This window comes from Helicobacter pylori FD535 (genome assembly GCF_000296015.2).
Classification (GTDB): domain Bacteria; phylum Campylobacterota; class Campylobacteria; order Campylobacterales; family Helicobacteraceae; genus Helicobacter; species Helicobacter pylori_CT.
The window spans coordinates 1-56697 of sequence record NZ_AKHP02000005.1 but is presented as its reverse complement, the minus strand read 5'-3'; the positions used below and the strand labels follow the sequence as shown (position 1 = coordinate 56697).

59 protein-coding genes and 6 pseudogenes (1 of these 65 only partly in view) are annotated in these 56697 nt (G+C 39.7%); 39 read left to right on the top strand and 26 right to left on the bottom strand.

Going from position 1 to position 56697, the window contains the following annotated elements; genetic code table 11:
• Both DV63_RS10570 and DV63_RS10565 read left to right on the top strand, forming a co-directional pair.
• Window positions 1-686, top strand: partial view of an L-lactate permease gene (locus DV63_RS10570; protein ID WP_000398067.1) — the 3' end only. It extends 964 nt beyond the left edge of the window; 686 of the gene's 1650 nt are visible here — the last part of the coding sequence; its start codon lies beyond the left edge, outside the window; it ends in the stop codon at window positions 684-686.
• A gap of 56 nt (window positions 687-742) precedes the next feature.
• The gene (locus tag DV63_RS10565) at window positions 743-2398 is read left to right on the top strand and encodes an L-lactate permease (RefSeq protein ID WP_000889058.1); all 1656 of its coding nucleotides are present in this window, start codon (window positions 743-745) and stop codon (window positions 2396-2398) included.
• Window positions 2399-2421: 23 nt separating this feature from the next.
• Here DV63_RS10565 and DV63_RS10560 read toward each other — a convergent pair whose 3' ends face one another.
• Window positions 2422-3408, bottom strand: coding sequence for an adenine-specific DNA glycosylase (locus tag DV63_RS10560; RefSeq protein WP_031202219.1), 987 nt, complete (start codon window positions 3406-3408; stop codon window positions 2422-2424).
• Window positions 3409-4857 (bottom strand): DASS family sodium-coupled anion symporter, encoded by a 1449-nt coding sequence (locus DV63_RS10555; RefSeq protein WP_000166389.1) that lies wholly within the window; start codon window positions 4855-4857, stop codon window positions 3409-3411.
• Window positions 4858-5026: 169 nt separating this feature from the next.
• Here DV63_RS10555 and ccoN point away from each other — a divergent pair, with 169 nt between their 5' ends.
• The 8 genes from ccoN (at window position 5027) to DV63_RS10515 (ending at window position 10664) form a co-directional block, all read left to right on the top strand.
• Window positions 5027-6493 carry a cytochrome-c oxidase, cbb3-type subunit I gene (gene ccoN / locus DV63_RS10550; protein WP_001157601.1) on the top strand — a complete coding sequence of 489 codons (1467 nt, stop codon included), beginning with the start codon at window positions 5027-5029 and terminating at the stop codon, window positions 6491-6493.
• 12 nt (window positions 6494-6505) lie between these two features.
• Window positions 6506-7204 (top strand): cytochrome-c oxidase, cbb3-type subunit II, encoded by a 699-nt coding sequence (gene ccoO / locus DV63_RS10545; RefSeq protein ID WP_000490776.1) that lies wholly within the window; start codon window positions 6506-6508, stop codon window positions 7202-7204.
• Between the two features lie 10 nt (window positions 7205-7214).
• On the top strand, window positions 7215-7433 hold the full coding sequence (locus DV63_RS10540) for a cytochrome c oxidase, cbb3-type, CcoQ subunit (protein WP_001864632.1): 219 nt from the start codon (window positions 7215-7217) through the stop codon (window positions 7431-7433).
• A gap of 1 nt (window position 7434) precedes the next feature.
• Window positions 7435-8313 (top strand): cytochrome-c oxidase, cbb3-type subunit III, encoded by an 879-nt coding sequence (ccoP, locus tag DV63_RS10535; RefSeq protein WP_017179816.1) that lies wholly within the window; start codon window positions 7435-7437, stop codon window positions 8311-8313.
• Between the two features lie 10 nt (window positions 8314-8323).
• Window positions 8324-8530: a DUF4006 family protein gene (locus DV63_RS10530; protein ID WP_000670506.1), complete on the top strand. Its 207-nt coding sequence runs from the start codon at window positions 8324-8326 to the stop codon at window positions 8528-8530.
• 100 nt (window positions 8531-8630) lie between these two features.
• The gene (locus DV63_RS10525) at window positions 8631-9215 is read left to right on the top strand and encodes a hypothetical protein (protein ID WP_001222012.1); all 585 of its coding nucleotides are present in this window, start codon (window positions 8631-8633) and stop codon (window positions 9213-9215) included.
• A gap of 11 nt (window positions 9216-9226) precedes the next feature.
• Complete coding sequence (locus DV63_RS10520; RefSeq protein ID WP_000660410.1) at window positions 9227-9808, top strand: hypothetical protein; 582 nt, start codon at window positions 9227-9229, stop codon at window positions 9806-9808.
• 88 nt (window positions 9809-9896) lie between these two features.
• Window positions 9897-10664, top strand: coding sequence for a hypothetical protein (locus DV63_RS10515; RefSeq protein WP_000506279.1), 768 nt, complete (start codon window positions 9897-9899; stop codon window positions 10662-10664).
• Here the strand turns inward: DV63_RS10515 and DV63_RS10510 are convergent.
• Window positions 10661-11527, bottom strand: coding sequence for a menaquinone biosynthesis family protein (locus tag DV63_RS10510; RefSeq protein ID WP_000626291.1), 867 nt, complete (start codon window positions 11525-11527; stop codon window positions 10661-10663). The two genes, DV63_RS10515 and DV63_RS10510, sit on opposite strands and share 4 nt — an antisense overlap.
• Before the next feature lie 98 nt (window positions 11528-11625).
• Here DV63_RS10510 and recA point away from each other — a divergent pair, with 98 nt between their 5' ends.
• The 6 genes from recA to DV63_RS10480 are packed head-to-tail and all read left to right on the top strand — an operon-like array spanning window position 11626 to window position 16314.
• Window positions 11626-12669 (top strand): recombinase RecA, encoded by a 1044-nt coding sequence (gene recA / locus DV63_RS10505; protein ID WP_000952098.1) that lies wholly within the window; start codon window positions 11626-11628, stop codon window positions 12667-12669.
• 11 nt (window positions 12670-12680) lie between these two features.
• Window positions 12681-13961: a phosphopyruvate hydratase gene (gene eno / locus DV63_RS10500; RefSeq protein WP_000955585.1), complete on the top strand. Its 1281-nt coding sequence runs from the start codon at window positions 12681-12683 to the stop codon at window positions 13959-13961.
• Window positions 13954-14229 (top strand): hypothetical protein, encoded by a 276-nt coding sequence (locus DV63_RS10495; RefSeq protein WP_001273467.1) that lies wholly within the window; start codon window positions 13954-13956, stop codon window positions 14227-14229. Before eno ends, DV63_RS10495 begins: the two co-directional genes overlap by 8 nt.
• A 17-nt stretch (window positions 14230-14246) precedes the next feature.
• Complete coding sequence (locus tag DV63_RS10490; RefSeq protein WP_001864637.1) at window positions 14247-14843, top strand: AMIN domain-containing protein; 597 nt, start codon at window positions 14247-14249, stop codon at window positions 14841-14843.
• 4 nt (window positions 14844-14847) lie between these two features.
• Window positions 14848-15336 (top strand): shikimate kinase, encoded by a 489-nt coding sequence (locus tag DV63_RS10485; RefSeq protein WP_001164310.1) that lies wholly within the window; start codon window positions 14848-14850, stop codon window positions 15334-15336.
• A gap of 21 nt (window positions 15337-15357) precedes the next feature.
• Window positions 15358-16314, top strand: a complete 957-nt coding sequence (locus DV63_RS10480; protein ID WP_000952276.1) for a PDC sensor domain-containing protein — start codon at window positions 15358-15360, stop codon at window positions 16312-16314.
• Here DV63_RS10480 and rfaJ read toward each other — a convergent pair.
• The gene (gene rfaJ, locus DV63_RS10475) at window positions 16311-17414 is read right to left on the bottom strand and encodes an HP0159 family lipopolysaccharide 1,6-glucosyltransferase (RefSeq protein ID WP_000022406.1); all 1104 of its coding nucleotides are present in this window, start codon (window positions 17412-17414) and stop codon (window positions 16311-16313) included. The two genes, DV63_RS10480 and rfaJ, sit on opposite strands and share 4 nt — an antisense overlap.
• A 149-nt stretch (window positions 17415-17563) precedes the next feature.
• Between rfaJ and DV63_RS10470 the strand changes: the two genes are divergently transcribed.
• Window positions 17564-18484, top strand: coding sequence for a tetratricopeptide repeat protein (locus DV63_RS10470; protein ID WP_000597859.1), 921 nt, complete (start codon window positions 17564-17566; stop codon window positions 18482-18484).
• 520 nt (window positions 18485-19004) lie between these two features.
• Here the strand turns inward: DV63_RS10470 and DV63_RS10465 are convergent.
• The 13 genes and pseudogenes from DV63_RS10465 to DV63_RS18440 form a co-directional block, all read right to left on the bottom strand.
• Window positions 19005-19727 carry a YebC/PmpR family DNA-binding transcriptional regulator gene (locus DV63_RS10465; RefSeq protein WP_000532081.1) on the bottom strand — a complete coding sequence of 241 codons (723 nt, stop codon included), beginning with the start codon at window positions 19725-19727 and terminating at the stop codon, window positions 19005-19007.
• Entirely contained in the window at window positions 19728-20699 is a 972-nt protein-coding gene (gene hemB, locus DV63_RS10460; protein WP_000476630.1) for a porphobilinogen synthase, read from the bottom strand.
• Window positions 20684-22048 (bottom strand): annotated as a pseudogene (gene arsS, locus DV63_RS10455) (acid-sensing histidine kinase ArsS). Before arsS ends, hemB begins: the two are co-directional and overlap by 16 nt.
• Before the next feature lie 25 nt (window positions 22049-22073).
• Window positions 22074-22751, bottom strand: a complete 678-nt coding sequence (gene arsR / locus DV63_RS10450) for an acid response regulator transcription factor ArsR (RefSeq protein WP_000573717.1) — start codon at window positions 22749-22751, stop codon at window positions 22074-22076.
• Window positions 22752-22985: 234 nt separating this feature from the next.
• Window positions 22986-23456: a CiaD-like domain-containing protein gene (locus DV63_RS10445; RefSeq protein ID WP_017179814.1), complete on the bottom strand. Its 471-nt coding sequence runs from the start codon at window positions 23454-23456 to the stop codon at window positions 22986-22988.
• Complete coding sequence (locus DV63_RS10440) at window positions 23447-23710, bottom strand: tetratricopeptide repeat protein (protein ID WP_001127830.1); 264 nt, start codon at window positions 23708-23710, stop codon at window positions 23447-23449. Before DV63_RS10440 ends, DV63_RS10445 begins: the two co-directional genes overlap by 10 nt.
• A gap of 46 nt (window positions 23711-23756) precedes the next feature.
• Window positions 23757-25025 (bottom strand): peptidase U32 family protein, encoded by a 1269-nt coding sequence (locus tag DV63_RS10435; protein WP_001077414.1) that lies wholly within the window; start codon window positions 25023-25025, stop codon window positions 23757-23759.
• Between the two features lie 2 nt (window positions 25026-25027).
• On the bottom strand, window positions 25028-25771 hold the full coding sequence (gene cheZ, locus DV63_RS10430) for a protein phosphatase CheZ (protein ID WP_000191023.1): 744 nt from the start codon (window positions 25769-25771) through the stop codon (window positions 25028-25030).
• 69 nt (window positions 25772-25840) lie between these two features.
• Complete coding sequence (gene prfB, locus DV63_RS10425) at window positions 25841-26932, bottom strand: peptide chain release factor 2 (RefSeq protein WP_000371092.1); 1092 nt, start codon at window positions 26930-26932, stop codon at window positions 25841-25843.
• A gap of 60 nt (window positions 26933-26992) precedes the next feature.
• On the bottom strand, window positions 26993-28168 hold the full coding sequence (locus tag DV63_RS10420) for a molybdopterin molybdotransferase MoeA (RefSeq protein WP_000622890.1): 1176 nt from the start codon (window positions 28166-28168) through the stop codon (window positions 26993-26995).
• A 10-nt stretch (window positions 28169-28178) separates the two neighbouring features.
• A complete protein-coding gene (gene fliR / locus DV63_RS10415; RefSeq protein ID WP_000883772.1) occupies window positions 28179-28946 on the bottom strand; it encodes a flagellar biosynthetic protein FliR in 768 nt (255 codons plus the stop codon).
• Window positions 28940-29668: an EI24 domain-containing protein gene (locus tag DV63_RS10410; protein WP_000244485.1), complete on the bottom strand. Its 729-nt coding sequence runs from the start codon at window positions 29666-29668 to the stop codon at window positions 28940-28942. Before DV63_RS10410 ends, fliR begins: the two co-directional genes overlap by 7 nt.
• A 111-nt stretch (window positions 29669-29779) precedes the next feature.
• Window positions 29780-29998 carry a hypothetical protein gene (locus tag DV63_RS18440; protein ID WP_000457010.1) on the bottom strand — a complete coding sequence of 73 codons (219 nt, stop codon included), beginning with the start codon at window positions 29996-29998 and terminating at the stop codon, window positions 29780-29782.
• Between the two features lie 146 nt (window positions 29999-30144).
• Here DV63_RS18440 and cbf2 point away from each other — a divergent pair, with 146 nt between their 5' ends.
• From cbf2 to DV63_RS18690, 4 genes and pseudogenes are all read left to right on the top strand, one after another.
• Window positions 30145-31044, top strand: a complete 900-nt coding sequence (gene cbf2 / locus DV63_RS10400; protein ID WP_000739420.1) for a peptidylprolyl isomerase CBF2 — start codon at window positions 30145-30147, stop codon at window positions 31042-31044.
• A gap of 16 nt (window positions 31045-31060) precedes the next feature.
• Window positions 31061-31984, top strand: a complete 924-nt coding sequence (locus tag DV63_RS10395; protein WP_000960459.1) for a class II fructose-bisphosphate aldolase — start codon at window positions 31061-31063, stop codon at window positions 31982-31984.
• 21 nt (window positions 31985-32005) lie between these two features.
• Complete coding sequence (gene efp, locus DV63_RS10390; RefSeq protein WP_000974267.1) at window positions 32006-32569, top strand: elongation factor P; 564 nt, start codon at window positions 32006-32008, stop codon at window positions 32567-32569.
• A gap of 474 nt (window positions 32570-33043) precedes the next feature.
• Window positions 33044-33208: pseudogene (locus DV63_RS18690) on the top strand (DNA cytosine methyltransferase); the annotation flags it as partial.
• Here DV63_RS18690 and DV63_RS18430 read toward each other — a convergent pair.
• Window positions 33179-33448, bottom strand: a complete 270-nt coding sequence (locus DV63_RS18430) for a hypothetical protein (protein WP_000027443.1) — start codon at window positions 33446-33448, stop codon at window positions 33179-33181. The pseudogene DV63_RS18690 and the gene DV63_RS18430 sit on opposite strands and share 30 nt — an antisense overlap.
• 165 nt (window positions 33449-33613) lie before the next feature.
• On the opposite strand from DV63_RS18430, the gene DV63_RS10375 reads away from it, so the two are divergent.
• The 3 genes and pseudogenes from DV63_RS10375 to DV63_RS17760 all read left to right on the top strand — a co-directional run.
• Window positions 33614-33895, top strand: a complete 282-nt coding sequence (locus tag DV63_RS10375) for a hypothetical protein (RefSeq protein ID WP_000943017.1) — start codon at window positions 33614-33616, stop codon at window positions 33893-33895.
• A gap of 8 nt (window positions 33896-33903) precedes the next feature.
• Window positions 33904-34161, top strand: a pseudogene (locus DV63_RS17765) (type II toxin-antitoxin system YafQ family toxin).
• A 3-nt stretch (window positions 34162-34164) separates the two neighbouring features.
• A pseudogene (locus DV63_RS17760) lies at window positions 34165-34305 on the top strand (LlaJI family restriction endonuclease); the annotation flags it as partial.
• Window positions 34306-34385: 80 nt separating this feature from the next.
• Here the strand turns inward: DV63_RS17760 and pseI are convergent.
• The 3 genes from pseI to DV63_RS10355 are packed head-to-tail and all read right to left on the bottom strand — an operon-like array spanning window position 34386 to window position 37325.
• Window positions 34386-35408, bottom strand: coding sequence for a pseudaminic acid synthase (pseI, locus tag DV63_RS10365; RefSeq protein WP_000941868.1), 1023 nt, complete (start codon window positions 35406-35408; stop codon window positions 34386-34388).
• Between the two features lies 1 nt (window position 35409).
• A complete protein-coding gene (locus DV63_RS10360; RefSeq protein WP_000568547.1) occupies window positions 35410-36051 on the bottom strand; it encodes an ABC transporter ATP-binding protein in 642 nt (213 codons plus the stop codon).
• On the bottom strand, window positions 36051-37325 hold the full coding sequence (locus DV63_RS10355; protein WP_001236934.1) for an apolipoprotein N-acyltransferase: 1275 nt from the start codon (window positions 37323-37325) through the stop codon (window positions 36051-36053). The genes DV63_RS10360 and DV63_RS10355 overlap by 1 nt, the downstream gene beginning before the upstream one ends.
• A 230-nt stretch (window positions 37326-37555) precedes the next feature.
• Between DV63_RS10355 and DV63_RS10350 the strand changes: the two genes are divergently transcribed.
• From DV63_RS10350 to DV63_RS10330, 5 genes are read left to right on the top strand one after another with little or no spacing between them, the layout of a single operon-like run.
• Window positions 37556-38257: a CvpA family protein gene (locus DV63_RS10350; protein WP_001106289.1), complete on the top strand. Its 702-nt coding sequence runs from the start codon at window positions 37556-37558 to the stop codon at window positions 38255-38257.
• 9 nt (window positions 38258-38266) lie between these two features.
• The gene (lysS, locus tag DV63_RS10345; protein ID WP_000492484.1) at window positions 38267-39772 is read left to right on the top strand and encodes a lysine--tRNA ligase; all 1506 of its coding nucleotides are present in this window, start codon (window positions 38267-38269) and stop codon (window positions 39770-39772) included.
• Window positions 39772-41022, top strand: coding sequence for a serine hydroxymethyltransferase (locus DV63_RS10340; protein ID WP_000323143.1), 1251 nt, complete (start codon window positions 39772-39774; stop codon window positions 41020-41022). The genes lysS and DV63_RS10340 overlap by 1 nt, the downstream gene beginning before the upstream one ends.
• A 10-nt stretch (window positions 41023-41032) precedes the next feature.
• The gene (locus tag DV63_RS10335; protein ID WP_000138093.1) at window positions 41033-41575 is read left to right on the top strand and encodes a DUF1882 domain-containing protein; all 543 of its coding nucleotides are present in this window, start codon (window positions 41033-41035) and stop codon (window positions 41573-41575) included.
• A gap of 21 nt (window positions 41576-41596) precedes the next feature.
• A complete protein-coding gene (locus DV63_RS10330; RefSeq protein ID WP_001290500.1) occupies window positions 41597-42394 on the top strand; it encodes a hypothetical protein in 798 nt (265 codons plus the stop codon).
• A 393-nt stretch (window positions 42395-42787) separates the two neighbouring features.
• Here the strand turns inward: DV63_RS10330 and DV63_RS10325 are convergent.
• Window positions 42788-44493: pseudogene (locus DV63_RS10325) on the bottom strand (DUF262 domain-containing protein).
• A 155-nt stretch (window positions 44494-44648) separates the two neighbouring features.
• On the opposite strand from DV63_RS10325, the gene DV63_RS10310 reads away from it, so the two are divergent.
• A complete protein-coding gene (locus tag DV63_RS10310) occupies window positions 44649-45182 on the top strand; it encodes a TIGR00645 family protein (protein WP_000890426.1) in 534 nt (177 codons plus the stop codon).
• A gap of 5 nt (window positions 45183-45187) precedes the next feature.
• Here the strand turns inward: DV63_RS10310 and clsC are convergent, their stop codons facing one another.
• From clsC to DV63_RS10290, 4 genes are read right to left on the bottom strand one after another with little or no spacing between them, the layout of a single operon-like run.
• The gene (clsC, locus tag DV63_RS10305; RefSeq protein ID WP_031202209.1) at window positions 45188-46696 is read right to left on the bottom strand and encodes a cardiolipin synthase ClsC; all 1509 of its coding nucleotides are present in this window, start codon (window positions 46694-46696) and stop codon (window positions 45188-45190) included.
• Window positions 46697-46717: 21 nt separating this feature from the next.
• Window positions 46718-47455 carry a fumarate reductase iron-sulfur subunit gene (locus DV63_RS10300; protein ID WP_001282395.1) on the bottom strand — a complete coding sequence of 246 codons (738 nt, stop codon included), beginning with the start codon at window positions 47453-47455 and terminating at the stop codon, window positions 46718-46720.
• Window positions 47448-49592 (bottom strand): fumarate reductase flavoprotein subunit, encoded by a 2145-nt coding sequence (locus DV63_RS10295; protein WP_000706013.1) that lies wholly within the window; start codon window positions 49590-49592, stop codon window positions 47448-47450. Before DV63_RS10295 ends, DV63_RS10300 begins: the two co-directional genes overlap by 8 nt.
• Before the next feature lie 9 nt (window positions 49593-49601).
• Window positions 49602-50369: a fumarate reductase cytochrome b subunit gene (locus DV63_RS10290; RefSeq protein WP_001183644.1), complete on the bottom strand. Its 768-nt coding sequence runs from the start codon at window positions 50367-50369 to the stop codon at window positions 49602-49604.
• 210 nt (window positions 50370-50579) lie between these two features.
• On the opposite strand from DV63_RS10290, the gene DV63_RS10285 reads away from it, so the two are divergent.
• The 9 genes and pseudogenes from DV63_RS10285 to DV63_RS0208960 all read left to right on the top strand — a co-directional run.
• A complete protein-coding gene (locus DV63_RS10285) occupies window positions 50580-51284 on the top strand; it encodes a triose-phosphate isomerase (RefSeq protein WP_000160984.1) in 705 nt (234 codons plus the stop codon).
• Window positions 51285-51293: 9 nt separating this feature from the next.
• A complete protein-coding gene (fabI, locus tag DV63_RS10280; RefSeq protein WP_000506161.1) occupies window positions 51294-52121 on the top strand; it encodes an enoyl-ACP reductase FabI in 828 nt (275 codons plus the stop codon).
• Between the two features lie 9 nt (window positions 52122-52130).
• Window positions 52131-53141 carry a UDP-3-O-(3-hydroxymyristoyl)glucosamine N-acyltransferase gene (gene lpxD, locus DV63_RS10275; RefSeq protein WP_000777073.1) on the top strand — a complete coding sequence of 337 codons (1011 nt, stop codon included), beginning with the start codon at window positions 52131-52133 and terminating at the stop codon, window positions 53139-53141.
• Between the two features lie 64 nt (window positions 53142-53205).
• A complete protein-coding gene (gene metK, locus DV63_RS10270; RefSeq protein ID WP_000655142.1) occupies window positions 53206-54363 on the top strand; it encodes a methionine adenosyltransferase in 1158 nt (385 codons plus the stop codon).
• Between the two features lie 66 nt (window positions 54364-54429).
• Window positions 54430-54843: a nucleoside-diphosphate kinase gene (gene ndk / locus DV63_RS10265; RefSeq protein ID WP_000813744.1), complete on the top strand. Its 414-nt coding sequence runs from the start codon at window positions 54430-54432 to the stop codon at window positions 54841-54843.
• A gap of 25 nt (window positions 54844-54868) precedes the next feature.
• Window positions 54869-55225 (top strand): hypothetical protein, encoded by a 357-nt coding sequence (locus tag DV63_RS10260; RefSeq protein ID WP_001159175.1) that lies wholly within the window; start codon window positions 54869-54871, stop codon window positions 55223-55225.
• 15 nt (window positions 55226-55240) lie between these two features.
• Window positions 55241-55387 carry a 50S ribosomal protein L32 gene (gene rpmF / locus DV63_RS10255; RefSeq protein ID WP_000290427.1) on the top strand — a complete coding sequence of 49 codons (147 nt, stop codon included), beginning with the start codon at window positions 55241-55243 and terminating at the stop codon, window positions 55385-55387.
• Between the two features lie 77 nt (window positions 55388-55464).
• A complete protein-coding gene (plsX, locus tag DV63_RS10250) occupies window positions 55465-56484 on the top strand; it encodes a phosphate acyltransferase PlsX (protein WP_017179810.1) in 1020 nt (339 codons plus the stop codon).
• Window positions 56485-56508: 24 nt separating this feature from the next.
• A pseudogene (locus tag DV63_RS0208960) lies at window positions 56509-56697 on the top strand (3-oxoacyl-ACP synthase); the annotation flags it as partial.

Genomic DNA, 56697 nt, shown 5'->3' with positions numbered 1-56697 from the left:
GCGGGGCTTTGGCGTTTTCTAGCTTTGCGTTTGAATTTAATTCTATCAGTCAAAAGGTTTTTAAAACCGTTCCCATTGTTACTGAAGCGACCAATTTCCCTGTCGTGTTCAAATTCCCTTTGATCCTAACGACAGGCACTTCCATTTTTTTAGCCGCTCTTTTAAGCGTGTTTTTATTGCGCGTGAAAATCAGCGATGCGATAGGGGTGTTTGGGGCCACTTTAAAAGAAATGCGTTTGCCGATTTTAACCATTGGCGTGGTTTTAGCGTTTGCGTATGTGGCTAATTATAGCGGCATGAGTGCCACGCTCGCTTTAGCGTTAGCGGATACTGGGCATGTTTTCACTTTCTTTTCGCCTGTTGTAGGCTGGCTTGGGGTGTTTTTAACCGGAAGCGATACGAGTTCTAATCTTTTATTTGGCTCTTTGCAAATGCTCATCGCTACACAGCTTGGCTTGCCTGAAGTGCTTTTCTTAGCAGCCAACACTTCAGGGGGTGTTGTGGGTAAAATGATAAGCCCTCAAAGCATCGCTATCGCTTGCGCAGCGGTGGGGTTAGTGGGGAAAGAGAGCGAATTGTTCAGATTTACAGTAAAATACTCTATCGCTTTGGCAATCATTATGGGGATTGTCTTCACTCTTATTGCTTATGTCTTCCCCTTTATTATCCCCATCATTCCTAAATAAGGGGGTTTTTAAAGAGAACTAGTGCTAAGAGAATATTTTTAAAAAGGGATTTTTTAGTGCTAGAATTTCATCAAGTTTATGACCCTTTGGGTAATATTTGGTTGAGCGCTCTTGTAGCCTTATTGCCGATTTTGTTATTTTTCTTATCTTTAATGGTTTTTAAACTCAAAGGTTATACAGCGGCCTTTTTGAGCGTGGCTCTGTCAGCCATTATTGCGGTTTTAGTGTATAAAATGCCTGTTAGCATGGTGGGTTCAAGTTTTCTTTATGGCTTCCTCTATGGCTTATGGCCGATCGCTTGGATCATTATTGCGGCGATTTTTTTATACAAACTCAGCGTTAAATCCGGCTATTTTGAAATTTTAAAAGAAAGTGTTCAGTCCATCACTTTAGATCATAGGATTTTAGTGATTTTGATTGGCTTTTGTTTTGGCTCGTTTTTAGAAGGGGCGATCGGCTTTGGAGGGCCTATTGCTATAACAGCGGCGATTTTAGTGGGCTTAGGGTTAAGCCCCTTATATTCTGCCGGATTGTGCCTAATCGCTAACACCGCTCCTGTAGCCTTTGGCGCGGTGGGTATCCCTATAAGCGCCATGGCGAGCGCGGTAGGGGTGCCAGCGATTCTAATTTCAGCCATGACGGGTAAAATCCTCTTTTTTGTGAGCTTGTTAGTGCCGTTTTTCATTGTGTTTTTAATGGATGGTTTTAAGGGGATTAAAGAAACTTTTCCGGCCGTTTTTATCGCGGCTTTTTCTTTCGCTGGCGCGCAATTTTTAAGCTCTAATTATTTGGGGCCAGAATTGCCCGGTATTATTTCAGCCCTTGTTTCACTCGTTGCAACGGCGCTCTTTTTGAAATTTTGGCAGCCTAAAGCGATTTTTAGAAGCGATGGCAAAGCGGCTTCATTCACTAAGAGCAACCATCATATCTGTAAGGTTTATGTCGCTTGGTCTCCTTTTGTGATTTTGGTTTTAGTGATTGTGCTATGGATACAGCCTTTTTTTAAGGCTTTATTTGAAAAAGACGGCTTGTTAGCTTTTTCTAATTTTTATTTTGAATTCAATAACATCAGTAACCACATCTTTAAAAGCCCGCCTTTTGTAGAAGCCAATCAAAGCGTGAGTTTTCCGGTGGTGTTTAAATTTTTCTTAATCAACACGGTTGGCACTTCCATTTTTTTGGCCGCTCTCATTAGCATGCTCGTTTTAAGGGTGCGAGTGAGCGATGCGATGAGCGTCTTTGGCGAGACTTTAAAAGAAATGCGCTATCCCATTCTTACCATTGGTTTAGTCTTAAGCTTTGCCTATGTGTCTAATTACAGCGGGATTTCTTCCACTCTAGCTTTAGCACTCACCCATACGGGATTGGCTTTCACCTTTTTCTCGCCCTTGATCGGGTGGGTGGGCGTGTTTTTGACCGGGAGCGATACGAGTTCTAATCTTTTATTTGGCTCTTTACAGCAACTCACCGCCCAACGATTGCACCTCCCTGAGATTTTAACCCTAACGGCTAATACCGTGGGTGGCACTTTGGGCAAGATGATAAGCCCTCAAAGCATCGCTATCGCTTGCGCGGCAGTGGGGTTAGCCGGGAAAGAGAGCGATTTGTTCAAATTCACGGTCAAATACTCCCTTATTTTTGTGGCGATCATGGGAGTCGTGATTAGCGCGATTGCGTATTGGATCCCTGAAGTGGTGCCTATGGTAAAGTAGAGCCATTTTAGATTTGGCAAACTTTAACCTCCAAATAAATTTTTTTGTTTTAAAAAATTCAAAATTTTAAGCGTCATAGAGCTTATGGGTAAGGTTTCTAAGTCTTTAAGGCTGTAAAAACGAACAGGGTTTTTTAAATCTTTTATCGCAGCTGAATAGAGGTTTAAATTGAGCTTGAATTTAGTGTGGCTGTGTTTGATTGCGCCTAAAAAGGGGAGTTTGCATTCTGAATTTTCTTTGAGATTAGGGAAATGGTGCATCCCAAAATAGAGTTTTTGCTCTATTTTTTCTAAAGCGATTTGGTTATTTTGGATCACAACGCCCAAGTAACGCTCTTCTTGAATGGTTTCTTGTTTTTTCTTAAGCGTGTGTTTTTCTGGGTTGTTTTTACCCAAACAATAAGGATTTAAAGGGCAAATCGCGCATTTGGGTTTAGGGGAGCAGATTAAAGCCCCTAGATCAATTAGGGCTTGGTTATGATTAAAGCTTTCATTAAGATTGAGAAAGTCATTCGCTTTAATTTGTAAGTCTTTAGCTTGGATATTAGGATCCAAACCAAAAAGCCTTAAAAGCACTCGTTTGATATTGGCATCCACGCATGCGCTCTTTTCTCTAAAGCCAAAACATAAAATCGCATTAGCCGTGTATGTGCCAATACCGGGGAGTTTCAATAGGCTTTGATAGTCATTGGGTAATTGTGAGTTATGTTCTTTAACGCAAATTTCAGCGCTTTTTTTTAAATTTTTAGCCCTTGAATAATAACCAAGCCCTCTCCAAAGCAATAAAATCTCCTCTAATTGAGCGTTCGCTAAGTCTTTTAAAGTGGGGAAAGCCTTTAAAAAAGGGGAGTAAAAACGCTCAACCACCGTGTTGATTTGGGTTTGTTGGCTCATCACTTCGCTGATATAGACTTCATAAGGAGCGTTAATGCCCTTTAAATTCCTGAAAGGTAAATCCTTTCTCCCGAATTCTTCATACCATTTTAAAAGGGCGTTGTGTAAAGTTTCCAGCTACAACCACCTGTAAGCGATGAGTTTGACCCAAGGCACGCACACGCTTAAAAACACGATCAAATACACCATACCAAAAATAAACCCCCATTTCCAAAAATCCTTGCTTGGAATATAACCGCTCCCGTAATAAATGGTGGATGGGCCTGTGCCATAGGGGGTTAAAATCCCCATAATCCCTAAAGAAAGCATTAAAAACAAGCTCAATTCTTGCAAATTGACCCCTTGAATGCGCGAACCAATCCCCACAAAAAGTGCAAATAACGCGCTCACATGAGCGGTGATGCTTGCGAAAAAATAATGCGATAGATAAAAGAGGGCTACAATAAACAATACCGCTATTAACGGATCCAAGTTAGCATGCTCTAAAAAATTTTTAGCCGCATTGCCGATAAAATTTAAAAACCCTACATTTTTAAGCCCGCCAGCCATCGTGAGCAGCGATCCAAGCAATAAAAAAATATTGAACGCGCTCTTGTTTTTAATGATGTCTTCATAGTTTACAATCTTACAAAACGCCATTAAAACCATGACAATCAAAGCCGTCGCGCTCGCATGCAAGCCTAAAGGTTTGCCAAAAATCCAACCCAATAAAGCCAATAAAGTGAGGCTGAGCATTAAAATTTCTTTTAAAGAAAACCTCCCCATGCTTTCTAATTCTTTTTTGGCCCACAAACTCACTTCCTTTGAGCCTTTTAAGGTGGGTTTGCAGGTTTTATATGCCAATAAAGGCGCAAGCAAGATCAAAACCACCCCACAAGGCAAGAACGCTAAAAACCACGAAAACCATGAGATTTCATTCACCCCCATTTTGGTAGCGATTTCCATTGCTAGGGGGTTAGGAGCGAGCGCGGTTAAAAACATGGACGAAGTGATACAAGTTGAAGCCAAAGCGACCCACATCAAATACGCACCGATTTTGTCAGGGTTATTATTTGGAGTGGATCCCATTAAAGGCGGGATAGAAGAAACGATTGGATAGAGTATGCCCCCACTTCTAGCGGAATTGCTAGGGATAAAGGGGGCTAGACACAATTCGCTCAAACCAATCGCATAGCCTAAACCTAAAGGGGTTTGCCCTAAAAACCTAATGAGCAAAAGAGCGATCCGTTTCCCTAACAAGCTTTTTTCATACCCTAAACCCAAAATAAAAGCGACAAACACAAGCCACACCGTTTTATTCGCATACCCGCTCAAACCCCATGAAATAGCCTTATTAGCGCTCGCTACTCCATCGCTCGCTCCAATTTTTAACGCTACGCACAGCACTAACGCGCTCAACGCTATCAAACCTGATGGCACTGGCTCTAAAATCAACCCTATAATCATGCCCATGAAAATACAAAAATAAAGCCATGCGTTAGGGTTTAACCCATCCGGTGCGCCCAAAAAATACAATAGCGTTGCGATAAAGAAAGGGGCAAGAATGATGAGAGTTTGTTTAGTCATGTTTAACCTTTAGCCAAAGATAGTAGCAATTTGGCTTAAAAATGCCATTCAAATGGGATTAAGTTATTACAATGTTACAGAAAAAGATTAAAAATTAAGCTTTTTGAAAAAGATAAAATTTTATAATTGTGTTTATCTTTGTTGAATTTACTACAAATAGGAGTATTGCATGCAAGAAAATGTGCCTTTGAGTTATGATTATTCCATTAGCAAATTGTTTCTTTATGCGATGATTGCCTTTGGGATAATAGGCATGTTAATAGGGATCGTGTTAGCCTTTGAATTATCTTTCCCTAACTTGAATTACATTGCAGGGGAGTATGGTATTTTTGGCCGCTTACGCCCTTTACACACGAATGCGGTGATCTATGGTTTCACTCTTGGGGGGGTTTGGGCGAGTTGGTATTACATCGGTCAAAGGGTGCTTAAAATCACTTACCACCAACACCCCTTTTTGAAAATCGTAGGGTTATTGCATTTTTGGCTCTGGATTCTTCTTTTAATTCTAGGGGTTATTAGCTTGTTTGCTGGTCTTACTCAATCTAAAGAATACGCTGAATTGATGTGGCCTTTAGATATTATTGTGGTTGTGGCATGGGTGCTATGGGGGGTTAATATGTTTGGGAGCATGAGCGTTAGGAGAGAAAATACCATTTATGTGTCTTTATGGTATTACATCGCTACTTATGTGGGTATAGCGGTGATGTATATCTTCAATAACCTTTCTGTCCCCACCTATTTTGTCGCTGATATGGGGAGTGTTTGGCATTCAATTTCTATGTATTCAGGCAGTAATGATGCACTCATTCAATGGTGGTGGGGGCATAATGCGGTCGCTTTTGTCTTTACGAGTGGGGTGATTGGCACGATTTATTATTTCTTGCCTAAAGAGAGCGGCCAGCCTATCTTTTCTTACAAACTCACTTTGTTTTCTTTCTGGAGCTTGATGTTTGTTTATATTTGGGCAGGCGGGCACCATTTGATTTATTCCACCGTGCCTGATTGGGTGCAAACCCTTTCTAGCGTGTTTTCCGTGGTGTTGATCTTGCCTTCGTGGGGGACAGCTATTAACATGCTTTTAACGATGAGGGGCCAATGGCACCAGCTCAAAGAAAGCCCTTTGATCAAATTCTTAGTTTTAGCTTCAACTTTCTACATGCTTTCCACTTTAGAAGGTTCTATTCAAGCCATTAAGAGCGTGAACGCCTTAGCGCATTTCACCGATTGGATTATAGGGCATGTGCATGACGGCGTGCTTGGGTGGGTAGGCTTCACTTTGATTGCGAGCATGTATCACATGACGCCTAGGCTTTTCAAAAGAGAGATTTATTCAGGAAGGCTTGTGGATTTCCAATTTTGGATCATGACTTTAGGGATTGTGCTTTACTTTTCGTCCATGTGGATTGCAGGGATCACGCAAGGGATGATGTGGAGGGATGTGGATCAGTATGGGAATCTCACTTACCAGTTCATTGACACGGTTAAGGTGCTAATCCCTTATTACAACATTAGAGGCGTTGGGGGTCTTATGTATTTTACCGGATTTATTATTTTTGCTTACAATATTTTTATGACCATCACAGCAGGCAAAAAATTAGAGCGTGAGCCCAATTACGCCACGCCTATGGCCAGATAGGGGAGGTTGGAAATGTTTAGTTTTTTAGAGAAAAACCCGTTCTTTTTCACTCTTGCGTTTATTTTTGTGTTTGCGATTGCGGGCTTGGTGGAGATTTTGCCCAACTTCTTCAAATCCGCTCGCCCGATTGAAGGCTTACGGCCTTATACGGTTTTAGAGACAGCGGGGAGGCAAATTTATATCCAAGAAGGTTGCTATCATTGCCATTCCCAGCTTATCCGCCCTTTCCAAGCTGAGGTGGATCGATATGGCGCGTATAGTTTGAGCGGGGAATATGCGTATGATAGGCCATTTTTATGGGGTTCTAAAAGGATTGGCCCTGATTTGCACAGGGTGGGGGATTATCGCACAACCGATTGGCATGAAAAGCACATGTTTGATCCTAAAAGCGTTGTGCCGCACAGCATCATGCCCGCCTATAAGCATTTATTCATCAAAAAGAGCGACTTTGACACCGCTTATGCAGAAGCTTTGACACAAAAAAAGGTTTTTGGCGTGCCTTATGACACAGAAAACGGCGTGAAATTAGGGAATGTGGAAGAAGCGAAAAAAGCTTATTTAGAAGAAGCTAAAAAAATCACAGCCGACATGAAAGACAAGAGGGTGCTAGAAGCGATTGAGAGAGGTGAAGTGTTAGAAATTGTGGCTTTGATCGCTTATCTCAACAGCTTGGGTAATTCCAGGATCAACGCTAGTCAAAACGCTAAATAAGGGGTGAATGATGGATTTAGAAAGTTTGAGAGGTTTTGCGTATGCGTTTTTTACCATTCTTTTCACGCTCTTTTTGTATGCCTATATTTTTAGCATGTATAGAAAGCAAAAAAAGGGCGTCGTGGATTATGAGCGGTACGGATACTTAGCGTTAAATGACGCTTTAGAAGATGAGTTGATTGAACCACGCCATAAAAAAGTTCATGATAATGGCATAAAGGAAAGTTGAAATGGATTTTTTAAACGACCATATAAATGTTTTTGGCTTGATTGCAGCACTTGTGATTTTAGTTTTAACCATCTATGAATCCAGCTCGCTCATTAAAGAAATGCGCGACAGCAAATCTCAAGGTGAGCTTATAGGAAACGGGCATTTGATTGATGGGATAGGGGAGTTTGCTAATAATGTGCCAGTAGGCTGGATCGCAAGCTTTATGTGCACGATTGTGTGGGCTTTTTGGTATTTTTTCTTTGGGTATCCGCTGAATAGCTTTTCTCAAATCGGGCAATACAATGAAGAGGTTAAAGCGCACAACCAAAAATTTGAAGCCAAATGGAAGCATTTGGGTCAAAAGGAATTGGTGGATATGGGTCAAGGCATCTTTTTAGTCCATTGTTCGCAATGCCATGGCATCACCGCTGAGGGCTTGCATGGGAGCGCTCAAAATCTGGTGCGTTGGGGTAAAGAAGAGGGCATTATGGACACCATTAAGCATGGCTCTAAAGGCATGGATTATCTCGCTGGGGAAATGCCCGCTATGGAATTAGACGAAAAAGACGCTAAAGCGATTGCGAGCTATGTGATGGCAGAAATTTCTGGCGTTAAAAAAACCAAAAACCCTCAACTCATTGATAAAGGCAAGGAGCTGTTTGAAAGCATGGGTTGCACAGGCTGTCATGGCAATGATGGTAAGGGTTTGCAAGAAAATCAAGTATTTGCGGCCGATTTGACCGCTTACGGCACAGAGAATTTTTTGAGAAATATCTTAACGCATGGCAAAAAGGGCAATATAGGGCATATGCCATCATTCAAGTATAAAAACTTTAGCGATTTGCAAGTTAAAGCGTTAGCTGAATTTATCCAATCGCTAAAACCCTTAGAAGATTAAAGGAAAAGAGATGAAATTTTTAAACGGATTAGCAGGGAATTTACTGATTGTGGTTATCTTATTGTGTGTGGCCGTTTTTTTTACGCTCAAAGCGATCCATATCCAAAAAGAGCAAGCCACCAATTATTACCGCTATAAGGATATTAACGCTTTAGAAACAAAAAACACCCAAAACCGGGCTAATTATGAATTGGTCAATCAAGGGAGTAAAAAATGAAATTCACGACTTTAGAAAAAATCTTAGCCTTAATGGTAGTAGCGACCATTTTAATGACGATTGTTATTTCTTTTGTGCCAAACTTGTTTTTGTTTAGCACATGAGAATCTTATGGCTTGTAATAGCCTTTGTTTGTTGTTTGGGGGCTGATGATTATGTTTTTAATAATTCTAAGGGGCGTTTGGTAGAAAAAAGCGTTGCGTTTGTGGAGGGCGTTTCTAAAGAGCTTTATCTTAAAACAGGCGTGCGTTTTGTGATTGATATGACGGATTTTGAAAAAAACCCTATCGCTTTGGCGTCTAAAAAGGAACGCCAAAATTATCAAGAGGGCTTTTTAAAGCAGCTCAAACCCCCTTTTGTGGTATTCTTTTTTTACCATGACGCTCAAAAAATAGAATTAGTGGCTAACCCTAAGGATTTGTTAGACACTGATAAAATCTTTTTTGAAAAAATCGCTCCCTTACTCCCTACAAACCCTAAAGAATACACGCCCCAAAGGATTTCAGCCATGCTCATTAACGGCTATTCGGTCGCAGTAGATGCTTTAGCACAAAAATATCGTGTGAATATCACGCAAAATTTTAACGCTCCTAAGGGAGTCACTTTTGTAAAGGTGGTTATTTATATTTTATTATTGACGCTTTTAGGCGCGTTTTTGGGGCTTTATTTTTTTAAAAAATCTTAAGAGAGAAACCAATGAAAGAAAAAAACTTTTGGCCTTTAGGGATCATGAGCGTGCTTATTCTTGGGCTTGGGATCGTGGTGTTTTTGGTGGTGTTTGCCCTAAAAAATTCGCCTAAAAACGATTTAGTGTATTTCAAAGGGCATAACGAAGTGGATTTAAACTTTAACGACATGCTTAAAACTTATGAAAACTTTAAATCCAATTATCGTTTTTTAGTGGGTTTAAAGCCCCTTACTAAAAGCCCTAAAACCCCCATTTTACCCTATTTTTCTAAAGGCACGCATGGGGATAAAAAACTCCAAGAAAACCTTTTAAAAAACGCTTTGATTTTGGAAAAATCCAACACGCTTTATGCGCAATTGCAACCGCTCAAACCCGCTTTAGATCCGCCAAATATTCAAGTGTATTTAGCGTTTTATCCCAGCAAATCACAGCCCAGATGGTTAGGAACGCTTGATTGTAGAAGCGCATGCGAGCCTTTAAAATTTGATTTGTTAAAGAGCGACAAAATGGGGCGTTATAAGATCCTTTTTAAATTTGTTTTTAAAAATCAAGAAGAATTGATTTTGGAGCAACTGGCTTTTTTAAAGTAGTGCGTTTAAAAAATGCCTTTAGCGTTTTTTATTGGCACTCAATCATTAAAAAAGCCTGAATTTTCTATCCAAAGGATATAATAAGGCTATGGGTTTTTTAAAAGTTTTTAAACATGATGCTTTGGGGCAATTAGGGAATGTTGTTGTGGGGAATTTTTTAATAACGCTCACTATTTTAGCGGTTTGTTTTTCCTCTCAAGGTGCTGAAGAAACGACCATGCTCACCCTAAGCTACACGCTCTTTTTTGTCTTGGGGGCGTTTTTACTGATTGCAATCAGTGTGGGAGCGATTAAAAATCTCAACGCGCTTTTTTCTAAAAGGGGGGTTTTAAGCTTTTCTTTACCTATTAGTTTAGAGTCTTTATTGCTCCCTAAAATCTTGCTCCCTATGGTGTTTTTTATTTTCAGTTTGTTCTGGTTTGTGGCGAGCGTGCGTTTGGGCTATTATCTTTTTAACGCGCAATCCAGCGTGCTGTTTATCTTGCACACCGCTTTAAAAACCTTTGTGTTAAAACCCACTAAAACCCTAGGTATCGCGCTGTTTTTAGGGCTTGTTTTAATGAAATTTTTGTTTGTTTTGAGCGTTTTAAACGCTATTAGGATCAAAAAAGCGCGTTTTTTACTAGGGGGGCTGTTATTCATTCTTGTGGGGGTTGTTTTGGAATTAGCGTTTAATTCGCTACTGCCCTTAATGAGTTCCAGTTTAAGCATCAATGAGGGGTTTTATTATTTCTTGCAACAACAAGAATTACAAGAAAACAAATACTACCTTTTATGGGGGGTGGATTTTTTAAAAATCCTTTTATTGTATGGAATGATTCGTTACTTGCTCACGCATAAATTAGAACTAGATTAAGAAAAGCGGTATTGCAAATATTCATCAGTGAGCAAGCAATCTTTAGTCTTTAACAAACTGGCATAAAACCCATGCTGATAGCCTAATTCAAAAAGCTTGTCTATGGCGAGAATTTGAATCTCGTTTAAGCGCGTTGAAGTTTCATTCGCATACAAGCTTAAATAAGTTTGTAGCTGCTCTTTATTGACACGAATGAGCGAGCGCTCTAACAGCATGCCAGAGAGCAGATTTTGGTGTTTTAAAGCGACTTCAACCGCTTTAATCAAAGCCTTTTTAATCAAAATCGCACGATACAAGGGGATAGAGCGCCTAATCGCCATGCCCCCTAAAGGCAGGGGTAAATCGTCAACTTTAATGAGTTCTTGCCAAACATCCCACAATTCTTTTTCCACTTCTAATTCATTATGGAAATCCAAGATACTTTCATGGATGAGCACGCCTGCATGCACTTTTTCTTCCAAAACCGCTTTTTCAATGTCTAAAAAATTCATGTAAGCGATGCGCGCATGTTTGTAATAGATCTTAAACAAGAGGGCGTTGGTGGTGTGCTCCCCGCTTAATGCGACTCTAAAATCTTTTTTCAATTTCACGCCCTTTTTTTTCACTAATTTAGGCCCATAACCATTCCCAAAGCTTGTCGCTGTGGGGAGCAAGGCGTAATCGTTCGCAATTTTAGGGTATAGCCCAAAGCTGATTGCGCTCACATCATAAGTGTTTTTTAGGGCTTCTTGGTTTAGGGTTTCAATATCAAGGGCAATGTTGTGGAATGTTTTATTCTTAATGGGGCAATCTATCCAGCCAAACTTAATCGCATAATACATGAAAATATCATCAGCATCAGGGCTATGAGCGACACTAATCAAAGTAAAATCCTTTTGTGATGGGGTAAGTCCTTTTATTATAATAGATTTTAGGCTAGGATTTGATAGAATAAACAAATCAAATTCAATAAGGTAATTTAATGGCAATAGATGAAGACAAACAAAAAGCGATTTCTTTAGCGATCAAACAAATTGATAAGGTTTTTGGCAAGGGGGCGTTGGTGCGCCTTGGGGATAAGCAAGTAGAAAAGATTGACGCTATTTCTACAGGCTCGTTAGGGTTGGATCTGGCTTTAGGGATTGGGGGCGTTCCAAAAGGTAGGATCATTGAAATTTATGGGCCAGAGTCAAGCGGGAAGACCACTTTAAGCTTGCATATTATTGCAGAATGCCAAAAAAATGGCGGCGTGTGCGCGTTTATTGACGCTGAGCATGCCTTAGATGTGCATTATGCTAAGAGATTGGGCGTGGATACGGAAAATTTACTCGTTTCCCAACCTGATACAGGCGAGCAAGCTTTAGAGATTTTAGAAACGATCACCAGAAGCGGAGGGATTGATTTAGTGGTGGTGGATTCCGTAGCGGCTCTTACGCCTAAAGCGGAGATTGATGGGGATATGGGCGATCAGCATGTGGGCTTGCAAGCAAGGCTTATGAGCCATGCGTTAAGAAAAATCACCGGTGTCTTGCACAAGATGAACACTACTCTCATTTTTATCAATCAAATCAGAATGAAGATTGGCATGATGGGTTATGGGAGTCCAGAGACCACAACTGGGGGTAATGCCTTAAAATTCTATGCGAGCGTTAGGATTGATATTAGAAGAATTGCGGCTTTAAAACAAAACGAACAGCATATTGGCAACAGGGCTAAAGCCAAAGTGGTTAAAAATAAAGTCGCTCCGCCTTTTAGAGAAGCGGAATTTGACATCATGTTTGGGGAGGGGATTTCTAAAGAGGGCGAAATCATTGATTACGGCGTGAAATTAGACATTGTGGATAAGAGTGGGGCATGGCTTAGCTACCAGGATAAAAAGCTAGGGCAAGGCAGAGAAAACGCTAAAGCCTTACTCAAAGAAGATAAAGCCCTAGCGAATGAAATCACTCTTAAGATTAAAGAGAGTATTGGCTCTAATGAAGAGATCATGCCCTTACCGGATGAGCCTTTAGAAGAAATGGAATAGAAAGGATTTTGATGCTAACCATTAAAGACATTCATGCTTTAGAAGTGATGGATAGTAGGGGCAATCCTACCATTCAAGCCAGCGTGATTTTAAGCGATAACACTAAGGCGAGTGCGATTGTGCCTAGCGGGGCGAGCACCGGTAAAAGAGAAGCGTTAGAATTAAGGGATAATGACAAAACCCGTTTTTTGGGTAAAGGGGTTTTGAGGGCATGCGAAAATGTCAATAGCGTGATCAAACACCATTTAATAGGGCTTGAAGCGATCAATCAAGCCTTTGTAGATGAGAGGTTAAAGGCTTTAGATGGCACGCCTAATTACGCTAATTTAGGGGCGAATGCTGTTTTGGGCGTTTCTATGGCGTTAGCAAGGGCTAGCGCGAAGGCTTTAAATCTGCCATTATACCGCTATTTAGGGGGGGCTAACGCTCTGACTTTGCCTGTGCCGATGCTCAATATCATCAACGGCGGAACGCATGCGAATAATTCCATAGACTTTCAAGAATACATGATCATGCCTTTAGGGTTTGAAAGTTTTAAAGAAGCCTTAAGAGCGAGCGCAGAAGTCTATCACACGCTTAAAAAACTTTTAGATGGAAAGAATCAGCTCACAAGCGTGGGCGATGAGGGGGGCTTTGCGCCTAATTTTAACAACAATGTAGAACCCCTTGAAGCCATTTCTCAAGCCATTGAAAAAGCCGGCTATAAGTTAGGCGAAGAAATAGCGCTCGCTTTAGATGTAGCGAGCAGCGAATTGGTGGATGAAAATTTCAATTACCATTTAAAGGGTGAAAATAAGATTCTAGATTCGCATGAATTAGTGGCTTATTATAAAGAATTGGTGGCAAAATATCCGATTGTGTCCATTGAAGATGGTTTGAGCGAAGACGATTGGGAGGGTTGGGCGTTTTTAAGCAAGGAATTAGGGCGTCAAATCCAGTTAGTGGGCGATGATTTGTTTGTAACGAACGCCAGTCTCTTGCAAAAAGGCATTGAAAAAAACATTGCGAACGCCATTTTAATCAAACCCAATCAAATCGGCACCATTAGTGAGACTTTAGAGACCATAAGATTAGCCAAACACCATGCCTATCAATGCGTGATGAGCCATAGAAGCGGGGAGAGTGAGGACAGCTTTATCGCTGATTTTGCAGTCGCGCTCAATACGGGAGAAATCAAAACCGGATCCACCGCAAGGAGCGAAAGGATCGCTAAATACAACCGCCTTTTAGAGATTGAGCATGAATTAAAAGGGGGGGTTTATATCGGCAAAGAGTTGTTTAAGCATGGCTAATGGCCTTTTTGAAAACGATGAAATCAAAGACAACAAAGCGCGAGATTTTTTCTATAGCCATAGCTCCCTTATTGTCTTTTTCCTTTTACTGCTTGGATTTGGGTATTATTTAGGGAAGTTGCTTTTTGGGGGTTCTTCTTTGGAAGTCTATTTGGATTTAAGAGACAAGCATGAACGATTGCAACAAGAAATCACCGAATTGCAAAGCAAGAATGTACGCTTGCAAAAGCGTTTGTTTGAGTTGAAGGAATTACGGCCTAGAGATTAGATTTAAGGAAAATGGTAGTGTTAAAAAAGATGATAGGTGTGGTGGTGGTTTTAAGCGTTTTATTGGCTAGAGACAACCCTTTTGAGCCTGAAATCAATTCCAAGAATTTGCAAGGGGGCTTTAATGGGATCTATGATAGTTATTTTAAAGAAATCCATGTGGATTTGCCCACGAGCGCTAGGATTTTAAAACAAATCACGCTCACTTACCAGGATATTGATGGCTCTATCCATTCTAAAGTCGTGGGCATTGATAAAAGCATTGATTGGCATTACCCCTTAAAGCTCTCCCAACACACCCTTGATCAAGCCGCTTTTGAAAAACGCTACCAGATCCAAGATTTTGATTTTTCCATGGCAAACAACACGATGATTTTGCGTTCCCCTTATAAAATTTTGCGCTCTTTTGTGCTAGTCAATCCTTATAGAATCGTGTTAGACACGCAAAAAGGCCCTTTGGATATTTATCAAAATAGGGATTTAAACCAGAAATTTTTTTCTCAAATTAAAGTCGGCACGCACAAAGATTATTACCGCATCACGCTCATTTTAGACGGGAAATACCGCTATCTTTTGGAAGAAAAAAACGGGGCGTATGAATTAAAATTGAAATAAAAGCATGCAGCATTTAGTCTTAATCGGTTTTATGGGGAGCGGTAAAAGCTCTTTAGCGCAAGAATTGGGGCTTGCTTTGAAATTAGAAGTGTTGGATACGGATATGATCATTAGCGAGAGGGTGGGTTTGAGCGTGAGAGGGATTTTTGAAGAGCTTGGCGAAGACAATTTCAGGATGTTTGAAAAAAATCTGATTGATGAATTAAAAACGCTCAAAACCCCCCATGTTATTTCTACCGGTGGGGGCATTGTGGTGCATGATAACCTTAAGGGTTTAGGTGCAACTTTTTATCTCAAAATTGATTTTGAGACCTTGATTAAGCGTTTGAATCAAAAAGAAAGGGAAAAACGCCCCCTTTTAAATAATCTCACTCAAGCCAAAGAGCTTTTTGAAAAACGCCAAGCCCTCTATGAAAAAAACGCCTCCTTTATCATTGATGCAAGGGGTGGTTTAAATAATTCTTTAAAACAAGTGCTACAATTCATCGCATAAATTTTTTTTAAAGGCCTTTTGATGTTAAGTAGAGACATTGTCCAGTATTCCAAGATCCGCACCGAGCTATACGCTTATCTTACCTATTTGTTTTCGCACAATATCCGCAACCACCTCCCTGAAATCACTTTGGATTATTTAAACAAACAGATCAGAAAAATGCACGCTGAAATCAAAATGGCAAAAAGTTTTTTTGTGTTAGACGCTAAGGGCATGCTCATTCTTAAGCCAAGCCAACTTAAAGAGCAGGGGCATAAGGAGGGGATATTAGAGCATGATTTAACAGAAGGGATTGAATTAGAATCGCATGCCAACTTTAGCGATAAATATTATTTTTATCAAGCCGTGAGTGAAAAGCGTTGCATTTTAACCGATCCCTACCCTTCTAAAAAAGGAAACCATTTGGTAGTGAGCGCATCTTACCCGGTGTATGATCAAAACAATGATCTAGCGTTTGTGGTGTGCTTGCAAATCCCTTTGAGGGTGGCGATTGAAATCAGCTCGCCTTCAAAGTATTTCAGAACCTTTAGCGAAGGGAGCATGGTCATGTATTTTATGATTTCTATCATGCTCACTTTAGTGTCGTTGCTTTTATTTGTGAAATGCATTTCTAGCTTTTGGACAGCGATTGTCAATTTTAGCAGTTTTGACATTAAAGAAGTGTTCCACCCCATTGTGCTTTTAACCCTAGCCTTAGCCACCTTTGATCTGGTCAAGGCGATTTTTGAAGAGGAAGTTTTGGGTAAAAATAGCGGGGACAACCACCATGCGATCCACCGCACGATGATCAGGTTTTTAGGCTCTATCATTATCGCATTGGCCATTGAAGCGTTAATGCTAGTGTTTAAATTCAGCGTGAGCGAACCGGATAAAATCACTTATGCGGTGTATTTGGCTATTGGCGTGGCGGTGCTTTTGATCAGTTTGGCGATCTATGTTAAATTCGCTTATAGCGTGTTGCCCAAACGAGAACGCTAAGAGTTAAAAAATTTTTCTTTTAAGCGTTTGAAAATCCTATTCAATCTAAAAAAGACATATTCTAAAAGGGTTTTTGGATTGAGTAGGGGGGCAAGAAATTCAAAGGTTTTTTGTTTGTCTTTAAGGCTTAAAAATTCTGTCATTTGTTTAAGGAATTTCACGGAATATTCGGCATAAAAAGGGGTTTTTAAAAGAGTCTCATGCCATTCTTTAGAATATAAAGCAGTGGGTAAAACCCAAGGTTTCCCTACAAAATAAAAATGCAGCATGACGATTTCTTGTTGGTTAGGAATGAAGCGTTTTTGACTGGCCATGAAAGGGTGGGTGTTATAAATATAAGGCAAGATTAAAACTTTTTGATAGCATGCGAGCGTTAAAAGATCCTGTTCAGGGTAAAACACGCACTGGCCTTTTTGACGGGTTAAATTGAGTAAGCGCTCTTCTAAATGATCAGCACGCCATAGCTTTAAATTCACGATCAAAAACCCGGCGTTATAATTGCTTTCATGAATGATTTTCATGTCTTTTTCTTTAAGGTAATGCTCATAAAGAGAAAAGGCTCGACGAGGCTCTCTTTCTCTTTCCTTTTGAAAATGTTTAGGGCTTTTAGGAGAAGAAAAATCTTTAGCCGCTCCAAAATAATAACCATCTAGCGGGATAAAAAAACTCTCGCTCACATCATTTAAAAACAAAGTGTCCGCATCAAACATGATAATTTTGTCGTATTGCGGGAATAAAGAAGCCAAAAACAAGCGGCACATGACCATTTTAGAAAAGCGAGTCTTGGCGTAAATATTGAGTTGCAAAAAAGCTTCATGGATCTTATCAATCGCAGAGGGTTTTATTGAAGTGGTGCAAAGATTAGGGGTTGAAATGTCTAAAAAATCCACGCTCGCAAAAGCGCTAAAGGGGGCTAGAGTCTCTTTTAGTTTGCGCTGGTTTTCAAGGCTTAAGTTATCCACCAGGCAGTGGATTTTATAAAAAAGTTTTTTATCATGGTATTCTGTTTTAGCGCAAGCTAGCATGGAATACAAGCTCACGCCAGCTGGAATGGCATAATGATTGTCAAAAGCGATGACAATAGGAATAATAATACTCATTTTAAGTGGTTTTCCTAAAATAGGTTTTTAATTAAATTTAATCCAAAGTTGAATTTATTTTTTTGAATATTATACTATAATAACCAATTAGATTGGGGTTTTACTGATTTTTTTTGTGTGAGCTTTGGTTTAGTTTTGTAAGGAATGAGATGATAAAGAGTTGGACTAAAAAGTGGTTTTTGATTTTATTTTTAACGGCAAGTTGTTTCAGTTATTTGGTGGCTACAACCGGTGAGGCATATTTTAAAATGGCTACTCAAGCCTTTAAGAGAGGGGATTACCATAGAGCGGTGGCTTTTTATAAGAGGAGCTGTAATTTAAGGGTGGGGGTTGGTTGCACGAGTTTGGGCTCTATGTATGAAGATGGCGATAGCGTGGATCAGAATATTCCAAAAGCCGTTTTTTATTACAAAAGAGGGTGTAATTTAAGGAATCATCTCGCTTGCGCGAGTCTAGGCTCTATGTATGAAGATGGCGATAGCGTGCAAAAAGATCTTCCAAAGGCTGTCTATTATTACAGGAGAGGGTGCCATTTAAAGGGTGGGGTGAGCTGCGGGAGTTTAGGTTTTATGTATTTTAACGGCACGGGCGTGAAGCAAAATTATACCAAAGCCCTTTCTCTTTCTAAATACGCTTGCAGTTTGAATTACGGCATTAGTTGTAACTTTGCGGGGTATATGTATAGGAACGCAAAAGGCGTACAGAAGGATTTGAAAAAAGCCCTTACGAATTTTAAAAGAGGGTGCCATTTAAAAGACGGAGCGAGCTGTGTGAGCTTGGGATACATGTATGAAGTCGGCATGTATGTCAGACAAAATGAAGAGCAAGCCTTGAATCTTTATAAAAAGGGTTGTCATTTAAAAGAAGGGAGCGGTTGCCATAATGTGGCGGTGATGTATTACACGGGTAAGGGCGCTTCAAAGGATTTAGATAAAGCTACTTCGTATTATAAGAAAGGTTGCACTTTAGGCTTTAGCGGTAGTTGTAAGGTGTTAGAAGAAGTGATTGGCAAGAAGTCTGATGATTTGCAAGATGATGCGCAAAACGACACGCAAGATGACACGCAATAAGCTTAAAGCTTAGGAGCTAATGATTAAAAACTCATCTTATAGAAATCTTTCTATATCTCTTGCTTCAAATAGGGATTGAGCGTCTCTATTGGTGGGTATTGAGATTAAAAATCTATTAAATCTAGGGTTTGGATTTATTTTCATGTTGGTAATAAAACACTCAAAGGCATTTTAAAACAAATATAAAAGAGCTTACACAGACACAAGCGGTAATTTTTTAAAGCGCTTCTTAGGGGGTTTAATGGGGTTAAAGGGGGTGTTATCTCAAAATCCCCCTATCCGCTTTAAAAAATACCACAAAATAAAAATTAACTATCAAAAAGCTTAAAAACAAGTTTTTGAAAAAAGAATATTGACTATTCACATTTGATAAAAACAAAAACCTTTATTCAATCAAAATAAGGTTAAAAATCCAATCAAAAAGGAGTTTTATAACTCTTTATAGGATTTTACAAGCTTACAGCAACAAAACTTTTTGTTGGTTTTCATCGTTAAAAAATGCTTTGATCCTTTTTGCATTTCACTCAATATTCGTATAAAGCGCAACCACATCATCATCGTCTTCAATCCTGTCCAGTAATTTTTCGGTAAGCTCCATTTGTTCGTCATTCAATTCAATGGGCGTTGTGGCGATGCGTTGCAAACCCGCTTTTAAAATGGGCAATCTCAAGCTTTCAAATCCCTCATTTAAGAGCTTGAAGCTGTTGTAATCCCCTCTAATAACAATCTTGTCTTCCACTTCTTCTAATTCTTCCAAACCATAATCAATGAGAGCGAATTCTAAATCCTCTAGGCTGAGCTTTAAATTTTCCACTTCATTTTTCAAGCATTCAAACACGCTTTTTCGGTTAAACATAAACTCTAAAGAGCCATTAGGCACGATGCTTGCCCCTTGCGTTTTATTGAAATAGCTTTTAAGGTTGGCAATGGTTCTGGTGGGGTTATCAGTCATGCATTCTATAATGATTAGCACGCCAAAATTCGCCTTACCCTCATAAGTGATTTCACTCAAATTCCCTTCTTTACTGCTCGCTCTTTTAATCGCTGCGTCAATATTGTCTTTAGGCATGTTTTGCGCTTTAGCGTTTAAAATCGCTGTCCGTAGTTTGGCGTTCGTGTCCGGCTCGCTCCCGCCATCTTTTGCCGCTAGAGTGATCGCTTTGGCGAGCTTGGGGAAAACCTTGCTCATCTTATCCCATCGTTTTTCTTTAGCCGCTCTTCTGTATTCAAACGCTCGTCCCATTCAATTCCTTTGTAATAAGTTAGCCACTTCTTTAGCATGATAGCTGATAATCATATCCGCTCCCGCTCTTTTAAAACAAGTCATCGTTTCTAATAAAACGCTTTCATAATTGATCAGGTTGTGTTGTTGCGCGAGTTTGAGCATGGCGTATTCCCCGCTCACATTATAGAGCGCTAAAGGGAGCAAAGTGTGATCTCTAATTTCTTTAACAATATCCAAATACGCCAAAGCCGGTTTCACCATTAAAATATCCGCGCCCTGTTTTTCATCTTCTAAACTTTCTAAAAGTGCTTCTTTTTTATTGGCGTAATCCATTTGATAGCTTTTGCGATCGCCAAAACTCGGCACAGAGTTTGCCGCATCTCTAAAAGGCCCATAGTAACTGCTCGCAAATTTAGTGGAATAGCTCATGATGGGCGTGTGGGTATAGCCGGCGTTATTGAGCGCTTTTCTCAAGCTGAAAACATTCCCATCCATCATGTTGCTTGGAGCTAGAATATCCACACCGCTTTCAGCTAAAATAAGCCCTTGAAGATTTAAAATCTCTAGCGTTTTATCGTTAGACACAGAAGCGTTTTCTAAAATCCCGCAATGCCCATGGTCGGTGTATTCACAAAAACACAAATCCGCTATAACGATCAAATCTTTAAATCGTTTTTTAACCTCTTTAATGGCTTTTGCAACAATATGATCCTTATTTAACGCATGGCTTCCTGTAGCGTCCTTATGTTTAGGAATGCCAAACAATAAAACGGCTTTGATGCCTAAACCCACTAATTCTTCGCATTCTTTTAAAAGAGGCTCCATGCTCATTTGATAAACGCCAGGCATGGAGCTGATTTCATTTTTAATACAACTACCGCTTTCTGTGACGAACAAGGGAGCGATGAAATCATCAATATTTAGATGGGTTTCTCTTACCATCGCTCTTAAGTTTTCGCTGCTTCGTAATCTTCTCAATCGTTTGAACATGTTCTCTCTTTATTGTTTTTCTTTAACCCCACAATTGGCTTCTTCTGTTCTTTTCATCCCATTCATTTCTCTCAAATTTTCGGGGGGGGTAGCTCTTCATTATCCTCTTCTAAATCGTAAAAACTATTAAAAACGCAATCATGGATAGTGAAACAAATTCTCCCATTACTATAATGATAACTCAAATTCAACCCCATAGCCTCTAAAGCGTTTTTAATGATATACATGCCTAACCCAAAACCATGGGCTTGGCTGGGGTTAGAAGATTTAAAGTAGGGTTGCAAATATTTTTCAAAATCTTCTTTTAAAGGTTTGCTTTTATTGGACACCACTAAATTATTTCCTATGAAATCCAAAAACACCTGTTTGTCATCGCTGTATTTAATCGCATTATCTACCATGTTTTTTAACGCTATAGAAAACAATTCAAAATCCGCTTCAATAATGTAATTTGAAGAGGATACATGGATAGGGCTTTTTTTATCCTCATCAATTAAAAGCATTTTTTCAATCTTGTCTATCAAATCGCTCATTAAAAATTTTTCTTTATTGCTCCCGTAATTTTTGGAAGCGAGCTGCTCAATGCGGGCAAATTGCTCAATCAGCATGTTCAAGTGATCAAATATAGATGAAAAGCGTTTGTAAGACAGCTCTTCTTTGAGCATAGAGCTTAGTATCTTGCCCTTAGTGATAGGGGTGCGTAATTCATGCATGATAGAGCGCAAAAATAAAACCCGAGATTCATTCATCGCATTCATTTTTTGGATGCAATTGTCAAATTCGTTAGCCAGATCCCCTATTTCATCTTTTTGCTTGCTTTTGCAACTCACGCTTTTATCCCCTTGAGTGAAGCGTTTCACTTGAGATCTCAACTCTCTTAAGGGCAATAAACTCTGTAAAACGAATAAAAAGAGGAATAAAATCAATAATAAACCCACCGTAATAGCTAAGAAATAATTCCTATAAGAAACCGAATGCAAATCTTTATAAAGCACAAAATGCTCATCCTTTTTTAAAAGGATAAAAACCATATCGCTGAATTTAAACACTTCAGCATACCCAATATTTCTGTGGTGCAACTGGTGGCGTCTTTTGGCTAAAACCTTTTCTAAATTTTCTATCGTGATTTCTCTAAAACCAATTTTATAGAGGTAATCTTCTATGGCTCTGTAATCAGAGTAGTTATTTAAAATTTCATTGATAGTAGTAACAAACTGATAATGGCGCATTTCGTTTTGATATTTTTCGTGAGTGATTTGAGAAGACACGAAATAGTAAGCGAACGCTCCAAAACTAAAGAGCGTTATCATAAACAAAGCGACAACTTTAAAAAAGATAGAGAAACGCAAAACCCCTTAACTCCTTATTAGAATATCAGTATTCTAATTTATAACCAATCCCTCTAACAGAGATGATATATTGCGGTTGTTTAGGATTTTTTTCAATCTTAGATCGCAAACGGCCAATGATCACATCAATGCTTTTATTAGAGCTTTCAGGGTTGATGCTCTCGCTCTCAATTGCAATGCTTTCACGGCTAAACACATAGCCTTTTTTGCTAATGAGAAGCGAAAGGATTTCATATTCAGCCCTAGTTAAGTCTAGCTTTTTTTCATGCATATACACTTCTCGGCTATCCTTATCCACCCTAAAGATATTCGCATCGCTTGGCTCACTCACTTCTTCTTTTTTATGAGAACGCCTGAGTAAGGACTGGATACGAGCTAGTAATTCTTTAGGGTCATAGGGTTTAGGGAGGTAATCATCAGCCCCATAATCTAGCGCTTTAATCTTATCTTCCACATCGCTTCTTGCTGAAGAAATAATAATAGGGATATGTTTTTGTTTGGAGATGCGCCTACACACTTCAAGCCCGTCTAAATTAGGCAAAGTCAAATCCAACAACAACAAATCATAATTTTGTGTGTTAGCCGCACTAATGCCGGTATATGGCTCATCGTAATTGGTTACATGAATGCCATGTTGGAGCAAAAACTCGCTCAAAAACTCGGCTAATTCTATATCATCTTCTATCATTAAAACTTCTATCATACTTCAATTAACTCCTTCAATGATTTCTACAACTTTAAAAACGATTAACTTTGTTAATGTTTTAGGGAACTAATTCTAGCATTTTATTATTAAAGATACCTTGAAAATATTTTAAAAATAAAAATTCAAAACATTATCATAGTTATTAACGGGATTTAAGGCTTTGTTTTCATGGAATATTGAAAATTAAAGTCTTATTTTTTAATGTTTTTAAAAAATTCCTTTGCTCATTTTTCACTCTGCGCTTTCTCGTTCCAAAGATTCTAATCGTTTTTCAAGCGCGCTCAATTGGTATTGCAAGAAACGTGCCACTAAATCCAAACGCTTTAACGCTTCTTTTTCTTCTAGAGCTTGCATGCCTTTAAACAACACTAAGGTTCTCTCTAGTAAATTTTTTAAAAAAACCCGCTCGTTTGGAATTGGCGCTTGCGTGGGGTTTTCTTGCACGGTTTCTTCTGTAATGATTTCTAGCGCCTCTTCTTCTTTTTCTTCTGTATTCTCTTCTGTGATTTTTTCTTGCGTTTCTATTTTGGCAGCGTTTTTTGGCTCTAAAGGGGTGTTAGCGTTTTTAGGGTTTGTGGTGTTTTGCAAATTGGAGGGCGTTTTGAAAAAAGAGGGCGTTTTTTGTGCCACACCATCATCAATGGTTTGAGCCATTTTTTCAATTTCATTAAGGGTTTCTGAAATAATGTTTTTCAATTCCATTCTACCAGCCATTTTTCTAAATTTTCAACGCTCAAACGATCCCCTTTGATAAAATTTAAATAGTGCCGCTCTAGTGTCGCATCGTGTTTGAAAGGAGCGCAATTTTTTTGGATTTTTTCCAAACGCTTCATTTGTTTTAACGCCTCTGTATGGTTAGGAGTTTTTTCTAAAATATTAGTATAAATTTGCAACGCTTCTTCAAAAAACCCTTGTTCTTCATAAATACGAGCGAGTGTGATCGTTTCTAATGGCATGCGTTTCTCTTAATCGTTTTTAATCCCTAATCTCTAAACGCCATTTTTAGACTCTGACTTGGGTGCGTAAAAAACTAAAAGCCGGTAAAGGTGCGGGCAATCGCACTAAATTCACATTCCCGCTATGGATAGTTTCTAACTCGGTGTTATTTTCTAAAAGGATTTTATACAGCACTAAATAAGAGCGTTTTTCAAAGGTGTAAATCTTGCCAATTTCATTGACTATGGGCGTGATAGCCGCATTTTTGGGAGCGATGATTTCATAAGCAATGTTAGTGGTAGTGGTGAATTTGCATGCAAAAAACCGCCCGTCTTCGGTTATTTCGCCATTGACTTGAAAATCCCCTTCGCTAATGGCTGTTTGGTAGTTTTGAGTGTCTAGCCTTTCAAAAGGCCTTCGCATCAAATAGCCGTCCGTAAAACCCCTGTTTTTAAGCGTGTTCAATTCGCTAGCATAAAAACTCGGCTTTAAGGTGTTATGGTAAAAATCATCAACCGCTAAACGATAGATGCGCGTGGTTTGCGCGGCGTAGTAACTGGACTTGGTGCGCCCTTCAATCTTGAGCGCGCTAATGGCGTTTGAACTCAAAATTTCAGCGATATGGCCAGAAAGGTTCAAATCTTTAGCGTTAAAAATATGCGTGCCTACGCCCTCTTCTTCAACCAACCTCATCATCACGCCATTATCAGGGTTTTTCACATAATATTCATAATCAAACCGGCAATCATTCGCGCAACTCCCTCTATTAGGCACGCGCCCCTTTTGTAAGGCCGAAATCAAGCAGCGCCCTGAAAAGGCAAAGCACATGCTCCCATGCACAAAGATTTCTAATTCTAAATCGGGTAAGGCTTTTTTAATCTCAATCGCATCATTCAGGCTCAATTCCCTAGCGCACACAATGCGTTTAACCCCTAAATCATAAAACACTTGCGCATCTAATAAATTTAAGACATTCGCTTGCGTGGATAAATGGATAGGAACATGCGGGGCGATTTTTGAAGCGAGTTTCACCACCCCAGGCGCAGCGATAATAAAAGCGTCTGGCTCTAATTCTGCCATTTTATTAATATGTTCTTCTAAAAGTTTGAGTTGTGAATTGAAAGGGAAACCATTGATGGTCGCATAGACTTTTTTATCCAGCGCATGGGCGTAGTCAATCCCTTCTTTAAAGGTTTCTAGAGTGAATTCCTTGCCTGCACGATTGCGTAAAGAAAAATGGCTCACCCCCCCATAAACTGCATCAGCCCCATAGTTGAGAGCGATTTTAAGTTTTTTTAAATTACCAGCGGGAGAGAGTAATTCAACTTGGTTCAAAACTACTTGGCTCCAAAAGAAGCGATCAAGGCTTCAATATCATCAGCGCTGGCTAAATCCTTATCGTCATCGCCGGTGATATAAGTCGCTGAACTCACGCGCTTAGAATCATCAATTTTGCCTTCAAAAAGCGAATTCATGTATTGGCTGAGCGCTCGCATGACATTGACCACTCGTTCAATTTTTTGGCGGTGAATGTCTTGAAACTGCATAATATCCATCGCTTGCATGGAGCTATCAGAGCAATTAGTGGCTTCTTCTTCAATGCTTTTAAGGGCGTTTAGGATTTCTTGTTGTTCGTTGAGTGCGGTTTTAAAAGATTCAACATGGGGGAAATGGCCATGCAAATTGTCAAAAATTTCTTGGTGTTTTTGCAAAGGTTCTTGGATTTTTTTAACCATTTTAGCGATCTTTTCAGCGCTAGCCCCGATCAAATCCAATTGATCAAAAATTTGCGTGGCTTTCACTTCAGAATCTCTTGTAACATCATCTAATTGATGCACGACTTTATGCTCTTCAGTGGGGGGAGGGGGAGGCCATTCATTAGGGCTAATCTTGCCGTATTTTTCAGCGTCTTCTTTTTTGACGGTCATTTTTTGGCTAGAGCTTTCTTTGGATTCTTTAGCCTCTTCTTTCTCTTTAACCTCCTCTTTAGCTTCCTCTTTAATCTCTTCTTTAGTTTCTAGGGCTTCCAAATTTTCTAAATCGCCACCATTCATCAAAGCGTCTAATTCTTCTTGTGTCATTGTTGTTCCTTGCCAATTGGTTTTAAAAAGCGTTTTTAACCATAATTCTTAGCTGTCATTTTAGCGCACTTAAGCTTTAGCAATCAAAACGCCCTCTAAAATCGCATCAATATCGCCGTCTAGTATCGCTTCCACATTGCTATAAGCGGTGTTGGAGCGCGCGTCTTTGACTTGCTGGTAGGGGGCTAGGACATAACTTCTTATTTGATGCCCCCAGCCGATCTCGCTTTTTTCTTCATTTTTGGTGCTGCTTTGCTGCTTTTCTAATTCCAATTCATAAAGCTTGGATTTAAGCATTTTTAACGCGCTCGCTTTGTTTTTATGCTGGCTCCTGTCGTTTTGGCATTGCACCACAATACCGGTAGGGAAATGCGTGATCCTAACCGCGCTTTCTGTTTTATTGACATGCTGACCGCCTGCCCCACTGGCTCTATAATAATCATAACGGACATCTTTTTCATCAATTTCTATATCAATGTCATCGTCTAATTCAGGGCTAATTTGCACGCTCGCAAAACTCGTGTGCCGTTTGGCGTTCGCATCAAAGGGCGAAATCCTTACAAGCCTATGCACCCCGCTTTCATTTTTCAAATAGCCATAAGCATTTTCGCCCTTAATGATAAAGGCGACCCCTTTAATGCCCGCTTCTTCGCCATCTTGATAATCTAAAATCTCGCTTTTAAAGCCCCTTCTTTCCGCCCATCTCAAATACATGCGATACAAAATACTCGCCCAATCCTGGCTTTCCGTCCCCCCCGCTCCAGGCTGAATGGTGATAATAGCGTTTGAGGCGTCGTTTTCACCGCTTAACATGATTTCAATTTCTACTTTTTGGACGCTGTGTTCTAAAACAGGAGCCTCTTCATAGAGTAAGGATAAAGTAACCTCATCGTTATCGTTTTGAGCGAGTTCAAACAATTCCACGCTTTCATCTAAAGCATTTTTGGTTTTTTGATAGGTTTCTAGCAAGCGGTTCAGGCGCACTTTTTCTTTATTGGTGTCTCTGGCTTTTAAGACATCTTGCCAAAAATTAGGGTCTTCTTGTTCTTTTTCAATGCGTTCTAATTCTTGTTTGATCTTTTCAGGCTTGATGATTAAAGCGATATTATCGCATTTGTTTTGCAAGCTTTTTAACAATTCGCTATAGGTGTAGTTATCCACAAACAGAACCTTTATGAGTGGGGTTTTAAACTTGCCATTATAGCATTGTTAAAAGCCATTTCAATTTTCAAACCTTAAAATTTCAATTTCGCCCTGAACCAATCCCACTCCTTCATCAATTAAAGCGATAGAATCCACTTGCGCAAGGGCTTGAATCGCTCCTGATTCATAGCGGTTGTTGTTGTAAGGAATGAATTGGTGGTTTGAATAGTTGCCTAAAATTAAATGCGTGCGTTTGCCTTCAAGCTTTAAAGGGGCATTGATTTGAGCCTTAAAGGGTTTTAGTTTAAAATCTTTGTTTAAGGATAAGCGTTCCAGCAAGGGTAGAATCAAAACCCGTAAAACCAATAAGCAGCTTAAAGGATTGCCCGGTAAGCCTATAATGATACTTTGATTGAGTTGGGCTAAAGTTACCGGTTTTCCAGGCTTGAGATTGACTTTTTCATAATAAAAAAGGGCGTTTTTTTCTTTCAAAGCGTCTTTAAAAAAGTCTTTATCCCCCACACTCACCCCTGCGCTTGAAAGGATGACATCATAGTCTTGTGATTCAAGTGGTTTAAGCTGTAAATTTTTATCGTCTTTTAAAACCCCTAGAAAATGCGTGTTGTAGTTTTTAAGCATGTTAAAAATACCCACTGAATTAACATCATAAACTTGGCATTCTAGGGCGTTTTGCCCTAAAGGCGCTAATTCATCGCCGCTGCTAAATAAAGCGATTTTTAATTTTCTAAACGCTTTGATTTCTTTTAGCCCTTGAGAGGCAATGAGTGCGATATGCCCATAATTCAAACGGGTATTTTTAGGGACTAACACGCTGTTTAAAGAAGCGTTTTCGCCCTTTTGACGGATATTGGCGTTTATTTTAAAATCTTTGGGAGCTAGGGCGGAATTTTTATGGCTTTCTAGCATGCATTCTATAGGGATAATCGTTTCTATTCCCTTTGGCACCATCGCTCCAGTCATGATTTTAACGCATTCATTTTCTTTAATTTCTAAAGCGCTCACATCATCTCCGGCAAAAATGCGCTGAATGACTTGAGTTTTTTTGCCTAAATCCTGCATTTTAAACCCATAGCCATCCATTGCGCTTTGATTGAATTTAGGCAGGGCGTGAGTGCAAATAATATCCTCTGCCAAAATGCGCCCTACGCTTTCAAACAAAGAGATAACCTCTATTTCTAAGGGTTTTAGGGGAATGCTAGAATGGATTTTTAGAGCTTCTTTAAAACTAATCATTATTAATCCTTTAAAAGATTTTGCTAATGGCGCTAAAGGCCAGGCTGATTTCTTCTTTAAAACGCCCCATGATAGCCGAAGCGATTAAAATAATGCCCACAAACCCGATCGCAATTTTAACCGGAAATCCGATAGCGAGCAGGTTGAACTGGGGGTGGGTTTTCATGATCATGCCAAAAATAATATCGCTCAATAACACCAAGCATAAAATAGGGAACGCCATAGAAAACCCTATGACAAACAAGTGCGAAAAGGCTTTGACAATGTTTTTAGCTAGCGCTGGCTCAAAGACAAATTGCCCTAAAGGGACGGCTTTTAAGCTGTGATCCACAAACAAAATGATTTGATGGTGGAACGATAAATCCAATAAAATTAAAATCGCTAACAATAAAAGGGCTTGCCCCACAATGGGTTTTTGCGATCCTGAAATAGGATCATACGCGCTCGCCATTGTAAGCCCCATAGAAAAGCTGATGCTATCGGTTGCAAACACTAAGCTTGCAAAGACGATTTGTAAAAAGACAGACGCGCACACCCCTAAAAACAATTCGCATAAGCATGCAATGATAAAACCCTCTGGCGTGTAAGCGGCGTTTGAAAACTCTAAAGTGGGGTAAAAAATCACGCTCACATACAAGCTCAAAGCCCCACGCACCGACAAAGGCACTAAATGGTTTTCAAAAAAAGGGAAAAGAGACAGCACGCCGCTAACCCTTAAAAACAACAAGAAAAAATCCCTGACATGGGGGGTGCTAAGCTCTTGAATAAAATCTAGCATTCTTTTTCTTTAAGGATAAAAAAGTAGTGCGCTAGCATTAGGGTTTGCAATAAGGTGGCAAAAAAATTAAAAAAAGGGATTAAGGAAAAAAGATAGCAAAAAAACGAAAAACGATAATGCTTTAACCGGTGCTGTTTGAGTAAATTTTGATAGCTTTGGTGATTAAAAATCATGCTGGCTATATCCAAACTCATGGTGTTTTTGAAAAAAAGAAAATGCGGAATTATGGAAAAAAAGACCCCAAAGACCCCCATAAAGGGAATGAAATAAAAGGGCGTTAAAACCGCTAGTAATAAAAGCATCAAAGCGAGCGATTTTAAAAAATATTTAATAGAAAAAAGGATTGAGCCAAATTCTTCTAAAACGACATGGGGATAATATTTTTGGTGTAAATAAGAGACCACTAAAGGGGTGTAAAAAATAGACGCAAAAATATTGATGACTAAACTCAAAAGAATCACGATCCAAACAATAAGAAAATACACTAACGCTTTAAAAACCCATGCAAACACACCAGCAAAAAAGCCTTGAGAATGGGAATAATCATTCAAAGATTGCGGTAATAAAGTTTGGCAATAACCCACAATACTCCCGCCATTGTAGTAAAAAACAGCTCCAAAAAACGCCAGACTCAAAAGGATAGGGCCAAGATTGATTAAAAGCATTCTAGCGCTTAAAAAATCATTAAAGCTTTTTTTAAGGATAGATAAAGACAAAACCATAACCTGAAATCCTTCTTGACTCACTTTGTTGAGGGTATTTAAGCGCAAAGTCCCTTAATCTTACATAGTAAGCTTATAAATGAGATTGACTACAAGAATGATAGAAGTTATTTAATATGGAATAACATATAATAATAAATACATTATGGGGTAAAACAATATTATCAGTATCCAAGGACACAAAATGATTACAACAGCAATGGCAAATACAATATTCATTATTGTCTTATGAAATTTCGGATCTTCTTTAACATCCTTTTTCTTTCCAAAAAAAATATAACTAACACCAATAAATACAATAAATATTATTACAACATCTGCGGCAAACATTTTACCCGCTTTTAATGGAGTGGATAACTTTAAGCGTTTCTTACCCCTTAATGTGAGTTTTCTGTAATCATGGTAGCTGATTTTGTTTTAATTTTGCTATAATGTAAATTTAATTATGAAAATTAGTTTAGAGTGGAGAACACACAATGAAAAAAAATATCTTAAATTTAGCGTTAGTGGGCGCGTTGAGCGCATCGTTTTTGATGGCCAAGCCGGCTCATAACGCAAATAACGCTACGCATAACACGAAAAAAACGACTGATTCTTCAGCAGGCGTGTTAGCTACAGTGGATGGCAGACCTATCACTAAAAGCGATTTTGACATGATCAAACAGCGCAACCCTAATTTTGATTTTGACAAGCTTAAAGAGAAAGAAAAAGAAGCCTTGATTGATCAAGCTATTCGCACCGCCCTTGTAGAAAATGAAGCTAAAACCGAGAAATTGGACAGCACTCCAGAATTTAAAGCGATGATGGAAGCGGTTAAAAAACAGGCTTTAGTGGAATTTTGGGCTAAAAAACAGGCTGAAGAAGTGAAAAAAGTCCAAATCCCAGAAAAAGAAATGCAAGATTTTTACAACGCTAATAAAGATCAGCTTTTTGTCAAGCAAGAAGCCCATGCTAGGCATATTTTAGTGAAAACCGAAGATGAGGCTAAACGGATTATTTCTGAGATTGACAAACAGCCAAAGACTAAAAAAGAAGCCAAATTCATTGAGTTAGCCAATCGGGATACGATTGATCCTAACAGCAAGAACGCGCAAAATGGCGGTGATTTAGGGAAATTCCAAAAAAACCAAATGGCTCCGGATTTTTCTAAAGCCGCTTTCGCTTTAACTCCTGGGAATTACACTAAAACCCCTGTTAAAACGGAGTTTGGTTATCACATTATCTATTTGATTTCTAAAGATAGCCCTGTAACTTATACCTATGAGCAGGCTAAACCCACCATTAAGGGGATGTTACAAGAAAAGCTTTTCCAAGAACGCATGAATCAACGCATTGAAGAACTAAGAAAGCACGCTAAAATTGTTATCAACAAGTAATGGATGAGGTGTTATCATGTTAGTTAAAGGCAATGAAATCTTGTTGAAAGCCCATAAAGAAGGTTATGGGGTAGGGGCGTTTAATTTCGTGAATTTTGAAATGCTAAACGCTATTTTTGAAGCAGGAAATGAGGAAAATTCCCCGCTTTTCATTCAAGCGAGTGAAGGAGCGATCAAATACATGGGGATTGACATGGCGGTGGGCATGGTGAAAATCATGTGCGAACGCTACCCGCACATTCCTGTAGCCTTACACCTAGATCATGGCACGACTTTTGAAAGCTGCGAAAAAGCCGTGAAAGCGGGTTTCACTTCTGTGATGATTGATGCGTCTCACCATGCTTTTGAAGAAAATTTGGAATTGACTTCTAAAGTGGTCAAAATGGCGCATAGTGCTGGAGTGAGCGTGGAAGCGGAGTTGGGGCGTTTAATGGGGATTGAAGACAATATTTCAGTAGATGAAAAAGATGCGGTGTTGGTGAATCCTAAAGAAGCGGAGCAGTTTGTCAAAGAATCTCAAGTGGATTACTTAGCCCCAGCCATTGGCACAAGCCATGGAGCGTTTAAGTTTAAGGGCGAGCCAAAATTGGATTTTGAACGCTTGCAAGAAGTCAAAAGGCTCACTAATATCCCTTTAGTCTTGCATGGAGCGAGCGCGATACCAGATAATGTGAGGAAATCTTATTTGGACGCTGGAGGCGATTTGAAAGGCTCTAAAGGTGTGCCTTTTGAATTTTTACAAGAATCCGTGAAAGGAGGGATCAATAAAGTCAATACCGACACGGATTTAAGGATCGCTTTCATCGCAGAAGTGCGCAAGGTGGCTAATGAAGATAAGAGCCAATTTGATTTGAGAAAGTTTTTTTCTCCGGCCCAATTAGCACTTAAAAATGTGGTCAAAGAACGCATGAAACTTTTGGGCAGCGCTAATAAAATTTAACCAACAAGGAAAGAATGTAACATGGCAATTGGGATGAGTGAGCTCAAAAAGGGCTTGAAAATTGAATTGGGCGGTGTGCCTTATAGGATCGTAGAATACCAGCATGTCAAGCCCGGCAAGGGTGCGGCTTTTGTGCGCGCGAAAATCAAATCGTTTTTGGACGGCAAGGTGATTGAGAAGACTTTCCATGCAGGGGATAAGTGTGAAGAGCCTAATTTGGTTGAAAAAACGATGCAATACCTTTATCATGATGGCGATACATACCAATTCATGGACATAGAGAGCTATGAACAAATCGCTTTGAACGACTCTCAAGTGGGTGAGGCTTCTAAATGGATGCTAGACGGCATGCAAGTGCAGGTTTTATTGCATAATGACAAGGCGATTTCAGTGGATGTGCCGCAAGTTGTGGCTCTAAAGATTGTAGAAACAGCCCCTAATTTTAAGGGCGATACTTCAAGCGCGAGCAAAAAACCAGCGACTTTAGAAACCGGTGCGGTCGTGCAAGTGCCTTTCCATGTTTTAGAGGGTGAGGTCATTAAAGTCAATACGGAAACAGAAGAGTATCTTGAAAAGGTGAAATGAGATTATTTTTTGATTGAGTTAGTGCTTTAGACACAGATTTTTTGTCATAAGGGGTGTTATCAGCCCTTTTTTTGGGCTTTATTTAAAGCGTGTGTGGAATCTGTGATTAAAAATTATTTAGAATGGATTGACTTTTTTCATTGAGTGCCAATAAAAATATCCAAAGGCATTGTTTAAGATTAAATATAAGATCTTGATTTAACCGAGCGGATAATCTCTTAAAAAGCTGTCTTTGGGGGTTAGGGGGATAAAAGGGAGGGAATTTTACCCCATTTGAAAGAGCGTGAGTTTTAGGTATAAGAAGAACTCGCACCAAGTTTTATTGAAAGGGATACGAAAAAATACGCTTGATTTATCTTGAGCTTTTTTCGTTGCAACCACTTTTAAAGCAGAAGATGGTTGGTGGGTAAAATGAAACAAGAAATAAATGATCAAACAGGCTTTACAACGCTACAAATGGCATTAAGAACTTGAATGAACCAATATAATTGCATAGATTTATTTAGTGGGGCTGGCGGTTTGTCGTTGGGTTTTGCGAATATGAATAGATTTGATATTTTAGCCCACATTGAGTGGGAAAAACCTATGGTTACTACACTGAGAAACGCTTTAATCAAACGCTTTAAAATCAGTGAATATGAGGCAAAAAAGAGAGTTATCGCATTTGATATTCAAAAAACTGATGAATTGATAAATGGCTCTTGGAATAATGAAACTCTTAAAATTTATAGGAGCTTGTGAGTTTTGAATTAAAAGAGAGTTTAAAATCAATTGAGAAAAGTTTAAATTTTTTTCTTGCATTTGAGTTTGGATAGCTTGCCATTGTTCTTTGGATAACCTAAGACTTTTAATGACTTGTTTGTTTGTTTGGATACTCACTTATTCCCTTACTTTGATTTTTGGGGGGTCAAGGGGGATTGCCCCATTGCGAGCTATTTTGTATTACAAAATATATACTCGCCCCCTTTAATTGCAGTTTAGCATAGATTGATTAAGGTTTTAGATATAATGGGTTCATAATGTCGTTTGATATAAGGAGCTACAATGTTAAGAGATGTAGAAATAGGAGTTAAGTTTTATAAGGAGCTTGGCAAATTAGAAAAACAATTAGATAAGTATCAAAGTAAAGTTTTAGAAATTAAAACACAGATAAGAGAGATTAAAAAGCAATACTCACAAGCTAAGAAAGAGGAGAATTTAGCTAGTAAATATATTCCTAATGATGAGCTAAAAAAAGATTTATTAGATATTGATAATCCTAATACGACTGAAAACTTTAAACCTAAAAATGCTAATGGAATTTGGCAATTCGCTCTTAATTCTTAGGAGCTTAAATGTTAGAAATTGAGTTAAAAAAGAAATTCACTAAGGATTTAAAAAAACACATTTTAAATCAAAAAATTGAGTTAGAAATTTTTGATTTAGTGATTGAAAATTTAAGAAATCAAATCCCACTAGATGAGAAGTTTAAAGACCACGCTTTGGTTGGAGAATACTAAGGCTGTAGAGAATGCCATATTAAACCTGATGTTTTGCTCGTGTATAGAATACAAAACAATGTGCTAACTTTGGTTAGGCTCGGCTTGTTTTAAAATGAGTGGAGAGACAATTTAAGACAATATGAAAATATACAAGGAATTTTAATGGACACTAAATTTTTAATGCAAAATTATAATAAGAAATCCAATAATCTTTTAAAGTTACTGGCAAAAAATGTGGAAGAAACTAAAATATAATTTTTAAAAATTTTAATCAAAAATCAAATATAAAACCACAAAACAAAATTTAAAACCCCCATTTTTTAATCAAAACAAACCTACAATGGGCGTTCTATACCATCAGCGCTTAAAGGGGTGTTGGCTTTTAAGAATTTTGATGCCTTTTGGCCTAAAATTTCTTTATAAAATTTAGGGTGTAAGCCAAGGTTGGGGCGTAAGGCTTTGATATTGTTTTCAGTCAATGCTTCGCCTTTTTGAATGTCCTTAATGACAAATAAAGAGCGCATAAAGAATCTCCGCTCCTCTAAAGTCTTTGGATTGATTTTGGGCTCTTCTTCGCCCAAGGCTAACACGCTTTGTTGGATCGCTTCAACCATGCTTTTAAATCCGTTAAAATCCATGCTAAAAGCGCTGTCTGGGGTTTGTAAGGATTTGTTTAAAATGAAATGCTTTTCTATCATGCTCGCTCCTAAAGTGGTGGCTAGAATGGGGCAAAGAGAGCCAATCGTGTGATCGCTCAAGCCAAATTTAACGCCAAACGTTTCGCCTAATTTAACCATGTTCAATAAATTAGCGTCTTCTATTTTACTGGGATAAGCGCTCACGCATTTTAAAAGGGTGATGTCAAAATTATCCACTCCTTTGCACAATGAGATAGCGTCTTGCAATTCAACGCTTGTAGCGATACCGCTAGAAAGGATAATGGGCTTTTTTGTGCGAGCGGCCTTTTCAATCAAATCTAAATCAACGATTTCAAAACTAGCGATTTTATACATGGGGCAATCTAAGCTCTCTAAAAGCTCTAAAGCTTTTGAACTAAAAGGCGAACTAAAAATGCCTAAATCAAGCTTTTTAGCCAATTCAAACAATTCCGCATGCCACTCTAGGGGGGTGGAAGCCTTTTGATACAATTCATACAAATTTTCTTTATCCCATAAAGTGCCTTGAATGATGAAAGGATCTTCTTTAGAGTTTAAAGTCATGCAGCTTGGCGTGTAGGTTTGGAGCTTGACAAAATCCGCGCCGCTTTCCTTAATGGCATGGAGGCTTTCTTTGGCTAGGTTTAAATCCTGGCTATGATTAGCACTCAATTCAGCGACAATTTTAGGGCGTTGTAACATTTTATTTTTCCTTAATCAAAACTTCTTTTTCTAAGCGATAGACTTGAGAGCAAGTGAAAGCCAAATGCTCATCATGCGTGGCTAAAACCAACGCTCCTTCTTTTTCTGTAATGTAATTTTGCAGCATGCTGATGACTTGATTAGCGCTAGTGGTGTCTAAATTCCCGGTGGGTTCATCAGCGATAATGATTTTAGGTTTTTTAGAAAGCACTCTGGCGATGCTTAAGCGTTGTTGCTGGCCGCCGCTCAATTCACCCACGCCTTGTTTTAGGGTGTGGGCTATGCCTAATTGTTCTAAAAGGGAATGATTTATTTCTTGCTTGGCTAGGATGGAAGCGACTTGCAAATTTTCTAAAGCGCTAAAACCCTTAAAAAGGTAATGCGATTGGAAAACTATGCCCACTTTTAAGCGCCGTAGTTCCAAAAGCTTTTTAGAGTTTAAGGCATAAATGTCTTGGTGTTCTAACAAACTAACTATTCCGCTATCCGGTTTTAGCATGGTGGCTAAATGGCTTAAAAGCGTGCTTTTACCGCTCCCGCTCACGCCTAAAATCGCTAGGCTTTCTTTGGGTTTAATGCGCAAATCCACGCCCTTATAAAGGGGCTTTTCAAAAGCATGAGAAATATTAATCGCTTCAATCATTATCGTTTCCTAAAAAGAATATCGCCTAATAAACTAGGGCTTAGAATGTAAGAAGTTGAAAAGTTCGCGCTGTGCAAGATGATTTTATCATAACGCCTCGCATAGTATTTTAAAAGCGTTTTTTGTAAGGTGGGTTCAATGCTTGGACTAAACCATGCGTTATTGCTCATCACGATAAAAATTTTTGAAGGGCTGTTTGAATAAGCGGGTTTGGAAGTGCCTTCATAGCAAATCAGGGGGCGAAAAGTAAAATCGTCTAATATGAAATCGCTGAAATTGGAAGCGTTGCGGTATAAATAAGCGCTCTCGCCAAAAAAGAGCTTTTCAAGGGGTTTTTGAAGAAACTTGGGTAAAGGCATGGTCTCGCCAAAGGGGGCTAAGATCACTTTATCAGCGATCTGAACGCTTTCTTTAGAAAATAAAAACGAGCTGTTATAAAGGCTATAGCCTTGAGTGCGCAGTGTCCCTATTAAAATAGCAATATTACCGCTTAAATCTTCTAGCTTGGCTTTAAAGGGGGAGTTTTCTAAAGTGATGGGGTAGGCGGTCTCTGGAAAAACAATCAAGGTTTTTTGCTTGCTTTGAGCGAGCTTGATTTCTTCAAGAATGTTGTTTTCAATATCGTTGAGGTAGGTTGAGTCAAATTTCAAATCTTGAGGCGTTTTTGTAGAGACTAATTCAATATTTCCAACCTTTTTTAAATCGCTTGTTTTAAAACCATTAAAATCCAACGTGCCAAGTAACAATAAAACCGCTATGATCCTGTATTTTTTCAATGGTTTAGCGCTCAAAAAAATGCAAGCCAAAAAAACAAGCCCTAGCGATAATTTATCCACCCTAAACACGCTATAAGAAAAAAAGCTATCCGGGACCAACCAATCAAACCCAAAAGGGTGGATAAAGCTAGAGCCTAAAAAACTCAAAAGCCTAAAATAGGGGTTTTCAAAATAGAGCAACAAATAAAATAAAACCCCATAAACTAACGCTATTAAAACAATGATTAAGGGCAATAAATAAGTGAAATCCGAGTAGCGAAAGCTTAAAGCGCACCAATAAAACAATAACGCTCCCACAAAAAACCCCAAAGCAAAAGCGCTATTTCTAGGGGTTTTTAAAAACGCTAGCATGCTTAAAGGGGCTAATAGGCTTGTGAGTGTGATAGGAATATAGGGGTTTTTAATCGCATAAGCGTCTAAAACGGCGTTCACATACACGCTTGAAACAAACGCACACGCTAATAAAAAAGCGTTTTGATTGAATAAAATAAGACGCATGGCTAAATTTTGAAACCTTGAGATTGTTTTAGTGTATTATAGCTATATTTTAATTTAAGAATTTTAGATTGATTTTTTAAGGGTAGTTTTTTTTAAGTTGTGTTATTATTTTCAAATTTCAAGTGAGCGTGGATTGATAGCACTAAAAGTCATGGGCTTTTTTTTGGGGCGTTTTTGAGCACTCACTATCTTTATGCGAGATATATGAGAGAAAGGTTTGGGTTTAGGGTTTGAATTATATTGATTTGGCGTTACTTGTGGTGGTGGTAGCCTTTGGGATTAGGGGATTTTATCATGGCTTCGTGAGTGAAGTGGCGGGGATTTTAGGGATTGTGCTTGGCGTTTATTTGGCGTCTCGCTATTCTGTGGCTGTTGGGCATTTATTTTCACAACATTTGTATGATCTAAAGAATGAGACCATGATGAATCTTGTTGGTTTCTTGCTAGTGTTAGCGTCTATTTGGGTGTTTTTTTTAGCTTTTGGAGTGTTGCTAGACAAGGTGTTAGTCTTTAGCGGGTTAGGCATTATAGACAAAGCGTTAGGGTTTATTTTTTCATGCTTGAAGACTTTTTTAGTGCTTTCTTTCATCCTTTATGCGCTCTCTAAAATGGAAGTGATGAAAGACGCTAACGCCTACTTGCAAGAAAAAAGCGCTTTTTTTTCTACCATGAAAAGCGTTGCCAGTAAGATCATGCGCCTTGATGGCGTCAAACATGTGGACAAAAACTTTAAAGACAACCTTGAAGAAATGAGCGATGAAGTCAAAAATAAAGAATCTTTTAATAAAAATAAACAATCTTTTGATAAAGCGATGGATAAGGGCGTGGAAACTTTAAAAGAAAAGGCTAAGGACTTGCCTAAAAACATGCTGGATCCAAAAGCTAACCAAACCCCACCAAACCCCATCCCATCTCATAAAGAACCCCTATAAAGGCATAACATGTTTTCTAACCAATACATCCAACAACGCATCCATAAAGCCAATAGCTTGAGAGAAGAAGGGAAAAACCCTTATAAAAATGGCTTGAAACGAAGCCTTACAAACGCCGCTTTTTTAGAAAAATACGCTTATGTTAAGGATTTAGAAGAGCCTAAAGACAAAGAAAAATGCGAGAGTGTTGTAGGGAGGGTCAAGCTTTTGCGTTTAATGGGTAAGGCATGTTTTATTAAAATTGAAGATGAAAGCGCGATTTTGCAAGCTTATATTTCGCAAAATGAATTGAACGATGAATTTAAAAGCCTGAAAAAGCATTTAGAAGTGGGCGATATTGTGTTGGTGAAAGGTTTCCCTTTTGCTACCAAAACCGGTGAATTAAGCATTCATGCCCTAGAATTTCATATTTTAAGCAAAACCATTGTGCCTTTGCCTGAAAAGTTTCACGGATTAAGCGATATAGAATTGCGTTACCGCCAACGCTACTTGGATTTGATAGTCAATCCTAGCGTTAAAGATGTGTTTAAAAAACGCAGTTTGATTGTTTCTAGCGTGCGGAAATTCTTTGAAATGGAAGGGTTTTTAGAAGTGGAAACCCCCATGATGCACCCCATTCCTGGTGGGGCGAACGCAAGGCCTTTTATCACTTATCATAACGCTTTAGAAGTTGAAAGGTATTTGAGAATCGCTCCAGAATTATACCTCAAACGCTTGATTGTGGGGGGTTTTGAAGCGGTGTTTGAAATCAATCGTAATTTCAGGAATGAGGGCATGGATCACAGCCATAACCCCGAATTCACGATGATTGAGTTTTATTGGGCGTATCACACTTATGAAGATTTGATTGAACTCAGTAAGAGACTGTTTGACTACTTGCTAAAGACTTTAAATTTGGATTCAAAAATCATTTATAACGATATGGAAGTGGATTTCAACCAAACGAGCGTGATTTCCTATTTGGACGCTTTAGAAACAATAGGGGGCATCAGTAAGGATATTTTAGAAAAAGAAGACAGGCTTTTGGCTTATTTGTTAGAGCAAGGCGTCAAGGTAGAGCCAAATCTCACTTATGGTAAATTGCTCGCTGAAGCGTTTGATCATTTTGTAGAGCACCAACTCATTAACCCCACTTTTGTAACCCAATACCCCATTGAGATTAGCCCCTTAGCCAGACGCAACGATAGTAACCCTAATATTGCTGACAGGTTTGAATTGTTTATTGCAGGAAAAGAAATCGCTAACGGCTTTAGCGAGTTGAACGATCCTTTAGATCAATTAGAACGCTTTAAAAATCAAGTGGCTGAGAAAGAAAAAGGCGATGAAGAAGCCCAATACATGGATGAAGATTACGTGTGGGCCCTAGCCCATGGAATGCCCCCCACTGCAGGGCAAGGCATAGGCATTGACCGATTGGTGATGCTACTCACTGGAGCTAAAAGCATTAAAGATGTGATTTTATTCCCAGCGATGCGTCCTGTTAAAAACGATTTTAATGTGGAGAGTGAAGAATAATGGCGTATTTTTTAGAACAAACGGATAGTGAAATTTTTGAGCTTATCTTTGAAGAATATAGGCGGCAAAATGAGCATTTAGAAATGATAGCGAGCGAGAATTACACTTTTGCAAGCGTTATGGAGGCTATGGGGAGTGTTTTAACGAATAAATACGCTGAAGGCTATCCTAACAAGCGCTATTATGGAGGCTGTGAAGTGGTGGATAAAATAGAAAGCTTGGCCATAGAAAGGGCTAAAAAGCTTTTTAATTGCCAGTTCGCTAACGTGCAAGCGCATTCAGGCTCACAAGCCAATAACGCTGTCTATCACGCTCTTTTAAAACCTTATGACAAGATTTTAGGCATGGATTTAAGCTGTGGAGGGCATTTAACGCATGGCGCTAAAGTGAGTTTAACCGGCAAGCATTATCAGAGCTTTTCTTATGGCGTGAATTTAGATGGTTATATTGATTATGAAGAAGCGCTAAAAATCGCTCAAAGCGTTAAGCCAGAAATCATTGTGTGTGGGTTTTCAGCCTATCCAAGGGAAATTGATTTTAAGAAATTTAGAGAAATCGCTGATGAAGTGGGAGCGTTACTATTAGGCGATATAGCCCATGTGGCAGGGCTTGTGGTCGCTAATGAGCATGCCCATCCTTTCCCGCATTGCCATGTGGTTTCAAGCACCACTCATAAGACCTTAAGAGGGCCTAGAGGGGGGCTTATTTTAACCAATGATGAAGAGATAGCGGCTAAGATTGATAAAGCGGTTTTTCCAGGAACTCAAGGCGGGCCTTTGATGCATGTGATTGCTGCTAAAGCGGTGGGGTTTAAAGAGAATTTAAAACCAGAATTTAAAGCTTACGCAAAATTAGTGAAATCTAACATGCAAGTTTTGGCTAAAGTATTAAAAGAAAAAAACCATAAGTTGGTGAGCGATGGCACTTCTAACCATTTGCTTTTAATGGATTTCTTAGATAAGCCTTATAGCGGGAAAGACGCTGATATTGCCTTAGGGAATGCCGGAATCACCGTGAATAAAAACACCATTCCTGGCGAAACGCGCAGCCCTTTTGTAACGAGCGGGATAAGGATTGGCTCAGCGGCATTGAGCGCAAGGGGCATGGGAGCTAAGGAATTTGAAATCATAGGGAATAAAATATCAGATATTTTGAATGATATTAATAATGTTAGTTTGCAATTGCATGTGAAAGAAGAATTGAAAGCCATGGCTAATCAATTCCCTGTGTATCAACAACCTATTTTTTAAGGAAGTCAAGATGACAGAAATGGAATTAAAGCTCATTAAGATAGACACAAGCCATTATTTTGAAAAAAAACCAGGCTTGGGGGAGAGGGTGGATTATGCGGGGCGTTGCTACTATAATAAATTCCAAAGAGTGAATGCCATGCTCACAAGCTCGCTCATTCAAAAGCATTTGAAAAAAGAAATAGAAATCGCGCACAACCTCATCTTGCGTAACGATAAGGTGGAAAATATTGTGTTTGATTATAACGGGAGAAACCCGGAGCGTTTTTACCATAAGGCACAGTTATTGCTTCGTGAGGAAGGTTTTATGAATTTTACCGCTTATAACACGAAGACGCCAGGGCATTTGCATTTGTATGTGCATAAGGGGCATACGGAATTAGGTGAGGGTGAAAGGTTGGTTAAAACTTTGTCTATGAAATTAGCGCAAGGGTTGCCTAAAGAGTGGAAGGTTTTCCCTAGCAATGAATGGCCTAAGGAATTTAATATTTTAGCTTTACCTTATGAAGTGTTTGCAAAAGAGCGAGGGAGCTCTTGGGCGAAGCATTTATAACCATTTTTGAAAGGATTTTTGATGTCAGAAAAAGAAAGACTGAATGAAGTGATCTTAGAAGAAGAAAATAATGGGGGCGGCACTAAAAAGGTGTTTTTGATCGTGGCTATAGCCATTATCATTTTAGCGGTGCTTTTAATGGTGTTTTGGAAAAGCACCAGAGTCGCTCCTAAAGAGACTTTTTTACAAACCGATAGTGGCATGCAAAAAATAGGCAACACTAAAGACGAGAAAAAAGACGATGAGTTTGAAAGCTTGAATTTAGATCCTTCCAAGCAAGAAGACAAGCTAGACAAAGTGGCGGATAATGTTAAAAAACAAGAAAATGATGCGTTTAACATGCCCGTTCAAACCGATCAGGCTCAAACGGAGATGAAAACAACAGAAGAAAAACAAGAAGCTCAAAAAGAATTAAAAGCTGTTGAGCACACTAGCGCTCAAAAAGAATCTCAAGCTACGGCTAAAAAAGAAACCCCCCATAAAAAGCCTAAAGCAACCCCTAAAGATAAGGAAGCTCATAAAGATAAGCATGCGGCTAAAGAGCCAAAAGTCAAAAAAGAAGCTCATAAAGAAGTTCCTAAAAAAGCCAATTCTAAAACCACTCTTACTAAAGGGCATTATTTGCAAGTGGGGGTTTTTGCACACACGCCCAATAAAGCCTTTTTGCAAGCGTTTAACCAATTCCCTCATAAGATTGAAGATAGGGGAGCAACGAAGCGCTATCTCATAGGCCCGTATAAGAGCAAACAAGAAGCCTTAATGCATGCTGATGAAGTCAGCAAAAAGATGACTAAACCGGTTGTCATAGAAGCGCGGTAGGGGTTTTGGCTAAAAATTCTTATTTCTTTCTTGGGCGTTTTTAGTGGATCGCCCAAGCTCTAAAACGATGGGTTAGCTTACTCCATCGGTTCGGATAATTTTAACAGACAATGAAGATAAACAGATTTTTTTGATCAATATACCTATTTGGTCTTTGAGAAATTCAGATAATTCTTGCGTTTGAATTCAGCCTTAAAGAGCATTCATTCGTTAAAAGTATTTGTTTGTTGTTTGAAAACTACGGAGCGTTTAAATTTTATGAAGTTATTGTTTGCTGTTTAATCCCCCTCTAACCCTCCAAAGAAGAGAGTGGCTTGGAACTAGCCTTATGGGTGCGATGGTGGGGCTAGAAGCCAAGAGAACAAGTGCGCTCACGCTTCTTTAATCTCACGCTTAGTGGGCGGCGAAATCCTTAAAAAAGGTGTTGATCAGCCATTCTCGCATTTCATTATTCCTTTCTATCAAAACCTTTTTGTTGAAACCTTTTACATTAAAGCGCCTGTTGAAAGGGATCTCACTACTTTTGTAGATTTCATCTTTTTCATACAGATCCTTATCGCTTGCCTTACGATTGAGCGGACTTTCTAGGGAGATGAGGTTGCCGTATGTGTTAATATAAGCTTCAAGATCTTCTTTGTCTTCAAAACCAAATTTTTGGATCTCAATTTCATTATCCAATTCTAATAAATTGATGGGGATGATGTGCTCTTTGTCTTGGGAGAATTGCTTCCCAGGAATCAATTTTTTGAGATCGGCAAGACCCATCTCCTGGCAGTTCTTTTCAAAGAAGATATAGTGGAAGCATGATGATGGGTTGGATGCGTTGTTTACAGACTGCCAAGAAGCCAGCCCTATATCATTTCTGCATTGATCGATCATCTCGCTCTTCAATCTCTCTTTGCCCTTTTCAAGATACGCATTAATCAGGTTGTAGGCCGTTCCTGGCCTATTTCTAGTAGATCTGAAAAACACAATATCGGTTTTGGCAAAGAGTTTCAGCGTTTCATCGTCTAGTTCGTTGTTGATTTTCAGGCGGATGAGCGAATTGAAAAAAGACGAGTTGATCTTGTTGATGAGCATGGCCTTAAGGGTGGTTGGGTTAGTGTCAATCTCGCTCAATAGATCAAGGAAAGCCTGATAGAAATTTTTCAAATCGCTGACATAGGATCGGATGAAACTTTTCAATTTGCTTTTTTTGATTTTTCTTAGTTCATCTTTGAGTTTCTCGTAGGTTTTGTCCGTGCTTGCTTCGTAGTGCCCTAAAAACTCGATCCCATCAAATTTTTGGCTCCCTGCGTGGTGGCGGAAGATGTCGCCTTCATCAAAGTTTGGGCCTCCAACGCTGGAGATGTGGTTGCTCTTTTTGATCTTGGCAAAGATCTTAAAAATTTCTCCAAAATGATCGTTGATGAACTGGTCTAGCCCCCTTTTCCCATCGCAAAAAGTGTTGGAGTAATAGATGAGAAGGGATTTTAGTTTGTCCAGCAAGAGAAGAGGCACGCCTCTGTCATTCACGCTTTGAAAGGTTCTGATGGCTCTTCCAGGATCGGACTCTTCAAGCCGCATCAAAACCATTTCCAACAGCGTCTCCAAACGCTCATTCGCTTCTTCTTCACTCAACTTGCTGACCTTATCCCAGATGGCCTTCAAAACCTCAAAAAGATTTTGCTTGCCCTCGGTGTCTGCATCTTTTTCGCAATGGCTGACATTCCCCTTTTCTGCCGCTCCAAGAGCGTTTTGAAGAAGCTTTGGTTTTGAGGGGCGACTTCTAATCTTAATTCCCCCTTTTGGTACAGATATTTTCTTGTCTCTTGCTTGTCTTTCTCATTTTGTTTGTTCGTCAAGACATGCAAGAGCATGAAGATGGTAGTCGTTCGCTGCTGGCCGTCAATGATGTCATACAATTTTTTGTTGTATTCATTCTTAGCGACAACCATGGTGCCTATAAAATGCCCCTGACCCTTTTTGTTGTATTCTATCGCTTCTTCTAGATCTTCCCACAGATCCCTAAAATTCTTATCCTTCCAGGCGTAATCCCTCTGATAGTTGGGGATGCTGTATCCTTCCTCTTGAAAGATCTCTTTTATAGTGGTTTTCACTCAGTTCTCCCTTGTTGCATGCAGTAGTCAAATTTATACCATAAATATCATAAGAATGGCTTGAGGTTTCACTCCATCAAGGCGTTCTGTTAGCCACTCGGGGCGTTTTATTAGCTATAATCAGGGTTTCAAAAGCCATAATTAAAAGAGTTGAGATGTTGGAAAAATTGATTGAAAAAGTGTTGTTTGCCACTCGTTGGTTGCTAGCCCCTTTATGCATTGCCATGTCGTTAGTGTTGGTGGTTTTAGGCTATGTGTTCATGAAAGAGTTGTGGCACATGCTAAGCCATTTAAACACGATCAGCGAAACGGATTTGGTTTTATCAGCCTTAGGATTAGTGGATTTGTTGTTTATGGCCGGGCTTGTTTTAATGGTGTTGCTCGCCAGTTATGAAAGCTTTGTTTCTAAATTAGACAAGGTGGATGCCAGTGAAATCACTTGGCTAAAGCACACGGATTTTAACGCTTTAAAATTAAAGGTTTCGCTCTCTATTGTGGCGATTTCGGCGATTTTCTTGCTCAAACGCTACATGAGTTTGGAAGACGTTTTATCCAGTATTCCTAAGGACACGCCCCTATCGCATAACCCCATTTTTTGGCAAGTGGTGATCCATTTGGTGTTTGTGTGTTCAGCGCTTTTAGCCGCCGTTACCAATAACATCGCTTTTTCGCAAAATAAAGGGCATTAAAAGTTTTAAAGCTCTCTTTCAGGAAGGACTTTAGACCATTCTTTAATCAAGCGCAAAAAGAAGGAAGTATCAGGCGAAGTTTTTTCATGGATTAAAATCCCTTCTTCCACCGCTTCCCAAATAACCCTATGCCGATACACCACCAAATGCCATGATTGTTGGGCATGATCTTTAAGCGACAAACGCACCCTTTTAGCAAAAGACGGGTTGTCAAACAAGACCGCGCTTTCAGTGTTGATGTATGCAGAGCGCGGATCAACATTAAAACTCCCTAGAAGCGTTAAATTATCATCAAAAACAATCGTCTTGCCGTGTAAGGAATGTTTGGTGCTAAAGCGCCCTTTAATCTGGCGGTTGAAAAAATCGTTTCGTATTTCATAGACATTCGCACCCATCCGCACTAATTGGTTGCGATACCTTTCCCACGCCCCATAGACCACTATCGCATCAGTAGATGAAAGGGAATTGGTAAGAATACTCAATTCAATCCCCTTAGAAATTTGATTTTTAAAGATTTTCATCATCTTTTTGCCTGGAATAAAATACGATGAAGCAATAAAAACGGAGTCCTTAGCGTTTTTAAGGGCTTTCTCAAAAGCGATTTTGATAGGCGAATACAAGGGCGTGTCAATTTTTTGGGGTGAATCAGCTAAAAAAATGGCATTCCCATAATAAATGGGGTATTGGTATTTTTGGAAGCGTTCTATAAAATCATTGACTTTTTTTTCAAACTGGTTTTTGTCTTCAACGCTGATAGGGATTTTTTCATGGAGTTTAGCGATTTCTTTAGCGTTATTTTTGAGTCTTTTATGGGTTCTCAATAATGAAACAGGGATAGAGCGGTGGAACCTCCAATAGCGTTCAAAGCTTTCTTTGGCTTTTGAAGCAACCCCTCCAAAAAACAAAGCGTCTAAATCTAAAAAATTCGTGTCTAAATCGTTATCAAAATAATTGTCCCCAATATTGCGCCCCCCTATAATGACAGCGAAATTATCCACGATGAAAAGCTTGTTGTGCATGCGTTTTTTAATGCGCTCATAATCCGCAAGCATTTCAAAATAACGCAAGCCTTTATTGCGGATATAGTAGGGGTTAAAAATTTTCACTTCAATGTTTTTATGGAAATTTAAAAGCATAATATCTGAAAAATCCGAATCCAATCCGTTATCGTCTAAAAGAATGCGCACTTTTACCCCACGATTGGCCGCATTTAAAAGTTCTTTAGCGATCACTTGAGAGGAAAGATCGTTCTTATAGATATAAGTTTGCATGTCAATGCTTTTTTGGCTCATTCTGATAAGGCCCACTCTATGCAACAGAGCGTCAAAGCCGTCTTCTAAAAGAATGGCCGCACTATGGTTAGGGTTTTCTTTTAAATTTTTAGCGTATAAACTCCCAATGGTGGTAGTGTAGGGATCATAAGAGATAGGGGGGCTTGAAATGGGAGTCTTATAGACTAGCCCAAAACACCCGTTAAAAAAAAAGACGCTTAAAAGGACTAAAAAGATTTTCAAAAACAACCCACTAAAAAGAAATTAGCGGCTTTTACCCACTTTCAACATCCTATTACGCAAAGTAGCGATACTGCTTTGCAAGGGTAATTCTTTAGGGCAAGTGTCATGGCAAGCAATCAAGCTCATGCACCCAAAAACGCCATCATCATCGCCCACTAACTCATAAAAATCGTCATCGCTTCTTTCATCGTGGCTGTCAATCATAAAACGCATGGCTCTGTTCATGCCAGCAGCTCCAATGAAATTAGGGCGCATGAGTTTAGTCCCACAAGAAGCGATACAGCACCCGCATTCAATACACCTGTCTAGTTCAAAGACTTCTTGGGCTTCATCAGGCTCAATCCTTTTTTCTGGCTTAGTAATATCCACTTCTTCTTTAGAATGCGCCCAACTTTCCACCCTTTTAGTCATATCGCCAAACCAATCGCCCGTATTCACGCTCAAATCTTTAATGAGCGTAAAACTGGGCATGGGCATCAGCGTAATCACCCCGCTTTCAAAGCTAGAAGTTAGGGTTTTACAAGCCAATCTCGGTCTCCCATTAACCATCATCGCGCAAGAGCCACAAATCCCAGCGCGGCACACAAAATCAAAGCTTAAATCCGGATCTTGATGCTCTCTAATGAGGTTTAAAGCGATAAAGAGCGTCATGGATGGGGTTTCTTTCAATTGATACTCTTTAAAATGCGGCTTACTCACTGCGCTTTGAGGGTCAAATTTTAGCACTCTAATTACAATCGTTCGTTCATTATCACTCATGGTGTTCTCCTTTTAGGTTAGCGTTGTGTTTGTCTAATAACTCATGGACATTGAAAGAATACAAATGTTCCCCCCTAGCCCTGACTTCCTCATCTTCTAAACGCATGTTCCTAGCCTTGTATTTTTCTTGCAATTCAAAAGGCATGAGCGCATGTTGGACTTCTACCCTATCCTTTCCAAGCTTTTCTAATTCTAAAATCGTTTTCAAAATCTCAGAGTCGCGCTCTTCTTTTTTGGGGTGGGGAATGAAATTGCCCTTTTTGCCATAGCCCCTAAAATCAGGGCTGATTTCCATTTTCATCACATCTAATTCTTCGTATTCAATCGTGGGCATGTCTTGCTCAGCGTTAGGCCAGCTTGCTAAAGTCCGATTAAGCCATTTTTCATCGTCTCTTTTAGGGTAGTCAATCCTTGTGTGGGCCCCTCTGCTTTCAGTGCGCAGTAACGCTCCTTGAGTGATGCAAAGCGCGAGTTTGAGCATTTTTTTGGTGCGGTAAGCGTCTTCTAATTCAGGGTTATTGTGCAAAACCTTGTTTTTCACGCAAATGTTTTTGGAGCGCGCATAAAGCTCTTGCAATTCTTTAAGGGCTTCTTCTAGCCTTTTGCCTTCTCTAAAAACGCCCACTTTTTCATCCATGACTTCTTTCATGCGTTCTCTGATTTCATACACGTCTTCCTTGCCTTCATTGTGCAATAAAAAATACATATAATCTTGGCTTTCTTTAATGAAGGCTTCAACCTTTTGCGTGTTGATTTCAATTTGTGCTTCTAAACAATGCGACGCGAAATAATCTCCTATAATCATGCCAGCGACCACCGCTTCACTCACAGAATTTCCCCCTAAGCGGTTAAACCCATGCAAATCCCAGCAAGCCGCTTCACCCGCGCAAAACAAGCCTTTTAAATGGGTTTCACCTTTAGGGTTTGTCCTAACCCCCCCCATAGAATAGTGTTGCATGGGTTTTATGGGGATCCAGCCTTTTTGCTTAGCCACCGCTTGCCCGTATTCAGGCTCATTTGCGGGCACTCCTTGCATGTTGTCTTTGGTTTGCTCTTCGCTATCAGCCGGATCAATGCCCGCAAAAGTCATGGCAATATCGCGCACATCCCTTAAGTTTTTTTCCACATGGTTACGCCCTAAAATAGCAATATCCAGCCACACATGATCCCCATAAGGCGATTTGGCTCCATAGCCTTTTTGGATATGCTCTAAAATCCGCCTTGAGACCACATCTCTGCTCGCAAGCTCTTTTTTCTCCGGCTCATAAGCGGGCATGAAGCGTCTGCCAAACTTGTCTCTTAAAACGCCGCCATCGCCCCTACAACCTTCGGTCATTAAAATCCCGCTTGGCACTAAAGCGGTAGGGTGGAATTGCACCGCTTCCATGTTGCCTAATTTAGCCACGCCGGTTTCTAAAGCGCTCGCCGCCCCGGCCCCATCGCAAATCACGGCGTTAGTGGTGTGTTTATACACGCGCCCATAACCTCCGGTGGCTAAAAGCGTGCCTTTAGAAACATACGCTGAAATTTCGCCTGTGATCAAATCCCTTACCACCGCCCCATAACATTTATTATCATGATGGATGAAAGCGAGCATGTCCTTTCTGTCTTGAATATCCACTTTGTGGTGTAAGGCTTCATTAGCGACCGCATAAAGCATGGTATGCCCTGTAGCATCAGCCGTAAAGCATGTGCGCCATTTTTTAGTGCCGCCAAAATCACGGCTTAGAATATAACCATGCCTGTCGTCTCTTTCGGTAATTGTAACATGCTCACCATTGACGACCGCAGGCCTATCGCCCTTTTTAATCCTAGTCCAAGGTACCCCCCAACTGGCCAATTCCCTAATGGCTTTAGGAGCAGTGGTTACAAACATTCTAGCCACTTGCTGATCGCACCCCCAATCGCTCCCCTTAACCGTGTCTAAAAAGTGCAAATCTTCATTATCGCCCTCGCTTTTTTTAGCGTTCGCAAGGCTCGCTTGCATGCCCCCTTGAGCGGCTGCAGAGTGCGAACGCCTGACAGGCACTAGGCTTAAAACGATGGTGTTTAAACCCTTTTGTTTGCATGCGATACTAGCCCTTAACCCGGCCAATCCGCCTCCAATAATTAGCGCATCACAATATGTTATTTTCATTTTCTACCCTTATTCTTTGTGGAATTTCCCATCAGCTTCTATGGCTTCTTGCATGGTTTTAATGCCATTGTCCTTATTTTCTAAACCTTTTTTAATGTAAGCCCCATAGGTGCAAAGCCCTAAAACAATAAAAAACACGCTCATCGCCCATTTGACTTTTCTCAAGCCTTGAATGCTCGCATCCTTAAACCACCCCCATTTAACCGCTAAGCGATACAACCCAATAGAGCCATGCAATTCTACGGCAAACAATAAGAAAATATACAAAAGCCAAAAGTTTTGCGTGACAAAACGATAGCTTGAGCCATGAGGCCCGATACTTTCAGGCTCTGTGAGCATGACAAATAAGTGGATACTCGCTAAGAAAAACATCGCAAACCCGGTGAGAGCTTGAATAAACCACAAACTCGTATCGCCATGTTTCATCAAGTGCTTATGGGTTTTAAAAACCTTGTATTGCCTGTAATTGATAGGGAATTTCCTTAACGCTAAAAAAGCATGCGCGACTAAAATAAGAATAACCCCTGCTGCAACCACGCTCACAATAGCCGGCTCGCCTGCTTTTAAAAACAAGCTCCCTTCAAAAAATTTCGCCACTTTATACATAGCTTCATCGCTAATCAAGATACTTGAGACCAAAAACATGTGCGCTATCATAAAGAGCGCTAAAATCAAGCCTGTAGCGCTCTGTAAAAAATCTAGCTTGGCATAAATACCGCTCTTTTTAAGCCCTTTGCTAGCGCCATAATAACCCTCTATAATCTCTTCTTGTTGCATAAAAACTGCTCCTAAACAAAATTAACCTAAAATCGCTTGACGCAAAAACACTGCCTTAATTTTACTACATTTGAAATAATTTTTCTTATAAACAAAACCTGAATTGAGAAAAAATTCAATTCAAGGGGGCTATTGTTTAAAATTTACATTTTTTAAACGCTATTAGATATAATAAGGGATAGTTACCACCTATAAAATAAGGATCGTTCAATGACAAAAATTGCCATGGCTAATTTTAAATCCGCTATGCCTATTTTTAAAAGCCATGCGTATTTAAAAGAATTAGAAAAGACTTTAAAACCGCAGCATTTTGATAAGGTGTTTGTATTCCCTGATTTTTTGGGGTTATTGCCTAATGCGTTTTTGCATTTCACTTTAGGAGTGCAAAACGCTTACCCTAAAGATTGTGGGGCTTTTACCGGTGAAATCACTTCAAAGCATTTAGAAGAATTGAAAATCCACACGCTTTTAATAGGGCATAGCGAGAGGCGAGCGCTTTTAAAAGAAAGCCCTAGCTTTTTGAAAGAAAAGTTTGATTTTTTTAAAAGTAAAAATTTTAAAATTGTCTATTGTATTGGCGAAGAATTAACGACCAGAGAAAAGGGTTTTAAGGCTGTAAAGGAATTTTTAAATGAGCAATTAGAAAATATTGATCTCAATTATCCTAATTTAGTGGTGGCGTATGAGCCTATTTGGGCGATTGGCGCAAAAAAGAGCGCTTCTTTAGAAGATATTTACCTCACGCATGGTTTTTTAAAGCAAATGTTAAATCAAAAAACGCCCTTGTTGTATGGGGGGAGCGTGAATGTGCAAAACGCTAAAGAAATTTTAGGGATTGATAGCGTGGATGGCTTGTTGGTTGGGAGCGCGTCTTTGGAATTAGAAAATTTTAAAACAATCATTTCATTTTTATAAAGGAAAATCATGGGATTTTTAAAAGGTAAAAAGGGGCTTATTGTAGGGGTAGCAAACAATAAATCCATCGCTTATGGGATCGCTCAATCTTGTTTCAATCAAGGGGCTACTTTAGCTTTCACTTATTTGAATGAGAGTTTAGAAAAGCGCGTGAGGCCTATCGCGCAGGAATTGAATAGCCCCTATGTGTATGAATTAGATGTGGGCAAAGAAGAGCATTTCAAGCCGCTATACAATAGCGTTAAAAAGGATTTAGGCTCATTGGATTTTATCGTTCATAGCGTGGCCTTTGCCCCTAAAGAGGCTTTAGAGGGGAGCTTGTTAGAAACTTCTAAAAGCGCGTTTAACACCGCTATGGAAATTTCTGTTTATTCTTTAATAGAGCTGACAAACACCCTAAAACCTTTATTGAATAACGGAGCGTCTGTTTTGACTCTAAGCTATTTGGGTAGCACCAAATACATGGCGCATTACAACGTGATGGGGTTGGCTAAAGCGGCCCTAGAGAGCGCGGTGCGTTATTTAGCGGTGGATTTAGGCAAACACCATATAAGGGTGAATGCCCTATCGGCTGGGCCTATTAGGACGCTCGCTTCTAGCGGGATCGCTGATTTTAGGATGATTTTAAAATGGAATGAAATCAACGCCCCTTTAAGAAAGAATGTGAGTTTAGAAGAAGTGGGCAATGCCGGGATGTATTTGCTCTCTAGCTTGTCTAGTGGGGTGAGCGGGGAAGTGCATTTTGTAGATGCTGGCTATCATGTTATGGGCATGGGGGCTGTGGAAGAAAAAGACAATAAAGCTACGCTATCGTGGGATTTGCATAAAGAACAATAAGGGGTATTGATGAAATTAAGCGAATTGTTAAGCGCCTATTCTATTGAAACGGAATTTTCAAACGATTTTGAAGTGCATGCTTTAGCGGAATTGGATAAGGCCACGCCTAATGATATTAGCTATATTGACCAAGCGCGTTACCTTAAACTTTTAAAAGATTCAAAAGCCGGAGCGGTGTTTATCCGTAAAAAAGAATCTTCTAAAGTGCCAAAACGCATGCAAGCTTTAATCGTGGATAACCCGCATCTAGCCTTTGCTAAAGCTTCGCATGCCTTTAAAATCCCTTTTTTTAAGAACCCAGAAAGCGTGAATGAACCTAAACATTTTGAAAAAGTAACGATCATGCCTAATGTTGTGATTGGAGAGGGCGTAGAAATTGGCGAAAATTCTTTGATTTATCCGGGCGTGGTGATCGCTGATGGGGTCAAAATCGGTAAAAATTGTATTTTGTATCCTCGTGTGGTTTTGTATCAAAACACGATTTTAGAAGACAATGTTACTATCCATGCAGGCAGTGTGATCGGAGGCGATGGCTTTGGTTATGCACACACCGCTTTAGGAGAGCATGTCAAAATTGAGCATGTGGGGATTGTTAGGATTCAAAAAAATGTAGAAATTGGAGCTAACACAGCGATTGATAGGGCGGTGTTTGGCGAGACTTTGATTAAAGAGGGCGTTAAGATTGATAACCTGGTCCAAATTGGGCATAATTGCGTTTTAGGCGAGCATAGCATTGTCGTCTCTCAAGTGGGCTTGAGCGGCTCTACAACCACTGGCCGTAATGTGGTTTTTGGCGGTCAAGTGGGCATTGGGGGGCATTTGCATGTGGGCGAATTCACTCAAATTGGGGGTAAAAGCGCGGTGGGTAAAGACTTGCCCCCTAACACTAATTTTGCCGGGGCGATCCCTGCTATGGAAATCCATGAATGGCACCATTTCCTGGCTCATTTACGAACGAATTTTAGAAAACAGCAAAAAACGAGTTTGTTGCAAAAAGCTAAAGGGTTTTTCAAGTCTTAAAGAATGAAATTAGCTATAATAAGCCCATTTGGAATACGAACGATTATTTTAATAAGGACAACCAATGAAGGATAGTTTTCTTTTCACTTCTGAATCAGTAACCGAGGGGCATCCTGATAAAATGGCTGATCAAATCAGCGATGCGGTTTTAGATTACATTATTGAACGCGATCAAAAAGCCAAAGTCGCATGCGAGACTTTAGTTTCTAACGGGTTTTGCATGATCACTGGCGAGTTAAAAACTTCTGTTTATGCCCCTATGCAAGAGATTGCAAGAGAAGTGGTTAAAAAGATTGGTTATACAGACGCTCTTTATGGCTTTGATTACAGAAGTGCGGCGGTTTTAAATGGCATTGGCGAGCAAAGCCCTGATATTAATCAAGGCGTGGATAGAGAAGATGGCGAGATTGGGGCAGGGGATCAAGGGCTTATGTTTGGTTATGCGTGTAAGGAGACTGAAACGCTCATGCCCTTACCCATTCATTTAGCGCACCAGCTCACTTTCGCTTTGGCTCAAAAAAGAAAAGACAACACTCTGCCTTTTTTAAGGCCTGATGGCAAGTCTCAAGTGAGCGTGCGTTATGAAAACAACAAGCCTGTAAGCATTGATACGATTGTCATTTCCACCCAACATTCCCCAGAAGTTTCGCAAAAGCATTTAAAAGAAGCCGTGATTGAAGAGATCGTGTATAAGGTTTTACCCAAAGAATATTTGCATGACAATATCAAGTTCTTTGTCAATCCTACAGGAAAATTCGTTATCGGTGGGCCGCAAGGCGATGCGGGCTTAACGGGCAGAAAAATCATCGTGGATACTTATGGGGGGAGTTGCCCGCATGGCGGGGGAGCGTTTAGCGGGAAAGACCCTAGTAAAGTGGATAGGAGTGCGGCTTATGCGGCCCGCTATGTGGCTAAAAATTTGGTAGCGAGTGGGGTTTGTGATAAAGCGACCGTGCAGCTTGCTTATGCGATTGGGGTGGTAGAGCCGGTGTCTGTTTATGTGAACACGCATAACACGAGCAAGTATTCAAGCGCGGAGTTGGAAAAATGCGTGAAATCGGTTTTCAAACTCACGCCAAAAGGCATTATTGAAAGCTTGGATTTGTTAAGACCCATTTATTCGCTCACTTCAGCTTATGGGCATTTTGGGCGCGAATTAGAGGAATTCACTTGGGAAAAAACCAACAAAGCCGAAGAAATTAAAGCGTTCTTTAAGCGTTAAAAAAATGTTTTAAGGGTAATATTTTAAAAAATTTTTGTATAATCAACAATTCACAAGGAGTTTAAATTGAAACAAAGAACGCTGTCTATTATTAAACCGGATGCGCTTAAGAAAAAAGTGGTAGGCAAAATCATTGATCGCTTTGAGAGTAACGGCTTGGAAGTGGTTGCTATGAAACGCTTGCATTTGAGCGTTAAAGACGCTGAAAACTTTTATGCGATCCACAGAGAGAGACCCTTTTTTAAAGATTTAATAGAATTTATGGTCAGTGGTCCGGTGGTGGTTATGGTTTTAGAGGGCAAAGATGCGGTGGCTAAAAACAGAGATCTTATGGGAGCGACTGATCCCAAACTCGCCCAAAAAGGCACTATCAGAGCGGATTTTGCTGAAAGCATTGACGCTAATGCGGTGCATGGGAGCGATAGCTTGGAAAACGCACACAATGAAATCGCTTTCTTTTTTGCCGCTAGAGATCTTTAAGATTTAAGGGCGTTTTAAGTTAAGCATGCAATTTGAAATGCGTAAAATCGCTTTTAATGCGCCTAAAGCGTTTTCTTTAGAGCATGAGGGAGTGGTTTTAGAGGGCGAAGTTGTGCGGGTGGGGGCGAAATTGTTTCGTTTAGAAGCGTGCCTTAAGGGTGAATTGATGCTTATTTGCGATGCAAGCGGTAAGGAGTTTAAAAAGAGCCTTGATGAGTCGTTGGTTTTGCATATTTCAGACGGGTTGTGGGATACGCAAAGCCAAAGTTTGGATTTTGATAATTTAGATGTTATTGAATCTTTCAATGGTTTTATTGATTTGAGCGAAATTTTACGCTCTGAAGTGGAGTCTATTAAATTAGACTACCATTATGCAGATTGAAATTAAGGAGAATTTATGGCAGTACCTGATAGAAGAGTGAGTAAGACAAGAGCGGCAAAAAGGCGCACGCATTATAGCATTAAGTTGGCTAAGCCCATAAAAGCTAAAGATGGCACTTGGAAACTTCCCCACCATATTAACAAATTTACTAAAGAATACTAATATAAAAGCTATCTTTAGTGATAGAAAGTATTTTAAAGGATTGCAACGGATTGCAACAAGCCTTTTAAGGACGCATGATGAAAATTGTAATAGACTTAATGGGGGCTGACCATGGGGTTTTACCCATTATTGAGGGAGTCTCAAGGGCTTTAGAGAATAAGAGTTTTAGTGCGGTTTTAGTGGGGGATAAAGACAAAGCGACCCCTTTTATTTCTAAAGAGTTAGCCAGTAAAGTGGAAATGATCCACACGCAAGATTACATTAAAATGGAAGAAGCCGCCACTGAGGCCATTAAGCGTAAGGAATCTTCCATTTACTTGGGTATGGATATTTTGAAAAACGGGGCTGACGCTTTGATTTCAGCGGGGCATAGCGGAGCAGCTATGGGCTTAGCCACCTTGCGTTTAGGGCGTATCAAGGGGGTTGAAAGGCCTGCCATTTGCACTTTAATGCCTAGCGTTGGCAAACGCCCCAGCGTGCTATTAGACGCAGGAGCGAACACGGATTGCAAGCCTGAATATTTGATTGATTTTGCTCTTATGGGGTATGAATACGCTAAAAGCGTGTTGCATTATGATAGCCCTAAGGTGGGTCTTTTGAGTAATGGCGAAGAAGATATTAAAGGGAACATGCTCGTTAAAGAAACGCATAAAATGCTGAAAGCTTATGACTTCTTTTATGGCAATGTGGAGGGGAGCGATATTTTCAAAGGGGTTGTGGATGTGGTGGTTTGCGATGGCTTTATGGGGAATGTGGTCTTAAAGACAACAGAAGGGGTCGCTAGTGCGATAGGTTCTATTTTTAAAGATGAAATTAAAAGCTCTTTTAAATCTAAAATGGGGGCTTTGATGCTTAAGAATGCATTTGATATTTTAAAGCAAAAAACCGATTACGCTGAATATGGGGGAGCGCCGCTTTTGGGCGTGAATAAAAGCGTGATCATCAGCCATGGCAAGAGCAACGCTAGAGCGGTTGAATGCGCGATTTATCAGGCTATTAGCGCTGTTGAAAGTCAGGTTTGTTTGAGAATCACTAAGGCGTTTGAGAGCTTGAAGCCTAGCACTTCTGCGTGTCAAAGTGATCAGCAAGACGCTTAAAGATGACTATGTTAAGGGGATTGAATGGAATTTTACGCCTCTCTTAAATCCATTGCGATGCATGTTCCAAGCGAGCGTGTGAAAAATGCAGAGTTTCAGCAATTTTTGGATACCAGCGATGAATGGATAGAAAAAAGGACTGGTATCAAAGAACGCCGTTTCGCTAACGATGAAGAAAAAAGCAGCGATTTAGGGGTAATAGCGGCTAAACAA

What these genes read in the sequence shown, in the direction of transcription:
- DV63_RS10555 (WP_000166389.1), bottom strand. Translation starts at nt 4,857, where the DNA reads ATGACTAAACAAACTCTCATCATTCTTGCCCCTTTCTTTATCGCAACG.
- ccoN (WP_001157601.1), top strand. Translation starts at nt 5,027, where the DNA reads ATGCAAGAAAATGTGCCTTTGAGTTATGATTATTCCATTAGCAAATTG.
- ccoO (WP_000490776.1), top strand. Translation starts at nt 6,506, where the DNA reads ATGTTTAGTTTTTTAGAGAAAAACCCGTTCTTTTTCACTCTTGCGTTT.
- DV63_RS10540 (WP_001864632.1), top strand. Translation starts at nt 7,215, where the DNA reads ATGGATTTAGAAAGTTTGAGAGGTTTTGCGTATGCGTTTTTTACCATT.
- ccoP (WP_017179816.1), top strand. Translation starts at nt 7,435, where the DNA reads ATGGATTTTTTAAACGACCATATAAATGTTTTTGGCTTGATTGCAGCA.
- DV63_RS10530 (WP_000670506.1), top strand. Translation starts at nt 8,324, where the DNA reads ATGAAATTTTTAAACGGATTAGCAGGGAATTTACTGATTGTGGTTATC.
- DV63_RS10525 (WP_001222012.1), top strand. Translation starts at nt 8,631, where the DNA reads ATGAGAATCTTATGGCTTGTAATAGCCTTTGTTTGTTGTTTGGGGGCT.
- DV63_RS10520 (WP_000660410.1), top strand. Translation starts at nt 9,227, where the DNA reads ATGAAAGAAAAAAACTTTTGGCCTTTAGGGATCATGAGCGTGCTTATT.
- DV63_RS10515 (WP_000506279.1), top strand. Translation starts at nt 9,897, where the DNA reads ATGGGTTTTTTAAAAGTTTTTAAACATGATGCTTTGGGGCAATTAGGG.
- recA (WP_000952098.1), top strand. Translation starts at nt 11,626, where the DNA reads ATGGCAATAGATGAAGACAAACAAAAAGCGATTTCTTTAGCGATCAAA.
- eno (WP_000955585.1), top strand. Translation starts at nt 12,681, where the DNA reads ATGCTAACCATTAAAGACATTCATGCTTTAGAAGTGATGGATAGTAGG.
- DV63_RS10495 (WP_001273467.1), top strand. Translation starts at nt 13,954, where the DNA reads ATGGCTAATGGCCTTTTTGAAAACGATGAAATCAAAGACAACAAAGCG.
- DV63_RS10485 (WP_001164310.1), top strand. Translation starts at nt 14,848, where the DNA reads ATGCAGCATTTAGTCTTAATCGGTTTTATGGGGAGCGGTAAAAGCTCT.
- DV63_RS10480 (WP_000952276.1), top strand. Translation starts at nt 15,358, where the DNA reads ATGTTAAGTAGAGACATTGTCCAGTATTCCAAGATCCGCACCGAGCTA.
- rfaJ (WP_000022406.1), bottom strand. Translation starts at nt 17,414, where the DNA reads ATGAGTATTATTATTCCTATTGTCATCGCTTTTGACAATCATTATGCC.
- DV63_RS10470 (WP_000597859.1), top strand. Translation starts at nt 17,564, where the DNA reads ATGATAAAGAGTTGGACTAAAAAGTGGTTTTTGATTTTATTTTTAACG.
- DV63_RS10465 (WP_000532081.1), bottom strand. Translation starts at nt 19,727, where the DNA reads ATGGGACGAGCGTTTGAATACAGAAGAGCGGCTAAAGAAAAACGATGG.
- hemB (WP_000476630.1), bottom strand. Translation starts at nt 20,699, where the DNA reads ATGTTCAAACGATTGAGAAGATTACGAAGCAGCGAAAACTTAAGAGCG.
- arsR (WP_000573717.1), bottom strand. Translation starts at nt 22,751, where the DNA reads ATGATAGAAGTTTTAATGATAGAAGATGATATAGAATTAGCCGAGTTT.
- DV63_RS10445 (WP_017179814.1), bottom strand. Translation starts at nt 23,456, where the DNA reads ATGGAATTGAAAAACATTATTTCAGAAACCCTTAATGAAATTGAAAAA.
- DV63_RS10440 (WP_001127830.1), bottom strand. Translation starts at nt 23,710, where the DNA reads ATGCCATTAGAAACGATCACACTCGCTCGTATTTATGAAGAACAAGGG.
- cheZ (WP_000191023.1), bottom strand. Translation starts at nt 25,771, where the DNA reads ATGACACAAGAAGAATTAGACGCTTTGATGAATGGTGGCGATTTAGAA.
- DV63_RS10420 (WP_000622890.1), bottom strand. Translation starts at nt 28,168, where the DNA reads ATGATTAGTTTTAAAGAAGCTCTAAAAATCCATTCTAGCATTCCCCTA.
- fliR (WP_000883772.1), bottom strand. Translation starts at nt 28,946, where the DNA reads ATGCTAGATTTTATTCAAGAGCTTAGCACCCCCCATGTCAGGGATTTT.
- DV63_RS10410 (WP_000244485.1), bottom strand. Translation starts at nt 29,668, where the DNA reads ATGGTTTTGTCTTTATCTATCCTTAAAAAAAGCTTTAATGATTTTTTA.
- DV63_RS18440 (WP_000457010.1), bottom strand. Translation starts at nt 29,998, where the DNA reads ATGTTTGCCGCAGATGTTGTAATAATATTTATTGTATTTATTGGTGTT.
- cbf2 (WP_000739420.1), top strand. Translation starts at nt 30,145, where the DNA reads ATGAAAAAAAATATCTTAAATTTAGCGTTAGTGGGCGCGTTGAGCGCA.
- DV63_RS10395 (WP_000960459.1), top strand. Translation starts at nt 31,061, where the DNA reads ATGTTAGTTAAAGGCAATGAAATCTTGTTGAAAGCCCATAAAGAAGGT.
- efp (WP_000974267.1), top strand. Translation starts at nt 32,006, where the DNA reads ATGGCAATTGGGATGAGTGAGCTCAAAAAGGGCTTGAAAATTGAATTG.
- DV63_RS10375 (WP_000943017.1), top strand. Translation starts at nt 33,614, where the DNA reads ATGTTAAGAGATGTAGAAATAGGAGTTAAGTTTTATAAGGAGCTTGGC.
- pseI (WP_000941868.1), bottom strand. Translation starts at nt 35,408, where the DNA reads ATGTTACAACGCCCTAAAATTGTCGCTGAATTGAGTGCTAATCATAGC.
- DV63_RS10360 (WP_000568547.1), bottom strand. Translation starts at nt 36,051, where the DNA reads ATGATTGAAGCGATTAATATTTCTCATGCTTTTGAAAAGCCCCTTTAT.
- DV63_RS10355 (WP_001236934.1), bottom strand. Translation starts at nt 37,325, where the DNA reads ATGCGTCTTATTTTATTCAATCAAAACGCTTTTTTATTAGCGTGTGCG.
- lysS (WP_000492484.1), top strand. Translation starts at nt 38,267, where the DNA reads ATGTTTTCTAACCAATACATCCAACAACGCATCCATAAAGCCAATAGC.
- DV63_RS10340 (WP_000323143.1), top strand. Translation starts at nt 39,772, where the DNA reads ATGGCGTATTTTTTAGAACAAACGGATAGTGAAATTTTTGAGCTTATC.
- DV63_RS10335 (WP_000138093.1), top strand. Translation starts at nt 41,033, where the DNA reads ATGACAGAAATGGAATTAAAGCTCATTAAGATAGACACAAGCCATTAT.
- DV63_RS10330 (WP_001290500.1), top strand. Translation starts at nt 41,597, where the DNA reads ATGTCAGAAAAAGAAAGACTGAATGAAGTGATCTTAGAAGAAGAAAAT.
- DV63_RS10310 (WP_000890426.1), top strand. Translation starts at nt 44,649, where the DNA reads ATGTTGGAAAAATTGATTGAAAAAGTGTTGTTTGCCACTCGTTGGTTG.
- DV63_RS10300 (WP_001282395.1), bottom strand. Translation starts at nt 47,455, where the DNA reads ATGAGTGATAATGAACGAACGATTGTAATTAGAGTGCTAAAATTTGAC.
- DV63_RS10295 (WP_000706013.1), bottom strand. Translation starts at nt 49,592, where the DNA reads ATGAAAATAACATATTGTGATGCGCTAATTATTGGAGGCGGATTGGCC.
- DV63_RS10290 (WP_001183644.1), bottom strand. Translation starts at nt 50,369, where the DNA reads ATGCAACAAGAAGAGATTATAGAGGGTTATTATGGCGCTAGCAAAGGG.
- DV63_RS10285 (WP_000160984.1), top strand. Translation starts at nt 50,580, where the DNA reads ATGACAAAAATTGCCATGGCTAATTTTAAATCCGCTATGCCTATTTTT.
- fabI (WP_000506161.1), top strand. Translation starts at nt 51,294, where the DNA reads ATGGGATTTTTAAAAGGTAAAAAGGGGCTTATTGTAGGGGTAGCAAAC.
- lpxD (WP_000777073.1), top strand. Translation starts at nt 52,131, where the DNA reads ATGAAATTAAGCGAATTGTTAAGCGCCTATTCTATTGAAACGGAATTT.
- metK (WP_000655142.1), top strand. Translation starts at nt 53,206, where the DNA reads ATGAAGGATAGTTTTCTTTTCACTTCTGAATCAGTAACCGAGGGGCAT.
- DV63_RS10260 (WP_001159175.1), top strand. Translation starts at nt 54,869, where the DNA reads ATGCAATTTGAAATGCGTAAAATCGCTTTTAATGCGCCTAAAGCGTTT.
- rpmF (WP_000290427.1), top strand. Translation starts at nt 55,241, where the DNA reads ATGGCAGTACCTGATAGAAGAGTGAGTAAGACAAGAGCGGCAAAAAGG.
- plsX (WP_017179810.1), top strand. Translation starts at nt 55,465, where the DNA reads ATGAAAATTGTAATAGACTTAATGGGGGCTGACCATGGGGTTTTACCC.